This is a genomic window from Clostridium cuniculi, from assembly GCF_004353185.1.
In the GTDB taxonomy this organism is placed as follows: Bacteria; Bacillota; Clostridia; order Clostridiales; family Clostridiaceae; genus Clostridium; species Clostridium cuniculi.
In genome coordinates this window covers 1-50230 of record NZ_SMUS01000031.1, presented here as the reverse complement: position 1 = coordinate 50230, position 50230 = coordinate 1, and the positions used below count along the sequence as shown (strand labels likewise).

Genomic DNA, 50230 nt, shown 5'->3' with positions numbered 1-50230 from the left:
GGAGACCACATCGATATGAACGTTGAGTTAATCACTCAAGTAGCTATGGATGAAGGTTTAAGATTCGCTATCAGAGAAGGTGGAAGAACTGTAGGTTCAGGAGTTGTTACTTCTATAATCGAATAGTTTTAAACTTTTAAATTTAAGTTTTAAATTCTTTTTAAATATAAATTTTAAATTAAAGCGCTTAACAATTGTGATCACAAAAATAGAAAGAGTAAGGGGACGCCTTTACTCTTTCTTTTTTATATCTTTTTTTGGGGGATAATTATAATACAAAATATTTAGAAGAGATAAAATTAGTTCTAAGTATATATTTTAATATGATATTATGAAAAGTTAATTTGCTAGAGATAAATTAGCATATTGGCATTGAGAAGATTAATGTTTTTTAATTACAAAAACTTAAGTTATATAATTTGTTATATACGTATATTTAAAATAAGTAATCAAATGTTTATTGAATTAGAATTAGATTATCGTAATGGATATATATTTGTAGAAATGATTAATTAATTATTTCTATTCTATGTATTATAGAGATATTTAATTTTATTTAATAAAAATATAAATAAAAACTAAAAATAGACACAAAAAGTGTTTATAATAGAATAAATTGGTTAAATATATATAATATAAGGTAAGAGAAACTAAAATTTCATCAAATATACTATTGAAAAAATTTTAAATTCGATATAAAATTATAACAGTTGAACGACAGGATTACTTCTAAAAACTTAAAAAATTTTTATAAAAAATGGTTAAAAAAAGATGAAAAAAAAGTCTTGATAAAGATTTATAAAGATAGTATAATAAAGAAGTTGTGTAGCATAACGCGATGAATCAAGAGGTTGCCGGACTTCCGGGTTATTCTTGAGGAGCAAGTCAGGATCTAGAATCCGACGGCAGGAATAGTAATTTGTGTTCTTAGGTAGGAAACACCAGGAACAGTTTACATAACTATTGCTGTTGTGCGTTAGAAGTAAAGCGTACATGAAAAGGAGGGAAACCAGAATGTCAAAACAAAAAATAAGAATCAGATTAAAGGCTTTTGATCACACTATATTAGATCAATCTGCTGAAAAAATCGTTGAAACAGCTAAATCAACAGGAGCTAAGGTTGCAGGTCCAGTACCACTACCTACTGAAAAAGATGTTGTTACAATATTAAGAGCTGTTCATAAGTACAAAGATTCAAGAGAACAATTCGAAATCAGAACACACAAGAGATTAATCGACATCGTTAATCCATCACCAAAAACTGTTGATGCATTAATGAGATTAAACTTACCTGCTGGTGTAGATATCGAAATAAAGCTATAATAGCTTAACTATTAAATAAACAGTTTGAACGGTTATGATTGCAAAAGCAATCCGCTAATACGTTTAGGAGGTGTAAATACATGAAAAAAGCTATAATCGGTAAGAAAATAGGAATGACTCAAATTTTTGATGAAAATGGAAAGGTAGTTCCTGTAACTGTAGTAGAAGCTGGACCATGTGTTGTTGTTCAAAAGAAGACTATCGAAAAGGATGGTTATGAAGCAATACAAGTTGGTTTCGGTGAAATAAGAGAAAAATTAGTTAATAAGCCAAGAAAAGGACACTTTGCTAAGGCTGGAGTATCTTTAAGAAGAACATTAAAAGAGTTCAGATTAGAAGATTGCAGCGCTTACGAAGTAGGTCAAGAAATCAAAGCTGATATATTCGCAGCTGGAGATAAGATTGACGTTTCAGGAGTTTCTAAAGGTAAGGGATTCCAAGGTGTTATTAAGAGATGGAATGCAAACAGAGGGCCAATGTCACACGGTTCTAAGTTCCACAGAGCAGTAGGTTCAATGGGAGCTTCTTCTGATCCATCAAGAACATTCAAGAACAAGAACATGCCAGGTCACATGGGAGCTGTTAACACTACAGTATTAAACTTAGAAGTTGTTAAAGTAATAGCTGAAAAGAACTTAATATTAGTTAAGGGTGGTATCCCAGGTGCTAACAAGAGCACAGTTGTAATAAGAAACGCTGTTAAAGCTTAATTTCTTTAGAAAGGAGGAGACAGAATGCCTACAGTAGGATTATTTAACAAAGAAGGAAATAAAATTGAAGATATTCAATTAAATGATAAAGTATTCGCTGTTGAAGTGAATGCAGATGCTATGCACCAAGTAGTTGTTGCATTATTAGCTAACAAGAGACAAGGAACTCAATCAGCTAAGACTAGAGCTGAGGTTAGAGGGGGCGGAATCAAGCCTTGGAGACAAAAGGGAACTGGTAGAGCTAGACAAGGATCAATCAGAGCACCACAATGGATCAAAGGTGGAGTTGTATTCGCACCAAAGCCAAGAGATTACAGAATGTCAATACCAAAATCAATGAGAAGAGTTGCTATGTTATCAGCATTAACTAGCAAAGTTCAAAATGATGAAATGGTAGTATTAGATAGCTTAACATTAGAAGCTCCTAAGACTAAGGAAATTGTTAAAATGTTAAATGCTTTCAATGCTAAGAAGACATTAATCGTTACTGCTGAAGCAAACGAAACAGTTTACAAATCAGCTAGAAACATAGAAGGAGTAGCAGTACTTCCAGTTAACAACATCAACGTTTATGATTTATTAAAATACTCAAAAGTAATCATGACTAAGGATGCTGTATCAAAGATTGAGGAGGTGTACGCATAATGAAGTTAACAAGCCACGATATAATCAGAAAACCAGTTATAACTGAAAAGTCAATGGCTGCAATGGCAGAAAAGAAGTACACTTTCATAGTTCATATGAGCGCTAACAAAGTTCAAATAAAGAAAGCGGTTGAAGAAGTTTTCGGCGTTAAAGTTGAAAAAGTTCAAACAATAAGAACTATGGGAAAAACTAAGAGAATGGGCGTACATGTTGGTAAGAGAGCTGACCAAAAGAAAGCTATAATCACATTAGCTCAAGATAGCAAAGGTATTGAATTCTTCGAAGGAATGCAATAATATCAAAGCGAAGTATTGGTAAAGATACCAGATAAGCTTAAAGAAGGAGGGAATTAGCATGGCAGTTAAAAAGTTTAGACCTACTACACCATCAAGAAGACAAATGACAATGGCAAGTTTTGAAGAAATAACTACAAACAGCCCAGAGAAATCACTTCTTGTTTCTTTAAAGAAAACTGGTGGTAGAAATGCTCAAGGTAAAATAACTGTAAGACACCACGGTGGTGGAGCTAAGAGAAAATACAGAATAATAGATTTCAAGAGAAATAAGGATGGTATTCCAGCAAAAGTTGCTACAATAGAATACGATCCAAACAGAACAGCATACATTGCTTTAGTAGTATATGCTGATGGTGAAAAGAGATACATTCTTGCACCAGTAGGATTAAAGGTTGGAGATACAATCGTATCTGGACCAGAAGCTGATATCAAAGTTGGTAATGCAAAAGCATTAAAAGATATGCCAGTTGGTACAGTTGTTCACAACATAGAATTACAAGCTGGTAAAGGTGGCCAAATGGTTAGATCAGCAGGTACTTCTGCTCAATTAATGGCTAAAGAAGGTAACTATGCAACATTAAGATTACCTTCAGGTGAAATGAGATATGTAAGAATCGAATGTAGAGCTACAATCGGTACAGTTTCTAACACTACTAACGATATCATCAACATTGGTAAAGCTGGTAGAAAGAGACACATGGGATGGAGACCTACAGTTAGAGGTTCTGTAATGAACCCTTGCGATCACCCTCACGGTGGTGGTGAAGGTAGATCACCAATCGGTAGACCAAGTCCAGTTACTCCATGGGGTAAACCAGCACTTGGATACAAGACTAGAAAGAATAAGAAGTATTCTGATAGATTCATAATAAAGAGAAGAAATAGTAAGTAATTGAAGAGAAATTAATTCTCTTCAGGCTTACTGGGCCTAGAGATTATGAAGGGAGGCAAATTATAGTGAGTAGATCAATAAAAAAGGGACCTTTCGTACACGAAGGACTTTTAAAGAAGATAGAAGAAATGAATGCTAATGGTGAAAATAAGGTTGTTAAGACTTGGTCAAGATCATCAACAATTTTCCCACAAATGATTGGTCATACAATCGCTGTTCATGATGGTAGAAAACACGTTCCAGTATATGTGAGCGAGGATATGGTAGGACACAAATTAGGAGAATTTGCTCTTACTAGAACATACAGAGGACACGATTACGACGAAAAAGCATCAAGAAAAAGAAAGTAATCTGGGAAAGGAGGAACACCAATGGAAGCTAGAGCTATAGCTAAATATGTTAGAATGTCTCCAATGAAAGTAGGAGTTGTTCTTGATTTAATAAGAGGAAAAAACGTTAACGAGGCTTTCGCTATATTACAATACACTCCAAAAGATGCTGCAGTTGTTATAAACAAAGTTTTAAAATCAGCTGTTGCAAATGCAGAGAACAATCATGACTTAAATGTTGAAAACTTATATGTTGCTGAAACATTCGTAGGTGCTGGTCCAACTTTAAAGAGATTCAGACCAATGGACCACGGAAAAGCGTTCAGAATCAACAAGAGAACAAGTCATATAACAGTAGTAGTTAAAGAAAGAGCTTAGTAAGAAGGAGGGAAAAACAAGTGGGTCAAAAAGTACATCCTCACGGACTTAGAGTTGGAGTTATCAAAGGTTGGGATGCAAAATGGTATGCTGATAAGAGAACATTTGCAGATAACTTAATCGAAGATAACAAAATAAGAGAATTCGTAAAGAAAGAACTTTTCTCAGCTGGTATCGCTAAGATTGAAATCGAAAGATCAGCTAAAAGAGTTAAGTTAAATATATATACTGCTAAACCAGGTGTTGTTATCGGTAAAGGTGGTGCAGGAATCGAAGCTTTAAAAGCTAAGGTTGCTAAATTAGTAAACGGAAAGAACATTTTAATAAACATAGTTGAAGTTAAGAATGCTGAAGCAAACGCTCAATTAGTTGCTGAAAACATTGCTGCTCAATTAGAAAAAAGAGTTTCTTTCAGAAGAGCTATGAAACAAAGCATCCAAAGAGCTATGAAATTAGGAGCTAAGGGTGTTAAAACAGCTTGTTCAGGAAGATTAGGCGGAGCTGAAATCGCTAGAACTGAACAATATCATGAAGGAACAATTCCACTACAAACATTAAGAGCTGATATCGATTATGGATTTGCTGAAGCAGATACAACATACGGTAAGATCGGAGTTAAAGTTTGGGTTTATAATGGAGAAGTTCTTCCAACTAAAAAAGTTGAAAAGAAGGAAGAAGTTAACGCGTAAGAAAGGAGGAATATAATCATGTTAATGCCTAAAAGAGTTAAGCATCGTAAGGTACAACGTGGTAGAATGAAAGGAAAAGCTACTAGAGGTAATTTCCTTGCATACGGAGATTTTGGTATCCAAGCGCAAACTTGTGGATGGATAACAAGTAACCAAATAGAATCTGCCAGAATAGCAATTAACAGATACATTAGAAGAGGAGGAAAACTTTGGATAAAAGTATTCCCAGATAAGCCAGTTACTGAAAAACCAGCTGAAACAAGAATGGGTTCTGGTAAAGGTTCACCAGAATACTGGGTAGCTGTAGTTAAACCTGGTAGAGTATTATTCGAATTATCAGGAGTTAACGAAGAAGTTGCAAGAGAAGCAATGAGACTTGCATCACACAAACTTCCTGTAAAGTGTAAATTCGTTACAAGAAGAGATTTTGAGGAAATGGGTGGTGAAGAATAATGAAGGCTAGAGAATTAAAAGATTTAAGAGCAAATAATCCTCAAGATTTAGTTGCTAAGTTAGGAGAATTAAAAGCTGAATTATTCAACTTAAGATTCCAATTAGCTACAGGACAATTAGAAAATCCTATGAGAATAAGAGAAGTAAAGAAATCTATAGCCCAAATCAAAACCATCATTAGAGAAGAAGAGATCAGGGCATTTGAACAGTAAATCTGGAAGGAGGTAGCCCCTAATGGAAAGAGGATTAAGAAAGAAGAAAATCGGTAGAGTTGTTTCTGATAAAATGGATAAAACTATCGTAGTTGCTGTTGAAACTAAGGTAAGACATCCACTATACGGAAAAACTATGAACAGAACTACTAAATTCAAGGCTCATGATGAAAACAATGAAGCTAACATGAATGATAGAGTATTAATAATGGAAACTAGACCATTATCTAAAGATAAGAGATGGAGACTTGTTGAAATAGTTGAAAGAGCTAAATAAGCTTTTAAAGACTGAAAGGAGGGTAAATTTCAATGATACAACAACAAACCTTATTAAAGGTAGCAGATAACTCAGGTGCAAAAGAAATTATGTGTATCAGAGTTTTAGGCGGATCAAAGAGAAAGTTCGGTAACATTGGAGATGTAATAGTAGCTAGCGTTAAAAGTGCAACACCAGGCGGAGTTGTTAAAAAAGGTGACGTTGTAAAAGCTGTTATTGTTAGATCAGTAAGAGGATTAAGAAGAGCTGACGGTTCATACATCAAATTCGATGAGAACGCTGCTGTTATAATAAAAGAAGATAAGCAACCAAGAGGAACTCGTATCTTCGGACCAGTTGCTAGGGAGCTAAGAGATAAAGAATTTAACAAAATATTATCATTAGCACCAGAAGTTCTATAATAGAGGAGGTGGCTAATTTGAAGTTACACGTTAAAAAGAACGACACAGTAGTAGTTATTTCTGGTAAAGATGCTGGAAAGACTGGTGAAGTTTTAAAAGTATACCCAAAAACAGGAAAAGTTCTTGTTCAAGGAGTTAACATAGTAAAGAAACACCAAAAGCCAACTAGAGCAAACGCTCAAGGTGGAATAATAGAAAAAGAAGGAGCTATATACAGCTCAAAAGTTATGTTATACTGCACAAAATGCAAAAATGCTACAAGAATTAGCAATAAAATCTTAGAAGATGGTACTAAGGTTAGAGTTTGTAAGAAGTGTGGAGAAACATTCTAAAATCTGAAAGGAGGTACTAATTATGACACCAAGACTTCAAGAGAAGTACACAAATGAAGTAATTCAAGCTATGACAGAAAAGTTCGGATACAAAAACATCATGGAAGTTCCAAAGCTTGAAAAAATCGTTATAAATATGGGAGTTGGAGAAGCTAAGGATAACCAAAAGGTTTTAGAATCTGCGGTTGCTGATTTACAACTTATCTCAGGACAAAAGCCAATCTTAACTAGAGCAAAGAAATCAGTTGCTAACTTTAAGATAAGAGAAAACATGGCATTAGGATGTAAAGTTACATTAAGAGGAGCAAAGATGTTTGAATTTGCTGATAAGCTAATGTCAATAGCTCTTCCAAGAGTTAGAGACTTCAGAGGGGTTTCTGATAGAGCATTTGATGGAAGAGGAAATTATTCTTTAGGAATTAAAGAACAATTAATATTCCCAGAAATAGAATACGATAAAATCGATAAGGTTAGAGGAATGGATATCATCTTCGTTACAACTGCAAAAACTGACGAAGAAGCAAGAGAATTATTAAGATTCCTTGGAATGCCATTCGCTCAATAATAAGGAGGGAAAACTGTGGCACGTAAAGCTATTATTGAAAAGTGGAGCAAAGCTCCTAAATATAAAACAAGAGCTTATACAAGATGCAGAATATGTGGAAGACCACATGCAGTATTAAGAAAGTTTGGTATTTGCCGTATATGCTTTAGAGAACTTGCTTACAAAGGTGAAATTCCTGGTTGTAAGAAGGCAAGCTGGTAAACCTAACGACTGAAAGGAGGCAAATTAAATGGTTATGACAGATCCTATCGCAGATTTACTAACTCGTATTAGAAATGCGAATGCTGTAAGACACGAAGTAGTAGAAGTTCCTTCTTCAAACGTAAAGAAGGCTGTTGCAAATATATTATTACAAGAGGGATACATCAAAAATATTGAAGAATACAATGACGGTGTTGTTCCAATGATGAGATTATCTCTTAAATACGGTTCTAACAAAGAAAGAGTTATAACTGGAATTAAGAGAATATCAAAGCCAGGTTTAAGAGTATACTGTAAGAAAGATGAAGTTCCAAGAGTTCTTAATGGATTAGGAATCGCTGTAATTTCAACTTCAAAAGGTATAGTTGTAGACAGAGAAGCTAGAAAATTAGGCTTAGGCGGAGAAGTTGTTTGCTACGTTTGGTAGTAACTAATTTTGAAAATTAACTAGATTAACATATAGATCTAACAAGTAATACAGGAGGTGCGGTTATGTCAAGAGTAGGTAGATTACCAATAGCTATCCCTGCTGGTGTTACAGTAACAGTTTCTGAAGATAACGTTGTTACTGTAAAAGGACCTAAAGGGCAATTAGTTAAGGCTATGGACAAAGACATGAATATAGCAGTTGAAGACAACCAAGTTGTTGTTACAAGACCTAGTGACGTTAAAGAGCACAGAGCTCTTCACGGTTTAACTAGAGCATTAATCAACAACATGATCATAGGAGTTGAAAAGGGATACCAAAAGACTCTAGAATTAATCGGTGTTGGTTACAGAGCTCAATTACAAGGAAAGAAACTTGTAATGAACTTAGGATATTCACACCCAGTTGAAATAGAACCAGCTGAAGGAATTACTTTCGAAACTCCAGCAGCTACAAAGGTAGTTGTATCAGGAATCGATAAGCAATTAGTTGGTGCTGCTGCTGCTGATATCAGAAAGTGGAGAAAACCTGAACCATATAAGGGTAAAGGAATTAAGTTCGAAGGCGAAGTTATCAGACGTAAAGAAGGTAAAACTGGTAAGAAATAATTAGGAAGGAGTGAACCTTATGTTCAAGAAGGCAGACAAAAAGGCAAATAGAGCAAAGCGTCACCTTAGAGTACGTAAGAAAATTTCTGGTACTCCTGAAAGACCAAGACTTTCAGTTTACAGAAGTGAAAAAAATATATATGCTCAAATCATAGATGATATAAATGCTGTTACTTTAGTATCTGCTTCAACATTAGATAAAGATGTTGACGTTAAAGTAGGCGGAAACAAAGAAGCTGCTAAATTAGTTGGTGAACTAGTTGCTAAGAGAGCTTTAGATAAAGGTATTACTGAAGTTGTATTCGATAGAGGTGGATACGTATATCACGGAAGAGTTCAAACATTAGCAGAAAGCGCTAGAGAAGCAGGCTTAAAATTCTAATCAAACAAGGAGGGAAATCAATGAGAATCGATCCTAGCACACTAGACCTTAAGGAAAAGGTTGTTTTTATAAACAGAGTTACTAAGGTTGTTAAGGGTGGTAGAAACTTCAGATTCAGCGCTTTAGTTGTTGTTGGTGATGAGAACGGACACGTAGGCGTAGGAATGGGTAAGTCAATCGAAATCCCAGAAGCAATTAAAAAAGGTATCGAAGACGCTAAGAAAAACATGGTTAGCGTTGCTATAGTTGGAACAACAGTTCCTCATGAAATATATGGTAAGTTTGGAACTGGTAAAGTTTTAATCATGCCAGCTAAAGAAGGTACAGGAGTTATCGCTGGTGGACCAGCAAGAGCTGTACTTGAATTAGCAGGGTTAAAGGACGTTAGAGCTAAGTCTTTAGGTTCAAACAATCCAAGAAACATGGTAAATGCTACAATTAACGGTTTAGCAAGCTTAAGAACAGCTGAAGATATAGCTAAGTTAAGAGGCAAAACTGTAGAAGAAATATTAGGTTAGGAGGTATACGCAATGGCAAAGATAAAGGTTACTTTAGTTAAAAGCTTAATAGGCAGAAAGAAAGACCATATCGCTACTGCAAATGCTCTTGGTCTAAGAAAGATTAATAAAACTGTAGAGCATGAGGATACTCCTCAAATCAGAGGTATGATCAACAAAGTTGACTACTTATTAAAAGTAGAAGAAGTATAATAAAGAGGAGGTGCACTAAGATATGAAACTTCATGAATTAAAGCCAGCAGCTGGTAGCAAGAAAGCTCCTAAGAGAGTTGGTAGAGGTACTGGTTCAGGTTTAGGAAGAAACGCTGGTAAAGGTGAAAAAGGACAAAAAGCTAGATCAGGCGGTGGAGTTAGACCAGGATTTGAAGGTGGTCAAATGCCATTATACAGAAGACTTCCTAAGAGAGGATTCACTAATATCTTCGCTAAGAAAATTGTTTCTATCAACGTTGATAGATTAAACATATTCGAAAACGGCACAGTAGTAACTCCAGAATTATTACTTGAAACAAGAGTAATATCTAAAGTTTTAGACGGAGTTAAGATATTAGGAAACGGAACATTAGAAAAGAGCCTAACTGTTCAAGGATGTAAAATGTCTAAGGCAGCGGCTGAAAAGATAGAAGCAGCTGGAGGAAAAGTTGAGGTGATATAATATGCTATCAACCCTACGTAATGCCTGGAAGGTTCCGGAACTAAGAAAAAGATTTTTATGGACGATATTTTTAGTAGCAATTTTCAGGATAGGAATACATATTCCAGTTCCTGGAATTGATACTAGTTATTTAAGCTCAATGACTAACTCTGATGGGTTGCTTGGGTTTTACAATTTAATATCAGGAGGAGCTTTAAGCAAGTTTAGTATATTTGCATTAAGTGTTTCACCTTATATTAATGCATCAATCATAATGCAATTATTAACAATTGCAATTCCATCTTTAGAACAACTTTCTAAAGAGGGTGAAGAAGGTAGAAAGAAAATTCAATCTATTACAAGATATGCTTCTATAGCAATCGGATTTGTATTAGCAATTGGAATTTATTCAATGATTGCAGCACAAGGTGCAGCAAGTGGATTAGGAACAGGTGAAAAAGCTGTAGTACTAATTTCATTAGTTGTAGGATCTACTTTCTGTATGTGGCTTGGTGACCAAATAACTCAAAAAGGATTTGGAAATGGAGTTTCAATATTAATATTCGTTAATATAGTATCTCAATTACCTACAACTTTAATGTCATTATTTACATTAAAAGAAGCAGGTGAAATTTCTATAATAGAAATAGGATTATTCTTAATTGGTGCATTAGCACTATTAGCAGTTACAATTTACTTCTCATTAGCAGAGAGAAGAGTGCCAATCCAATATGCTGGTAAGGCAGTAGGTGCTAAGGTTATGAAAGGTCAATCCACTCATATACCATTAAGTATAATAGGATCAGCAGTTATTGCGATAATATTTGCAATGTCTGTAATGATGTTCCCTGAAACAATAGCTAATTTCTTCCCAGATAAGGGATGGTCTAAATGGATATTAACAAGTTCATATAGTATTTTTAATAAAAGTACATGGATGTATCCAGTTTGTTATGCAGTATTAACAGTATTCTTTACTTGGTTCTATACTCAAATAACATTTAAACCAGATGAAATGGCTGAAAATCTTCATAAGTCTGCAGGCTTTGTACCAGGTGTAAGACCAGGTGAGGCTACAGAGAAGTATTTTGAAAGAGTACTTACAAAAGTATCTCTAATAGGGGGATTATTTGCAGCGTTACTAGCTGTTACTCCAATATTAATTAGTAATTATACAGCTTTAAGCGGAATTCAATTTGGTGGAACGTCATTATTAATATTAATTGGAGTTGGTTTAGATTTTTCTAGACAATTAGATTCACAATTAGTTATGAGACACTATCAAGGATTCTTAAAATAGATTTTATAATGGAGATGATGCCCGTGAAGATAGTATTATTAGGTCCTCCTGGGGCTGGAAAAGGAACACAGGCAAAATCAATTAGTAATAGATACTCTATACCACATATTTCTACTGGGGATATCTTTAGAAAGAATATTTCAGAAGAAACCCCTTTAGGAATAGAAGCTAAGCAATATATTGATAATGGTCAATTAGTACCAGATGAAGTAACTATTAATATGGTTAAAGATAGACTAACATGGGAAGACTGTGAAAATGGTTATCTATTAGATGGTTTCCCAAGAACTGTTGCTCAAGCAGAAGCTCTACAAGAGTTTTTAGATTCAAGAAATGAAAACTTAGATACAGCTTTATGTATCGAAGTACCTAGCAGTTTCATACTTGAAAGAATGACAGGAAGAAGAGTTTGTTTATCATGTGGAGCTAGTTATCATATCAAGTTTAATCCACCAGTTGTTGATGGAGTTTGCGATGTTTGTGGTGATAACATTATCCAAAGAAAAGATGATGTTGAAGAAACAGTAAAAGAGAGATTAGATGTCTATGAAAGACAAACACAACCACTGATTGATTTTTATAAAGAGAAAAACTTACTTTCCACAGTAGATGGAACAAAAGCTATTAATGAAGTATTCGAAGGTATCTGTGATATATTAGGGAGTGCAAACTAATGATTATTATCAAAAATGATAAAGAAATCGACCTAATGAGGATTGCAGGAAGAATTGTAGCAGAAACTCTACTACTTGTTGAAAAAAAAGTTAAACCAGGAATAACTACTGCTGAATTAGATAGGATAGCAGAAGAATTTATAACTAAGCATGGGGCAATACCTTCATTTAAAGGGCTCTATGGATTTCCTGCTTCACTATGTATATCTGTTAATGAGCAAGTAGTTCATGGAATACCAGGAGGGTATGTATTAAAAGAGGGAGATATTATTAGTGTAGACTGTGGAGCACATATTAATGGGTTTCATGGTGATGCAGCAAGAACATTTGCTGTAGGTGATATTTCAGAACAAGCAAATAAACTTATAAAAGTTACTGAAGAATCTTTCTTTAAAGGTTTGGAGTTTGCTAAAGTTGGAAATAGACTAACTGATATTTCGCATGAAATACAACGCTATGTTGAGGCTTCAGGTTTCTCAGTTGTAAGAGATTTCGTAGGTCACGGAATAGGAAGAAGTGTCCATGAGGATCCAGAAGTTCCTAACTTCGGAAGACCAGGCCGAGGTCCAAAATTAGTTGCTGGTATGACTTTAGCTATAGAACCTATGGTTAATATGGGAACATATAGAGTAGCTACTTTAGGTGATGATTGGACAGTAGTCTCAGCAGATAAGAGCCTTTCGGCTCACTACGAAAACACTGTTGTAATTTTACCAGATGGACCGGAGATATTAACACTGATTAAATAAGTGTTGCTTAGTTATAAATTCGCATGATACCAAAAGGTGGCTTGTAGATTTATGGCTAAGGTAATCATCGAGGTGAAAGAAATTTGCAAAACAATGACTTAATTGGGAAAATTGTTCTTTCAAAATGCGGAAGAGATAAAGATCATTATTACGTTATTGTTGATAAAGTAGATGATGATTATTACCTTCTAAGTAATGGAAGTAATAAGACAATTCAGATGCCTAAGAAGAAAAATATAAAACATTTTATTGTTTTAGAAAATGTAGATGATGAGATTAAAGCATCAATTATATTAAAGGATAAAGGTACTGATTTAAAAATTAAGAGATTTCTAAAACTAAAAGGCATTGTTAAGGAGGGTTGATTACCTTATGTCAAAAGATGATGTAATAGAAATGCAAGGTGTAGTCTTAGAGGCTTTACCAAATGCAATGTTTCAAGTTGAGTTAGAAAGTGGTCATAAAATTTTAGCTCACATATCAGGAAAATTAAGAATGAACTTCATAAGAATTCTACCTGGAGATAAGGTTACTATAGAGCTTTCTCCATACGACCTAACAAGAGGAAGAATTACTTGGAGAGCAAAATAAGGTAAAAAAGTTTACCATAAATTACACAAGGAGGGTTAGCGATGAAAGTAAGACCATCAGTTAAGCCTATTTGCGAAAAGTGCAAGATTATAAGAAGAAAAGGAAGAGTAATGGTAATCTGTGAAAATCCTAAGCACAAGCAAAAACAAGGCTAATATAATTTAATATTAGGCAGAATAATTTACAAATATTAATATGTTGACTTTTTTTTGAAAGTTCAATATTATTATATAGGCGTTTAAATCAGCTTATTAATTTTAGGTACGGCTGACGATAGGTTTTTAACCTATTGACCTAAGATTTTAATATAAATTTACCAAAAGCAAAAATAAAAAATTGCATTTCAATAAACAGGAGGTGTAAGTTCAATGGCAAGAATAGCAGGAGTTGACCTACCAAAGGAAAAAAGAGTTGAAATAGGTCTAACATATATATACGGAGTTGGTTTATCTACTTCTCAAAAGATATTAGCTACTACTGGAATTAATCCAGATACTAGAATTAAGGATCTTACTGAGGATGAAGTAAATGAAATCAGAAACTATGTAAACAAGAACTTAATGGTTGAAGGTGACTTAAGAAGAGATGTTGCTTTAAACATTAAGAGATTAGTTGAAATAGGTTGTTACAGAGGAATCAGACATAGAAAAGGTCTTCCAGTTAGAGGACAAAAAACTAAGACTAACGCTAGAACTAGAAAAGGTCCTAAGAAGACTATCGCAAATAAGAAGAAGTAGTGAGGAGGGATTTCGATGGCTCAAAAAGTCAAAAAGACTACTAGAAGAAGAAAAGAAAGAAAGAATGTTGAGCATGGTGCTGCACACATCCAATCAACTTTCAATAACTCAATAGTTACTTTAACTGATGCGGCTGGAAATGCTTTATCATGGTCAAGTGCTGGAGCTTTAGGTTTCAGAGGTTCAAGAAAGAGCACACCATTTGCATCTCAAATGGCAGCAGAAACTGCAGCTAAAGCAGCTATGGAACACGGTTTAAAGAGTATAGAAGTATACGTTAAAGGACCAGGTGCTGGTAGAGAAGCAGCTATAAGATCATTACAAGCTGCAGGTTTAGAAGTAACTCTAATTAAAGACGTTACTCCAATTCCACACAACGGATGTAGACCACCGAAGAGAAGAAGAGTCTAATTATATTTAAATTCAACAGGAGGTGTAACGAATGGCAAGATATACTGGAGCTACATGTAGATTATGTAGAAGAGAAGGTCAAAAGCTATTCCTTAAGGGAGATAGATGTTATACAGATAAATGTGCTTTCGTAAGAAGAAGCTATGCACCAGGACAACACGGAGCAGCTAAGAAAAAGTTATCTAACTACGGAGTACAATTAAGAGAAAAGCAAAAAGCTAGAAGAATATACGGTGTTTTAGAAGGTCAATTCAGAACTTACTATGAAAAGGCTGACCACATGAAGGGAATCACTGGTGAAAACTTATTAATGTTACTAGAAATGAGATTAGATAACGTTGCGTACAGATTAGGATACGGTGCTTCAAGAAACGAAGCTAGACAATTAGTTACTCATGGTCATTTCTTAGTAAATGGTAAGAAAGTTGATATTCCATCATACAGAGTATCAGTTAACGATGTAATATCTGTTTGTGAAAAGAGCAGAGGAACTGAAAAGTTCAAGACTTTCGTAGAAAATCCAAAAACATTACCAAAATGGTTAGAAGCTAATGTTGAAAACTATGAAGGTAAAGTAGTTGCTGCGCCAGCTAGAGAAGACATTGACGTACCAGTTAACGAAACTCTAATTGTCGAATTATACAGCAAATAATAAATTAATATTTTTAATATTAAGATATTATACTAGATTATTAAATGGAATCAGTTGCCCTCGTAATAAGGTTGCCATTTTATATACAAGGAGGGTTTGTACATGTTAGAAATAGAAAAGCCAATAATTGAGTGTATAGAATCAAATGAAGATGGTACATATGGTAAATATGTAGTTGAACCATTAGAAAGAGGATATGGTATTACACTTGGAAATGCAATGAGAAGAATTCTTTTATCATCACTTCCAGGTGTAGCTACTACATCAATTAAAATTGATGGAGTGCTTCATGAATTCTCAACTGTACAAGGAGTTAAAGAAGATGTTACTGAATTAATTCTTAATATCAAATCTTTAGCACTTACAATGGAAGGCGAAGGTCCACAAACTATTTATATAGATGCAAAAGGACCTGGAGTTGTTACAGGTGCAGACATTAAGACTGATGGAAATGTTGAAGTTATAAACAAAGATTTACACATAGCAACTCTTGATGAGAATGGAAGACTGTATATGGAATTAACAGTTAATAGAGGAAGAGGATATGTTACTCAAAATAAAAATAAGAGTGATTCATTACCACTTTCAGCAATAGCTATTGATTCTATCTACACTCCAGTTAAGAGAGTTAACTTTACTGTTGACAATACTAGAGTTGGTCAAATCACTGATTATGACAAATTAACACTTGAGATTTGGACTAATGGAACTATTAAAATAGATGAAGCTATAAGCTTATCAGCTAAGATTTTAATAGAGCACTTCAAATTATTCATGTCATTAGGCGTTGCAACTAATGATGTTGAAATTATGATTGAAAAAGAAGAAGATAAAAAGGAAAAAGTCCTAGAAATGACTGTTGAAGAACTAGACCTTTCAGTTAGATCTTATAACTGCTTAAAGAGAGCTGGAATCAATACAGTTCAAGAGCTTGCTGGTAAATCAATGGATGATATGATGAAGGTAAGAAATCTAGGAAAGAAATCCTTAGAAGAAGTTGAAAGAAAGCTTAAGGAATTAGGTTTAGCCTTAAAACTAAGCGACGAGTAGGGAGGTAAATCCATGGCAGGTTATCGTAAGTTAGGTCTTTCTACAGACCAAAGAAGAGCTATGTTAAGAAGTCTTGTTACTAGCTTCTTAAAGCATGGTAGAATTGAAACTACTGAAACTAGAGCTAAAGAAGCTAGATCTATAGCTGAAAAGATGATTACTCTTGCAAAAAGAGGAGATCTTCACGCTAGAAGACAAGTTTTAGCTTACGTTTTAGAAGAAGATGTAGTTAAGACATTATTTGATGAAATCGCTCCAAAGTACGCTGAAAGAAACGGCGGATACACTAGAATGATCAAAAAAGGTCCTAGAAGAGGAGACGGAGCTGAAGTTGTTATACTTGAATTAGTATAATTTCACTCTGGGGATTAAGTTTAACTTAATCCCCATTTTTGTATATAAAAACAAAAAACAGTGATTAAATATTTTTTTCTTGCAAAATATAAGAAGATAACAACTTAAGTGAAATACTTGTAATTAATTGATGCTTATATATAATTAAGTTATGGAAATTTATATCAAATTTATATAACTTAATTATATAATTTAATAATGCTACTAAAGGAGGGATATATATGGAGAAAATGATAGAGTGTAAAAATGTAGTATTCAAATATTCTACAGGTGAAGAAGGAATAGAAAAATTAGCAATAGATGGATTAAATTTAGAGGTTAGCAAAGGTGAATTTTTAGTAATATTAGGACACAATGGATCAGGAAAATCAACAGTAGCAAAGCATATGAATGCGTTATTAACTCCTACTGAGGGGACTGTTATAGTTAATGGATTAGATACATTAGATGAAAATAATATATGGGATATAAGATCTACTGCCGGAATGGTGTTTCAAAATCCAGATAACCAATTAGTAGCCACTATAGTAGAAGAAGATGTAGCATTTGGTCCAGAAAATTTAGGTATTCCGCCACAAGAAATTAGAGAAAGAGTTGATGCTGCATTAGAAAAGGTTGGAATGAGTGAATATAAAAGACATGCACCTCATTTATTATCAGGTGGTCAAAAACAAAGAATTGCTATTGCTGGCATATTAGCAATGCAACCTAAATGCATAATTTTTGATGAACCAACAGCAATGCTTGATCCATCAGGAAGAAAAGAAGTAATTAATAATATTAAGGAATTAAATAAGAAGCATGGAATAACTGTGATATTAATAACTCACTATATGGATGAAGCAGCAGAAGCTGATAGGGTTATAGTAATGGATAAAGGAAAAGCTATCATTGAAGGAGTTCCACGTGATGTTTTTTCACATGTTGAGACTATGAAGAAAATAGGATTAGATGTTCCTCAAGTAACAGAAATATGTTATGAGCTTAGAAAAGCTGGAATAGATATAGATACGAAAATTTTAAATGTGAATGAGATGGTGAGTGCATTATGTCAATTAAAATAGAAAATTTAACGCATGTATATATGCCTAAAACACCTTTTGAAAAAAAAGCATTAGATGATGTAAACTTAGTTATTGAAGACGGAGAGTTTTTGGCTTTAATAGGGCATACAGGATCAGGAAAATCAACTTTAATACAACACTTAAATGGATTATTAGAACCTAGTTCAGGTAGAATTCTAGTTGATGATATTGATCTTACTAATAAAGAAACTAAACTTACAGATATAAGAAAGAAAATAGGTTTAGTATTTCAGTATCCAGAATATCAATTATTTGAAGAAACAATTGAAAAGGATATAGCATTTGGACCCAATAACCTAGGACTAAGTCAAGAAGAAGTTTCTGATAGAGTTAAAAAGTCTATGGAGATGGTAGGATTAGATTATGAAACATATAAGGATGTTTCACCATTTGATTTAAGTGGAGGACAAAAGAGAAGAGTTGCTATAGCAGGTGTTATTGCAATGGAACCAAAGGTTTTAATATTAGATGAACCTACAGCTGGATTAGATCCTAAAGGAAGAGATGATATTTTAGAACAAATAAAAATACTTCATGAAAAATACAAAATGACAATTGTATTAGTTAGCCATAGTATGGAGGATGTTGGAAAGCTAGCTGAAAGAATAGTTGTTATGAATAAAGGAAAAGTTGCATTAATGGGTAAACCAGCAGAGATCTTCAAAGAGGTTGAAATATTAGAAGAGATAGGTCTAGCAGTGCCACAAGTAACTTATTTAATGAGAGCATTAAAAGAAAAAGGATTTAATGTTTCTGATGAAGTGTTTACAGTTGAACAAGGTAGTAAAGAGATTTTAAGAATGTTATTAAAAAAATAATATTTTATTAATTGTATAAATTTGTTTAGATAAAAAATATATGAAAGAGAGAAGTTTTAAATGATTAAAGATATAACTATAGGTCAATATATACCAGGTGAATCTTTTATACATAAACTAGATCCAAGAACAAAAATATTAATTTCATTTTTATTTATAATAAGTTTATTTATTATTGATAAATTTGTTGGGTATATATTTGTTGTAGCGTTTTTAGCTTTGGTAGTTTATATTGCAAAAATATCTCCAAGGTATCTTTATAAAGGATTAAAACCTGTATTTTTATTAATAGCACTAACAGCTATATTAAATATTTTTATGCTTAGAGAAGGTAGATTGATTTTTCATCTTGGATTTATAAAAATTTATGAATCAGGAATAAGAACTGCATTTTTTATGGCAATAAGATTAATACTTCTTATAATGGGAACTTCAGTTTTAACATTAACAACATCCCCTATAGAATTAACAGATGGAATAGAAAGACTATTAAAACCTATTGGAAAAGAAATTGCACATGAATTAGCTATGATGATGACAATAGCATTGAGATTTATACCTACTCTTATAGATGAAACTGATAAAATAATGAAGGCACAAAAAGCAAGAGGTGCTGATTTTGAAACAGGTGGATTGATTCAAAAAGCAAAAAGCTTAATACCATTACTAGTACCGTTATTTATTAGTTCTTTTAGAAGAGCAGATGAGCTTGCAATGGCTATGGAAGCAAGATGCTATAGAGGGGGAGCTGGTAGAACTAGAATGAAAGTTTTAAAGTTCACTTCTAAAGATTTTATTGCATTTGGAGTTTTTGCACTATTATTTGTAAGTACGCTTATCGTTAGATTTGCAATTTAATAATTTGGATTAAAAAGGTGATAACTTGAATAATATAAAGTTAACTTTGGAATATGATGGAACTAATTATTATGGTTGGCAAAAACAAAAAGGAATGAGAACAATACAAGGAGAGATAGAAGAGGCTCTCTTTCTTGTTACTAAGGAAGTTTGTGAAGTAACAGGAAGCTCTAGAACAGATGCTGGAGTACATGCAAAAGGTTTTGTTGCTAACTTTAAAACTAATACTAATGTGCCTCCAGAAAGGTTTAGAGAGGCACTAAATGTTAAACTACCTAATGATATAGTTGTAATTAAATCTGAAAAGGTAGAAGAAGATTTTCATGCAAGATATTGTGCTAAAGGTAAGACATATGAATATTACATATTAAATGATCAGGTGCCTTCAGCATTAATGAGAAATCAAGTATACCATTATAAATATGATTTAAATATTGAAGAAATGAAGAAAGGTGCAAAACAATTTATTGGAACTCATGATTTTGCTGCCTTTAAAACCCAAGGAAGTTCGGTAAAAGGAACTATAAGGACTATTTTTGATATAAAAGTAGAGAAAACAGAAAAAATTATAAAAATTTCTGTAAGTGGTGATGGTTTTTTATATAATATGGTTAGAATAATAGTTGGGACCTTAATAAATGTTGGAAGAGGAAAGATTCCTGCGAGTTCTATATCAGATATAATAGCTAAAAAGGATAGGACTTTAGCTGGTGACTGTGTTCCACCTAATGGATTATTGTTAAAAGAAGTATATTATTAAAAATTTTTAATAAAAATTGTTGACACGCCCGTAAGCGTGTATTATAATTTAATTTGTTTGTTAGAATAATTTATGTACGAAAGGCCACGAGCCCCGAGGTCTTGACATAAATGTTATACATATGAGGTATAACGATAAATGTAAGTTCAGGGAGGGAAAAACATGAAATCATACATTGCAAAAGCACAAGAAGTTGAAAGAAAATGGTATGTTGTTGATGCTGCTGGTAAGCCACTAGGAAGAGTTGCTAGCCAAGTTGCTTCAATATTAAGAGGAAAGAATAAGCCAACATTTACACCAAATGTTGACTGCGGAGATTTCGTAATAGTTATCAATGCTGAAAAGGTTGTTTTAACTGGTAAGAAGTTAGATCAAAAAATGATGAGAAAGCACAGTTTATATCCAGGTGGATTAAAAGAGACTCCATATAGAGAAGTATTAGCTAAGAAACCTGAGTTCGCTTTCGAAGAAGCTGTTAGAAGAATGCTTCCAACAGGAGTATTAGGAAGAAAAATGCTTAAGAAGTTAAAAGTATACCAAGGTGCTGAGCACGAACATGCAGCTCAACAACCAGAAGTACTTGAATTAAAGTACTAATACAGGCTCGGGAGGAGGAATAAAAAATGGCAAAAGTTCAATACATGGGTACTGGAAGAAGAAAAAAATCAGTTGCAAGAGTTAGACTTGTACCAGGAAACGGTAAAGTTGTTATCAATAACAGAGAAATCGAAAATTTCTTTGGTTTAGAAACTTTAAGAATGATCGTTAACCAACCATTAGTTTTAACAGGAACTAAGGATAAATTTGATGTATTAGTTAACGTTCACGGTGGTGGATTCACAGGTCAAGCTGGAGCTATCAGACACGGAATAACAAGAGCTTTAATTAAATCAGATGAAAACTTAAAATCTGAATTAAAGAAAGCTGGTTTCGTAACAAGAGACCCAAGAATGAAAGAAAGAAAGAAATACGGTCTTAAGAAAGCAAGAAGAGCTCCACAATTCTCTAAGAGATAATATTTGGAGTTTACAAAATCCCACAACTCAAGTAGTTGTGGGATTTCCTTTTATATAAAAATATATGAAAATCTCTATTTTTTTATCTATAACTAACATATAACTAACATGTAACTAACAAATTTTTATATTAAATCTACTGCTTTTCTCAATTCTTCAATATCTTTATGTGTATAAATCTTTTCTGTTGTAGCATAACTACTATGACCTATAATTTTCTTTATTGCAGTTTTATTAGCATTACTATTACTCATAAGAGTAGCAAAAGTATGACGGCAATCATGAGGCTTATGGTCCATGTTTAATTGCTCCATTATAGGTATAAACTTTTCTTTATAATAATTATCATATTTCATTTGTTTACCTAAATCATTTATAATTAAATATTCATTATTTTCATTTAATCTTTTTTCAATAAAAGGTAGAACTTTTTTATTTATAGGAATTATTCTATTTTTACCTGCATCAGTTTTTATACCACCAGTTATTGTTCTTTCCTTCAAGTTTATATCAGAAGGTTTTAATATTAATAATTCACCTATTCTTAACCCAGTATAAATCATTATAAGAATTGTATCTGTATAGGGGATAGAATCAACCATAGAAAATAAGCGTTGGATTTCTTTTTCTGTAAATGGTTTTCTAGATGTAGGTTCTACTTTTTTCCCTATATCAATAAAAGAAGAATAGTCTTTATTAACAATATCATTTTCCATAGCATATTTGAAAAGTTGATTGTATAAAACACGAATTTTTCTTAGAGTATCATAACCTTTACCACAATTGTTTATAATGGATTGTAGATGCATTGTTTTTATATCAACAAATTTTACATCATGTAATTCTTTTGACGTCTCATAAGCAGCATTATAGCCATTTATAGCAGATTTAGAGATATCATTGAATTTTTGTTCTTTCCATCTATCAAATACATCCGAAAATGTTAAAGTTGATACTTCAATATCATAAGGATTATCATTAAAGTCGGCTAGTGCTTGCAAGGCTAATTTTTTAGTTTGATAGTATCCAATAGTTCTATATATTTGTTTTCCTTCATCATTCCATCCAATAGTTTTTCTTGCTATAAATGGATTTCTTCTTTTTCCTGATAATTTATATACGCTTCCATATCCGTTTGGCAGTCTCATAATAAATACCTCCATTCTTTAGTTAATTAAAATATAAAAGAAATAATAAATCTAATGTGTATGTATAAATATTTTTTTATTAATATGTATTAAAGCTAAATTGTACATGAGTTATATTGAAATTCATGTTCTTTTAACTTTTCTTTTATTTCTTTATATTTCTTTTCGTCCCTTAAAATAGAATTTATTTTAGTACTTAATATCTCAGAATTTACATTGAAATATTCACACATATCATATTTACTACAAATACAAGCTAGAAGAGCTTGGAGAAATTCATCATTATTTATTAAGAATTTAGCAGCCCATTCACGAGCTAAACTTTCTTTTTTTATTTTTAGCAAGCTATCATTAAATGACTTACTATTTTCAATTAGATCTCCATGTGTAGTAAAGTAATGTCCTAATTCTTCAGCTAGAATAGAGATATAAGTATTACTAATATGTATAATTTTTTTATCTATAAAAATCATAGGCTTATATCCATTAAGTTTAATATACAAACCTTTTGATTTAAATTTAGAAAGGTCTCTTTCTTCATAAAGAATTTTTTCTTTTTCTATAATTTTATAAATGTCTGTAATGTATTTCATATAATGTTACTCCCTTACAAAAATATATAACAAAATTATAGCAAACGTATGTTCTTTTGACAATTATAAAAAAGGTGTTCATGAAGAACACCTTAAAATTTAAATCCAAATAAATTACTTTTATCATCATCGTCAGATAATGAAACAGCAATATTAGGAGAAGTATTAAATTTATAATTATTTTTAGTTATATCACTTTCGATGGCAGTTAAAATGTATTGTATATCATATTTATTACACAATTCTTCAATTAATTTCAAGTAATTATATTGTTTTCTAGGGTCTAAACTTTCAAGACAACCATCATGGTAAACGAATCTAACAAAATTTTTATCTAAGTAATTAATAATAATAGATAAATCGAAACAAGCACATAATATTTTTCTATAAGTAAATCCATCTGCTTCAGAAGTTGTAGCTCCATTTTCATCTATTATTTCAGCTTCAAAATCTATATTTCCGTTTTTATTTTGGTTTATAGAAAGCAATCCTGGTTTCATTATAATACTGTTTACTAATTTAGAGAAAGTATTTTTTATATTAATATAACGTGTATTATTAGGATTAGAAATAAGATCCCCCAATATAGTAGAGAGTGAAGCTATTCTATTCCTAATTTTATATACTTCTTGAATTTCCTCCCTTGCAACAGAAGCATTTTCAATTTTTGATTCTAATGTTGCAATTTCACGTTCTATTTTAATTAAATCCATTTCAAAAGATTTATATTTCTTAAATGTATCTGTTTCTTTAAGTAATGATAAAATATCTTGTCTTCTAGAATTAAGAGCAGTTAGTTCTTTTTTTACTTCTAACAATTTATATTCTTTATCTAAAAGTGTTGATTTAATATGTTTATTTCTTTCAGTAGTGATTTGAGTGTTGAATTTTATTAAGTCTTCATAGCTTTTTTTCAACTGTTCGGTAAAATAAATATTAACTTCTTTAAATATTTTTTCTGTAGAATTGATATCAAAAGTTACTTCGTTGTATATTGAATCTTTTAAGTTGTTAATTTCATATTCAAGGTTATATTGTTCAGTATTTAACTTTGATATTTTCTCTTCAATATTTTCAATAAGTTCTTTATTCAAGCCTTGCTCTTTTATATAAAAATTAAATTTATTAATCGTTTCAAGAATATTTTGTTTTTCATTTTCTTTTATTTGTATTAAGCCATTAAGTTTATCTATTTCATTATGATTTACATCAAAATCTTTTTCTATTTTCTTTATATAATTTTCTTTTTTTTCTAATTCAGCACTTAATTTATATTTTTCTTTCAATGAAGTATTGTCAAACCCTAACAATTCAAACAGAATAGGTTTCCAACTTGCATCATTACCTTTAAATTTACTAAGTTGAAAAGTATCTATATAATCTTTTTGATTTCTAAGAAAATAATTTATTATTTTTCTATATCCATATTCATTAAGAGTATTAAAATTAAGAAGATTATTTAAAATAAATTTAGGATTTTTCGAGTTGTTACTACTAGTAAGAGGTAAATCAATATAATCCCAATTTAATTCATTTGTAAAATTATTATTTTTTTCAGAAGATATTTTTATACTAATTTTAGAATTATTTTTAACAGCTCGTTTAATTGTTATATATTTTTTTTCAATTGTTTCTAATTCTAAGAAAAAAATATGATTTTCAAAACAAGTCTTCTTAAGGAAAAAATTTTTATCAATTTCTTTAAGTAATAAGAAATCTATTAATGAGATTAAGGTTGTTTTTCCAAGATTATGTCTATCTCTAGAGAGATCATATTGTTTATTAGTTTTACCAACAATAAGATTTAATCCATCACTAAAATAAACAGTCTTAAATCTTTCATCATTGGAATAAATTTTAATTAATTTCATTTAATCAACTCCAAACTATCAGTTTCAGAAATATATTTAATTTTTCCTAGAAGAAACAAAAAATCTAATGAGGGAATAAATAAGTATTTAATTTCAGATCCAAACTTAGTAGATAGTTTATTATATAAACTGTCATAAGAAATACTGTTATTTTTTAATAGTTCAATCAAAATATCAGTACATAAATTTAAAATACAACTATTAAGATTAAGAAATTTAGTTGGTTTAATCATAATATTCCCTCCTTAATTTATTACTTTTTAAAACCTATATCACAATTATAATACATGAAGTGTAAAAAAAGTACTATTTTGTTTCTATGCTTAATAAAGTTTTTATCATCTCTATTACTTTCTAAAATATATGTTTTTAGTAAATCGAATATTTCTTGAAACTTGTCCACTTTATGTCTAACCGCAAGTATTTTTTCTTGAAGCTCCTCAGTAGTATTTTGATATAATTCTACAAAATATTCATTTCTAGGATCACTCAAAAAAGATTGTATCTTATTAAAATTAGGCAGTGATTTAGATTTTATTAGTTCAAAGTAATCTTCACTAAGATCATTAATCTTATTTTTTTCTTCTATAGGAATTGAACTATTATCAATAAAATCAGTTTCTTTAATACTGCTAGATATGTTAGAAAAGAAAATAATAATTTCTTTAATGTCATCTTCATAGAATCGCATTATATTATAATCAATATTATAGTGGTTACTTATATTTATATCCCTTCCTGCTTGCAAGGAATCACCTTTAGAATATGAAGTTTGATTAACTTCAATTTTATTTAACATTTATATCTCTCCCTGATTGATAAACTTTATCATTAGAAAAAGCTTGTTGGTTTATGTTATTAATCTTATTTGAATCTTTATCTTTATTAGAAGAATGTGATTTATAAAGTTTTAAAGCACCTCCAGCGGCAAATATTCCAATAATAGCTAAAATTATTTCTTTCATATACATATAAACTCCTTTCATTAGTATTAGTAAATATTAAATAAATTAATTAACATAATTTAATTGAAAAAATATCAATAAATAATAAAAGTACATTTAATATCAATAGTTATTTATATTTTGTAAACTATAAAATTCGTTTACTACACTTAAATTTGATAATAATAATTCAACATTTAAAGCATCATTAGACTTTATTTTTATATATCCATATTGACATATGGGAAGTTGTCTATTATTTTTATATCTTTTATCTGGACCACCATTTTTATTTACATATTGCCATGTATAGGACAATATTTTTGAATCTTTGGGAACAGATTGATTTTCAATAAAACTTGTTGGCTGAATATTAATTTGAATATCATTATAAGATATAGCTCCAATTTTATTATTATTAAAAATTAAGATTTTATCTGGAAATATAAATAACTTTTCTTTTTTTAACTCTAATAAAATTGGATTAATATTACTTTTAATAAAGTAAGGTGTCTTTTTTAATATTTTTAATGGCGCTCTTTTTATATTAGTTGAAGCTCCTGCAGATATTTTTTTATTTATTACAGTAGCTTCATGAGTTACTTGCCATTTTTTTTCGCTTTGATTTAAGTTGAACCAAGCGTTTACTTTATTCTCAAACTCCTTATAAGTATCATCTTCAAAACTATAATCTAAATTTACTCTCCATTTTGTTAGAATTAAAATTTTCAATATTAATCCAACTATAGGGCAAATAATTAAACCAGGAATAGTTGAAAATATTATTAAAAATAATAAAATATTGCTGATAGCATCTAAGCTTGAGATATTTTCTATTTTATGTATTAAATCTTTATGCTCAGCAGATTGAAGTTGTTCAATTTGAGCATTAGTTATTTCTTGCATACTATTTTCAACATTATATATGTATTGATTATTTAAATTATTAGAATTATTATATGTTTTATTTTTTTGGACTTTTTTGGATTCTTGAATATAAGAAATCCCAGTGCCAGGAATAGAATATGTTTTTCTAGTTTTTCCTTTAGCAGTTTTTGTAACTCTATAGCCAGGCACACCAAAGCTGTAGCCTATACCACTTTTACTTAGATTTATTCTAAATCCACCGCCTAAATTTATACTTTTTCTAAATCTAAACCCCATTTTTATAACCTCCTAAGGTAAATAAATTTATACAATAAGTGAATTGTATTCATAATAAGTAAAATAATTGAAGTAAGTTGACATAAATAAAGGTGTTATAAAAAACACCTATTTATCTTTATATTTAATTTTTATAAACTCTATAAAGTTTTCAATTTCTTTTCGAGCTTCATCTGGAAGTTCATCATAATTATAATCACTATGAAGTGCTATAGTTACATCCTCTTTAACATTGTTTCTAACACTATTTCTTCCTAATAAATAATCAACCGATACATTAAAAAAATTTGCTAGTATATTTAACATATGTGTATCAGGATTTCTTTTTTCAGATTCATACATTCCAATAGCACTAGGAGAAATTCCAAGTTTTTCAGCTAATTCTTTTTGAGTAAGTTTTTGTTCTTCTCTTAAACATTTCAATCTTTTAGCAAACATATTGAACCTCCAATCTATAAAAATATTATAACACAATATGTGGTTAAAAAATAATAAAATCACAAAAAGTGGTTGACAACACATAATGTGAGTAATATAATAAAACTGTAATCACAAAATGTGAGGGGTGAAAATGTGAGTAACTATTTAGCGGAGTTTAGAATAAAAAATAATTATACTCAGAAGGCTATTTCAGAGAAATTAAACACAACATTGTCTTTTTATTCAAAGATAGAATCTGGTGATAGAAATCCAAGTTATAATTTTTTAATTAAATTTAAAGAGACTTTTCCTAAAGCAAGCATAGATGAAATTTTTTTTAACAACAAAAATCACAAAATGTGATTGAAATTAAAAACAGAGTAAGTAATTACTCTGTTAAATAGTGAGATATGTTTATAGATAAATAAACTCTTATTTATATTATTACATAATTTAGGAGGGGATAAAATGGTGAAGCAATACAGAAATATTTACCAAATAGCGAGGGAAAGTACATGTTTAACTCAAGAAAAAGCATCAGAACTACTAGATATATCAGTGGATAGCTTAAGAGCATATGAAGGAGATAAAAGAATACCACCCGATAGAGTAGTTATTAAAATGATAGAAATATATGATAGTCAATATTTAGCTTACCAGCATTTAAAAACATCTGATGAAGTTGGAAGAACGTATTTGCCTAATATAGAAATTAAAGAACTTCCAGCTGCAATATTAAGATTACAAAAAGAGGTATCAGATTTTTTAAAGCTTAGAGAAGAAATATTAGAGATAACTTATGATGGAATAATTGATGAAGAAGAAAAACCAAGATGGGAAGTAATAATGAAAGAACTTGATGATGTAGTTGATGCAATAATGTCACTAAAATTTTCAAAGAAAGGGGATGTATAAAAATGGGTAAATCTATATCAGTTAAAGAGGCAGCTAAAATTATGGGGAAAAGTGAGCAATTTGTGAGAATTGGTCTACAAAGAGGCTTATTACCTTTTGGTCATGCTATAAAAATGAGCTCTATTTATACTTATTATATTTCTCCAAAGCTTTTTGAGGAATACGTAGGTTATAAATATGAACAATAGTTGGATTAAATAATTTTAAATAAAAAATATAGTTTTTAAGGAGAAGAAAATGAGTGAAAAAGTTATAAGTAGATTTCTATATTTATCAGAATTAGCAATAAAGGTTAACACTTATACAGAGCATGATGTATTTATTGAGTTTTCTGGACATGTAAATGTTATGGGTATTCATTATGTTAAAAATGGTTATAAAGATACTGAAAATAATAGAGTAGATTTATTTAATATATATGGTAATCATGAAAGTGAAGAATATATTTTGAAAGTGTTTGAAGATGCAGAAAAGAAATTAATGGATTTAATGAAAAAAGAATCCTTATAAAAGGATTCTACAAAACACTTTTGAGATACGGACTGCCATCCGTATCTCCATTATAACATAGAAGGAGAGAAATGAAAATGGTAATTATATCATTTATAAATATAAAAGGTGGAGTAGCTAAGACTATATCATCAGTTAATGTAGCAGCAGAGCTAGGGAAAAATGGCAAAAGTGTTTTAGTTATCGATTTAGATCCACAAGCAAATGCTACAAAGAATTTTAACTGTTATGATCCTGAAGGTCTTTCAACATATGAAATGTTAAGGGGAGAAAAGGTTAATATTAAGCATACTGGATTTGAAAATGTGTATTTAATGCCATCAAACATAAAGTTGATATTATCTGAGAGTGAAATATTAACTGATACAAAGAGATCTAGAGAGTTGAGACTTAAAAAGTATTTAATGAATCTGGAATTTAAATATGATTATGTAATTATAGATTGTCCTCCATCGTTAGGAGTATTAAGTACCAATGCATTAGCAGCAAGTAATCATGTTTTAGTTCCTGTAAAAATAGATATGTTTGCGTTAGATGGATTTGAATATCTTTTATCTAGCATTGAGGAGATTAGAGAAGAGTTTAATCCAACACTTAATTTATTAGGGATATTTATAACAATGGATAGAGCAACTTCTATAAATAGAGAGATAAAAGAAGAATTAAGAAAATCGCTTGGAGATAAATTATTTAAAACAAGTATAAGAGAGAATGTAGATGTTGTAAAAAGTACATTTAATTTAATGCCAGTAGTCTATTTTAACAAAAGGGCAAATGCAACTAAAGACTATAAGGAGTTAGTAAAGGAGATAGAGCAATGGCTTATTTAGATGGGTTAAAAGGTATAGCAGATAGGGTAAATAAATTAGAAGCAGAAAAGAATTTCAATTTACAGTTAATAGATATAGAGAAGTTAATACCTTCAACTAATAATTTTTATGAAATTAGGGAAATAGAAGAACTTGCAGGAAGTATTAAGGAAAGTGGATTAATGCATAATTTGGTTGTTAGAAAGATTAGTGATGATGAATATGAAATTCTTTCAGGTGAAAGAAGATACCATGCATTAAAGTCATTAAGTTATAAAAAAGTACCATGCCAAGTTAAAGAATTAAATGATACAGATGGAGAGATACTTCTTATTCAAGCTAATGCTAAGCAAAGAGAGTTAACTCCTACAGAAAAAATGAAAAGTATAGAAAGGCTTGAACAACTCTATGCTATAAAAAAAGCTAATGGTGAAGAAGTTCCTAAAGGGAAAACAAGGGATATAATTGGCAAGGACATAGGGCTTTCAGGAGTGCAAGTTGGGAGATATAGTAAAGTATCTAAAAACTTAATAGAGCCACTTAAGGAAAAACTAGATGAGGGAGCTATTACATTAACTCAAGCAGATACTTTAAGCAATCTAAAGTCTAAAGAGCAGGAAGAAATATTAAATCAAATAAGTAATACATCTACTAAAATTTCTAATACTGAGATAGATATTTTAATAGAAGGCATTAAGCAACCATTAACAAGTAAAAAAGATATGGAACTTTTAAATGAATTAAATGTTAATAAAGATGTGGATAAAGATAATAAGATTGTTGATGAAATAAAAAAATTATTAATAGAGCATAGAGCTCCCAAAATAATGATTTTAAGTAAGTATGTAAAGAGTAAATTATTTACTAAAGAGGTCTTATTTGATGGGGAGGTATTTAACATTACCTTATCAGGTTTTTGCAAGGCAAATAAGATTACTATATTGGCTAAAGATATAAAAAAGGCTAATGAATTAATTATAGATAACAAAAAGATTATACCTAAAATAGCATATGAAATATCTCCAGATTGTTTTATTTGGTTTTCGGATATGGAGGAGTAAATGTGAAAGAGAAGTTTTATACAGTTAATGATAAGAATAGAGAAGAGTTTTATAAGATTCCCAAAGACCTATTTATATTAAAAAGATATGCTAATTTAAGCAATGAAGCAAGAATGTTATATGGAATTTTAAAAGATAGATTAGATTTATCAACACGAAATAACTGGATAGATGAAGATGGATATATATATTTTAATTATTCAAGACAAGCTATAGCAGATCTTTTAATGGTAAGTTTAAATACGGCTAAAAGCAGATTTAAGGAACTTAGAGATGTTGGTTTACTTATAGAAAAGAATTCAGAAAAAGGACAATCACTTAGATTATATTTATGTAAGATTATATCAAACAATGAAGAAGAAAATATTATAGATTTAGATAAAGATGATAATGAAAAAGTATCTCAAAAGGGGTCAAAAATTGATGGGGGTCAAATTTTGACCGGGTCAAAATTTGGTTCTGAGGGGGGGCAAAATTTGGCCCCTAATAAGACTAATATAATCAAACTAAATATATATAGTCATTTTAATTCAAAAAACATAATTGTTCATAGGCAATTAAATTCTAAAATAAGTAATGCAATTACTAAAGCTTTAAAAGATTATAGCCATAAAGAAATTATAAGTGCTATAGATAATTATGCAGAAATATACCATAGTGACTTCTACTATGAACATAAATGGTCACTAGATAAATTTTTAAAGCAAGACAATGGAATTTCCAGATTTACAGATGAGGGTGATATTTGGAATAGCTATTTATCTAAAAAAGAAATTGCTAATTCAAATAATCAGTTTAACAACTCAGTTGAGGAAGTTAAGGATAAAAAGAAACCTATAATAACTTTTGAGGAGGCTATGTAAGATGATTAATAATGTTATGCCACAAAATATAGAAGCTGAAGTAAATTTGCTTGGTTGCTTAATAAATAATTATAAAAAAATTGATGATGTAAGCTATATCCTAGATACTACAGATTTTTATTTAGATAAACATAAAGCTATATATAAATCAATTTTAGAATTAAATTCAAAAGGAATAGTGGACTTAGTTACTTTGACAAATTATATAAGGAGCAAAAATATAATAGAACAATGTGGTGGAATAAGTTATTTAAGTGAATTAGTCGCAACAGCTTTATATAGTTTCAATGTTATTGATTATGCAAATATAGTTAAAGATAAATCAAAAAGAAGAATATTAATAAATACAGCAAGACAAATGATAGAAAAGTCATATGGAGATACAGATCTTGAAAATATAGTTGAAAGTATAGAGGATGATTTAGTTATCGCAGCTAGTAAAAATAAAGAAGATGATCCAGTAGCTATTTCAGATGCAGTTAATAATGCATTATTGAACATTGAATCTAGATGGCAAGAAGGTGGGAAGATTCAAGGTATAACAACAGGATTTAAAGAAATTGATAAGGTAATTTCAGGACTTAAAAAAGGTGATTTTATTATACTAGCAGCAAGACCATCAATGGGGAAAACTGCTTTTGCACTTAATGTTGGTCAATGTGCATCAAAGGAAGGGTGTGTAGGAATATTTTCTTTGGAAATGTCGCAGGATCAAATTATGAATAGGTTAATAGCTTCAAGATCATTAGTGGAGCTTGGCAATATTCAAAATGGAAAACTTAAAGAGGATGAGTTTGAAAAAATAGCAATAGCAGCTAATGATTTAGCAAATAGAGAAATATTTATAGATGATAAATCTATGACTATTAATCAAATAGAAAGTAAGTGTAAAATTATTAAAAGAAAAAATGGACTAGATGTTGTTATTATAGATTATTTACAACTTATAGAAGGAACAGAAAAAAATACTTCAAGAGAACAGGAAGTAGCTAAAATATCAAGAAAATTAAAGAAGTTAGCTATGTCATTAGATATAACAATAATTGCATTATCACAGTTATCTCGTGCACCTGAACAAAGAGCAGACCATAGACCAATGCTTTCAGATTTAAGAGAGTCTGGAGCAATAGAGCAAGATGCAGATGTAATTATATTTTTATATAGAGATGAATATTACAACAAAGAAAGTGAAGATAAAAATATTACAGAAGTAATACTTGGCAAAAATAGAAATGGAGAAGTAAAGACAATTAAGTTAGGCTGGGTTGGTAAATATCAAAGATTTAGTACTCTTGCTTGGGTATAGGAGGTAATGGGATGAGTAACTTAAAAGAAGTTAGCATTGATGAATTAATAGCAGAAATAACAAGAAGAGAAGGTGTAAGATCCATGATAATAAGCAAAAATGAGTATGTTAAATCTCAAGTACATTTATCATATACATATGATAATGGAACAAGATATTTAAAATCACATGGACCAGGAATTATATTGGAAATTATTAAAGATAAATAAGAGTTTATTACAGAAAGAGAGATTGAAATGGAATTAAGAAATAGAAGTTTTGTGTTAGTTGATACTGAAACAACAGGGTATGATGAAAAGAAACATCAAGTGTTAGAAATAGGACTATTAATTATTAAGGACATGAAAATTTTAGCTGAATTAGAGGTTAAAGTTAAACATAAAGAATATCTTTTAACTTCTGGAGCTATGAAAGCTAACGGAATAGATATTATGGAACATGAAAAAGAAGCTTTAGAAGAAAAGGAAGCATCAGAATTAATATTAAAATTCTTAAATGACAATAAAAGTGAAGAAGAAGGCTATATAGTTCTTGGGCAAAACGTAGGGTTTGATGTTAAGTTTTTAGAAGCTATGTTTTTAAGATGTTATTTAATAAAAGAATATAGAAAAGTTGTAAGCTATAGAAATTTAGATTTAATGCAATTAGCCCTTATAAAAAATCTTGAGGGAAAGATTAATTTAGAAAAACAAGATTTAGACCATATCCTAAGTAAATTAGACATTGATATTCCAGTTAATAGGCATAGAGCATTAGTAGACTGCAAACTAGAGTATGAAGCTATTATTAAATTATTAAACTTATAGTTTTAAAATAATTGATTTAAACAATAATTTAGATAAACAATGCTTTAAAGCGTTTTTATAAATAATTTAAGAAAGGAACTTTGGACAAGCTATTATGTAGTGGGGATTATAAAATAGAATGTTTTAAGAGCCTTTCTAAAGTATTTATCTGGAGTGGATTATGGATAAAGAAATTTTAGAGAAAGATGTAATAAAAGCAGTAGGATATTATTTTAATGGACTAAGTGCTAAAGAGGCTATAAATAAAGCTTTGGAAGAGATAGGAGTAAAAATAAATAATATGGAGCTAACTTGTTTATATAGAGATAAGTATGATGGTGTAATAAAAGAAATTAAGTTTGATAGTTATGATTTTTTTGGTAAATGGGTAGCTGATAATGCTACAGAAATAGAGCTTATAGATGTTACTCAGGAAGAAGATTAATGAATAATTTGAAATTATTGTAAAGGAGATTTAGGAGTTTTTATGAAAATATGTGATGGATTTGAATGTGATAATGAAAAATACAATAGAGGGTGTATTTGCTGTAATGAATGCGTTGTAAGGGATTGTAAAGATAGATGTGAACAAGAATGGAAAAATTGTGGTCAAGGTATAAAAGAAATTTTTAAATTAAAGTAACGAACAATTCAAAATTAGTGTGAGTAGAAGGAGAAGAGAAAATGAGCAAAATAGTTAAAGGTTATGAATTGCCACTTACAACTTATGATTTATCAGAACAAGACCATAAAGAGGTGTTAAAGGGTGCTTCAATAGAGGTAGCTTGGGGAGATGATAAAATTGTTTTAGAGAAATTAGTATGTGGTTGGGAACATTCTAAATTAACAACTAAAACTAATGCAATTAAAAAGAAACTTAAGATTTCAGAAGTGCCAGTTGCGTATCAAATTCAAAAATTTGATTTTAGAATTATACCTTTGTATAGAATTTTAGATGAAGAAAAAAAATAATAATTTTGAAAGGTGTTCATCACGAACACCTAATATTGTGAAAGTGAGATACGATATGTTAATAGATGAAAAAAAATATAAGATATTTAAAAAGCAAGTAGAGGATAAATTACAAAAGTATTATTTTTACTTAATAAGTTTAGAAACACCAGGATTAGGGCAACCAACAAGATGGGATCAAGTTTATGAAAAGAGCAATCATCCATCAGATCCAGTAAGTAAAGTAGTAGTTGATGATGAATATAAAAGAATATTAGTTAATGCTATAGAAAATGTATATGATAGATTAGATGTTAAATCACAAGAAATTATAAAGCAATGTTATTTTGAAGATAACTTAGAAAGACCAGAAGAAGTTATGAAAAAACTAGGAATAAGTAAAAATAGATATTATGAATTAAAAAAGATAAGTTTATATAAATTTATGATAGGCTTAGGATACTGCTAATAAAAAAATATTATAAAAATAAAAAAAAGGCACTCTACCCAACCGACCAAAGTTTGTAGAATTGCCTGAAGACAAACAATACCAAATGAATATTGCTTTAATAATTATAGCATAATTCTAATGGTATAATCAAGAAAGGAAAGATAAATATAATGAGTATTTATGTATTATTAGAATATGTTGAGGAATGTAAAGAAAGAGGAATTGAACCAACTTTTATTGGATTAAAAGAGTTTAAAAAGTTATGGAGAGATTAAAATTTTTAAAAAAAGGAAAAAACAAGGAAAAAATCGGGAAAATAACATAGACAACTAAAAAACTAATTGTTAATATTATGATATAGTGAGAAAACTGTATAAATTTAAAAATATTAAGCACAGGCGTTAGAGCTTGTGCTTTTATTTTATCTAAAAGGGGTGAACATATGAGGATAAAAGATATATTAAAGGAAAATCAGCCCGGAATATATGGTAAGTTACACTATGAAAAAGAAGAAAAACTTACTATGAGAGATTTAAAAAAACTTATGAGTCATAGTTCTTACAGAAGATGTTCTGGAGCAATTAGGCAGGTGAAGCAATGAATACTGTTGAGCCTATAAGGGATTTTTCAATGATACTAGATATAGCAGATTATTTAAAATCTAAAAATAAAAGAGATTATGTATTATTTATGACTGGAATATATCTAGGAAGAAGAGTAACTGACATGTTATCTTTCAAGGTTAGAGATGTAAAGAATAAAAGTTATATCTATTTTAGAGAAGGAAAAACAAATAAAGAGTCTAGAATAGCAATAAATGATGAACTTAAAAAAATATATAAAGAATATACCAAAGAAATGAATGATTATGAGTATTTATTTAAAAGTAGACAAGGAAAAAATAAGCCGATAACAAGACAAAGAGTTTGGCAAATTTTAAATAATGCAGCAAATTATTTTGAGTATAAAGAAAATATAGGTTGTCATACATTAAGAAAAACTTTTGGATATTGGTTATATCAAGAAAGTAAAGATGCTGTTGCTATAAAAGATTTATTAAATCATAGTGATATTTCAGTAACCAAAAGATATATAGGAGTTACTCAAGACAGTAAAGATAGTTTAGTTAAGGGATTATCGTTTAATAGTAATAAACGATGATTTTTTTATTTTTTACTATTATGTTTTACTTATTTTGATGATGTAAAAATAAAGTATAAAAATTTAAAGCATATATTAGTAATAATTTTTTTATGAAAGTTTTACAGAATTACTAGATAAGTAAAACTAAACAAATTTATAAAATATGCTTTAAAGTAAGTAATATCAATGCTTAGAGAGGAATGTGATAAGTAAGAGAAAAAAATAGAAGTTATAATTAAAAAATAATTTGGGAAATACCTTTAAAAATTTAGGTTTTAAAAAGTCAATTGTCCAAAATGTTAGGAGGTGTTTTTACATGGCAAAAAGTAAACTTAATGATGTTTTAAAAAGGCTTGAAGACATTGAAACTTGGGCGTCTATGGGATTATCAGAAAGTCAAATTGCTTATAATTTAGGGATAAGTAGGTCAAGTCTTGAAAACTATAAAAAGCAGAATTTGGACATTGTAAACAGTCTAAAAAGGGGTAAAAATAGAGCTAGTTTTAAGGTTGAAAATGCATTATATAAAAAGGCTACTGGATATGTTATTAAAGAAACAGTTCCTTGTAAAGTTAAAGAAAATTATTATGATGATAATGGAAATAAATGCATGAAAGAAAATATAGTGGTAGTAGAAACTGAAAAGGAAGTTCCAGCAGATATTCAAGCTATAAAATTTTGGTTGATTAATAAGGAAAAAGGAAAGTGGAAAGAGAATCCATCAAAAGTTGAAATTGATAGAGCTCTATTAGAATTAAGAAAAAAACAAGCAGAGCAAGGTGAATGGTAATGAGTACAGGTGTATTAAAAAAGTTTTATTCATCAGATGAATGGTTAAGATTTAGAGAAATAATATTACTTGATAGACGTAAGCATGACGGTATACATTGTGAGAGATGTGATAAGAGAATAGTAATATCAAAGCACATACAAGTACATCACATAATAGAACTTACGGAAGATAATTATACAGATAAGATGATAAGCCTTAATCCTGATAATGTAGAAGTGTTATGTCACATATGTCACAATAAACATCATGGACGTTTTAGTGGCGGAGGACATAAGAGAAAAGAAAAAGCGGTATACATTGTCTATGGACCACCAATGAGTGGAAAGACTTCATATGTAATTGAGCATATGGAGAAGGGAGATATTGTTGTAGATATGGATAGTCTTTATCAAGCGGTTACATTGCTTCCTAAATATGATAAGCCAGATAATCTTAAATATAATGTTTTTGCTATAAGAAATTCTATAATAGAAAATATTAAAAGAAGATATGGAGGCTTTAGAACAGCGTGGATTATAGGGGGATATCCTAGAAAAGTAGAAAGAGAAAGACTAGCAAAGGAAACAAATGCTAATCTAATATTTTTAGATGTAGATAAAGAAACATGTATAAAAAGATTAGAGTCATGTGATGACTATAGAAGTGATCATAAAGAAGAATGGATAAATTATATTGACAAATGGTTTTCTGAATATAGAAGATAACCCGCCCCATATAAAAATTTTTTGGCCTTAAGAAGGACCGAGAAGGAAGATAGGTAATTTGTATACACACTAAAATTTTGACTTTTTTTGAAAAAGTTTTTGAAATGAGGTGTAAAAGATGAAAGTCAAAAAAGAATATGAAAGAATAAAAGAAATATTTAGCAAAGCAGATGAAACACTATTAAGTTTAAATGATGGTGCTATTTGGGAAGCTGCAAGAATTAAAGTAGAGCTTGACGAACTTCATGAAATAATCAAGGCAAGTGGCCGTATAAAAATAAATCCTAAAAATCCAGCAATGCAAAAGGAACTACCAGTATCAAAAACTATTGAAAAGATAAGAGCAAGTTATATTAATTACATAGTCAAATTATCTAAGATATTAGGTACTACTTTAGAAGATGATGAAGAGGAATTAAGTGACTACGAATAATGATGTCTTAAAAAGAAGTTGGATACTTAAATATATTGATTTAATTGATAATGGGGAAATAAATGTTGGAGAAGAGTTGTATTTACAACTTGAAAAATTAAAAAAGGAATTAACAGATCCTATTTATCAAAACATAATGAATATAAAAATGGATTTTGAAGATTCTGAAAAGCGTATTAAATTTATTGAAAATGAATGTAAGCATTTTGAGGCCCCACATGCAGGTAAGCCGTTCATATTAGAAATATTTCAAAAAGCATTTGTTGAAGCTATATTTGCTATAAAAATATATGATGAAGAAGTTGGAAGGTATGTCCGAAAGTATCAGGATATACTTTTTTTAGTTGGCAGAAAAAATGGTAAAACTCCACTTATTGGAGCGATTTGTTTATCAGAATGGTTTTGTGGAGAGATGGGAAAGAAAATTCTTTGTGCTTCTAATGATTATGAACAGGCAGGGTTAATGTTTGACGCTATAAATTCTATGAGAGAAGAAAGTAGAACTTTAGAAAAAGTTACTAGAAAAAATCTTAAAGGAATTTACTTCGGAAATCCTAAGACTAAGAAGAAAAAAGGAAAGTTTAGTTATCAAAATAAAGGTAGTATAAGAAAACTTTCAGCAAAATCAGGAGCAAAAGAAGGGCGTAATATTGGTATTGGTGCAGTAGATGAAGTTTTTGAGATGGAAGATGATACTCTTGTAATGCCTATAAGACAAGCTTTATCAACTCAAGATGAGCCGTTATATTTTGAATTAACCACAGAAGGATTTACCCAAGATGGGTATTTAGATAAAAGGTTAATTGAAGCTAGAAAGGTTCTAAATGGAGAAAAACAAAATGAAAGATGGCTTATTTGGTTATATACCCAAGATTGCGAGGAAGAAGTTTGGGAAGATGAAGCTAGTTGGCAAAAAAGTAATCCTGGAATAGGGAAGATAAAGAAATGGTCATTTTTAAGAAGAATGATTGAAGAGGCAAGAGATAGTTCTAGTGTTAAGGCTTTTGTATTGGCCAAAGATTTTAATGTTAAGCAAAATAATGCACAAGCATGGTTAAGCAAAAAAGTAATTGAAAATGAATTAAAAGCTAAGCTGGAAGACTTTAAAGGTAGAGTTGCAATTGGTGCTGCTGACCTTTCAGAAACGAACGACTTAACAAATGCGAGAATATTATTTTATGATCCTAAAACAAAATCAAAGACAACTTTTTCAAAATATTTTATTCCAGAGGCTAAATTGCGAGATATGGAAGAGGGAGAGACAAAGAATAAATTTAGAGAATGGATAAAAGAAGGATATATTCACTTGTGTGAAGGCAATGAGGTAGAGCAATCAGATGTAGTTGAATGGTTTGTTATGCTTTATAAAAGATATAAAATAAAAACTTTTGTTACTGGATATGATAAATGGCAAGCTAAAGCATTTAAAAGTGGCATGGAAGATTACGGCTTTGATGTTGAAAAGATAGGGCAAGCCTTTGAATTATCAGCAGCTATGGATAAAGTTGAAGCAGATTTAAAAGATAATTTATTAAATTATGCACAAAATCCAGTTGATATTATGTGTTTAAAAAATGTATCAGCTAAATGGAAGAGTGATGGAACTAAAAGAGCTCCTGTTAAGGTTCAAGGGAAACCAGATAACTGGATAGAGGGAGCAGTAACAATATTAATTGCCTATGAAACGTTAACCCGATATAAAAAGGATTATGCTGATATAGTGGGGAGGTGAGTAAAATAGGAATATTTAATTTTCTTAAAGGTGCAAAAAAGACAATGCAAAATATGAAATATGCAAAAATGATGAATGGCTATACTCCTGTATTTAGTCAATTTGGAAATGATGTATATGCAAGTGATATAGTTCAAAATGCAATATCAATAATATGTAACGATATGAGTAAGTTGTTACCAAAACATATAGTAATAGATCCTAAAACAGGAATGCAAACAGTAGTAAATGATGAATTAAATAGATTATTGAAATTTGGACCAAATCCATTAATGACAACATCAGATTTTATTTCTAAGATTGTATTTCAATATGAATATAATAAAAATGCATGGATATATCCAACATATAATAAAATTCCTTTAGAAAATGGCAAGTATAAAAGATACTATACTGGTTTGTGGCCATTAAATCCAAGATCAGTTGAATTTTTAGAAGATACAACAGGAAAATTATTTGTAAAATTTTATTTTGCTGATGGAGAACCATATATACTACCTTATAATGACGTTATTCATTGGAGAAAAGATTATAGTTTAAATGACTTTATGGGTGGAGATGAAAATGGAAATCCAAATAATAAGGGATTATTAAAATTATTAAGTGCTAATGATACAATACTTCAAGGTATAGAAAAAGGTGTTAAATCTAGTTTTGCTATAAGAGGGATTGTAAAAATAAATACACTGCTTGATGATGAGAAGCAGGAAGAAGAACGTTTGAAATTTGAAGGAAAATTAAAGAGTGGAGAAAATGGAATATTAGCGCTTGACAATAAAAGTGATTATATTCCATTAAAGGTAGATCCGAAATTCATTGATAAAGATACAATGGAATTTATTGATAACAGAATATTATCAAATTATGGGGTATCCAGAGCAATATTTAATGGTGATTTCACTGAAGAACAATATCAATCTTATTATGAACGTAAATTAGAAGCAATGATTATAAGCTTGGGAAGAGCTTTTACAAAGACACTTTTTACTAATAGGCAATTAGAAATAGGCCATGAAGTAATATTTTATCAACAAGGTTTAATGTATATGAATACAACAAATAAAATAAATGCTGTAGACATATTAACAAGGATTGGAACCTTAACAGATAATCAAGTTTTATCTGTATTTGGATATCCGCCATTTGAAGGTGGAGACGTAAGAAAGCAATCTTTAAATTATATTAATAGAGAAATTGCAGACCAATATCAATTAATGAATTCTGTGAGTAAAGGAAAGGAGGGGAAGAATGAGCAAAGTTAAAAATGAACAAAGGTACATTGAAATGAGAGCTGTAGACAATGAAGAGGGTAAAATGATAATTGAAGGTTATGCAATTACATATGATCAACCTGCAACTCATACATATGGTTGTAGAAAGTTTACAGAAGTAATAAAAAGAGGTGCTTTAGATTATACAGATATGGAAGATGTTCCATTAAGATATAATCATAATGATACTTGGTGTATTATGGCCAGAACTAGAAATAAAAGTTTACAGTTAATCAAAGATGAAAGAGGTTTAAAAATAGTAGCAGAGTTAATTGATACTCAAAGCAACAGAGACATCTATAAATCTATCCAGGAAGGGTTGATTGATAAGATGTCTTTTGCATTTTCAGTTTCTGATAAAGGGGACAATTGGACATATGGAGATGAAGAAACTGTAAGAGAGGTTACAGCTATAAGGAAGTTATATGATGTAAGCGTAGTTGATACACCATTTTATGATACAACTTCCGTATATGCGAGAAGTTTTGAATTATTAGAAGATAATTTAAATCAAAATGAAGAAATAGAATTAATAAAAAGAAAAATAGAATTTCAATATAAAAATAAATAATTAAAAAGGAGAAATTAAATTATGAATTTAGAACAATTATTACAAAAAGCAAAAGAAAAAAGAGGCGTTATATATGAAAAGAGCAAGACTGTAAAAACTTTGGAAGAAATGAGAGCACTTGAACTTGAAATGTCACAAGTAGACATGGAAATTAAAAATTTAGAAGAGCAAATAGCAGAGAGAGACGCAGGGATAACAGAAGATCCAGCAGCAAGAAAAGATGAAGGAGAAAGTCCAGAACAAAGAGCTTTCAATCCGTTAGCAACATATGGTAGACAAACATCAACAAGGAGTGTAGAAGGAGAAGAAGATATGTATAGTTCATTAGAATATAGACAAGCATTTAAAAATTATATAGTTAGTGGAACGCCAATTCCTGAAAAATTTAAAAATGAACAAAGGTCAGCGGAATTAACAGTTGTAGGAGATGTTGCTGCAGTTATTCCGACTACAATTATGAATAAAGTAATTGAAGATTTAACTGTAGAAGGAAAGATAATTAATAAAATAACACAAACTCAATATCAAGGTGGAGTTGCTATTCCTATTAGCGAAATAATGCCAGAGGCAACATGGTTATCAGATGAAAGTTCACCATCAGATGAACAGAAGGGGAAAATGGAAGCGAAAATAACATTTGGATATCATATGTTAGAGGCAAAGGTTGCAATTGGATTATTAGCAGCAACAGTAGCTTTACCAATATTTGAGCAAACAATGGTGAAGCAACTTAAAAAGGCCATGATTAGAGCTATTGAAACTGCAGTTGTAAGTGGTTCAGGAAGTGGTCAACCTTTAGGATTAACAAAAATTGCAGATTTACCAGAAAAGAATATTGTAACATTTAATACAACAGAAGTAGGAACTGTTAAAGGTTGGGCAAAGGCTGAAGCTGCAGTTGATGAAGCATATGATAATGACAGTTTAGTTTACATGATGAACAAACAAACTTGGGAAATGCATTTAAATTCAATGGTAGATACTACAGGGCAAAAGATAGGTTTAGGAAGAATAGATGAAAAAGGAAGAAAAATATTAAATGGTAGAGAGGTATTAACAACAGACCAATTCAAGGGATATGATAATGCTGCAGAGGATGAAGTATTTGGAGCATTAGTGAACTTAGAACAATATTTATTAAATTCTAATTTATCTATGTACTACAAAAAGTATTTTGATGAGGATAAAAATAAGTGGATCCATAAATGCTTAATGATTGTAGATGGAAAAATGGCAATAGGAAAGGATAGCTCTAATAAATTAGTAGGTGCAGGTGGATTAATTTATTTAAAGAAAAAGAGTGCAACTAGATCAAGAAGTAAAAACCTACAAGAAGACTTACAATTAGATAAGGAGTAAATATGGACGAAGAAATTTTAAATTTTGTGTTATCGGATTTAGGGATTACCACATATGACGAAGATGTTTTAAGGAATATAAAAGGTAAGATAAGAGCTGTTAAGCAATATCTTATAAATGGTGGCCTTAAAATAAAGGAAGAAAGTAAAGAAGAGGTATACGCTTGTATATCAATAGGAGTTAATGATTTATTGAACAATAAGTCGGGGGATACTAAGTTTTCCCCTGCCTTCAAAATGATAGCAATGCAAATTTGTAGGGGGTAAATTGATATGAAATATATAAATCCTATATATTTAATAGAAACTGAACTTAAACAAGATAAAATTGGTGGCTGGATAAAAACAGATAAGAAGAGAAAAGTATTAGTCGATTTTTCTTCAATATCATTAAGTGAGTTTTATAATGCTAAAATAGCAGGCATGAAACCTGTATTAAAATTCAACATAAGAAAATTTGAATATAAAGGTGAAACAAGCCTTGTATATTTAGATACTAAATATGTAGTTACAAGAACTTACGTAAAAGATGATGGAGTTATAGAGATAGTTTGTAGTGAATTTGTAGGTGAAAAGAATGAGTAAAGTAAATATTAATGGGATATCAAAAGAATTTGCTAAGATACTTTCAGATTATAAAGAGGAAGTTGAAGAGGGAATTTCAATAGCAGGAGATAAAGTTGCTAAGAAAACTGTAAGTAATTTAAGAAAAAATAGTCCCAAAAGAAAAAAGAATGGTGGAGCTTATGCTAAAGGTTGGAGAGTTTCTACTATAAAGGGGAAAAGAATAATTCATAATAAAACTAAGTATCAATTAACACATTTACTTGAAAATGGCCATGCAAAAGTTAATGGTGGTAAAGTTGATGGAATACCACATATAAAACCTGCAGAGGAAGAGGCTATAAAAGAATATGTAAGTGAAGTAAAAAAGGTGATTAAAAGATGACATTAGAGAATTTATACGCAATTCTAAAAGCTACTGGGTATCCAGTGGCTTATTCACATTTTGAAGAAAAAACAAGTTTACCTTTTATAACATATTTAGCTGCTGGAAGTGAAAATTTCTTTGCTGATAATGAAGTATATAAAAAGATTGAAAATATTAGAATTGAACTATATACAAGTACAAAAGATTTAGAAGCAGAGAAAAAATTAGAAGATTTATTAAATGAAAATGAAATACCTTACGAATGTTCAGAGGAATGGATAGCAAGCGAAAAAGTGTTTCAAAGAATATATGAAGTGGAGATGATATAGATGACTAGAAAAAAAGAAAATAAAGTTACGTTTGGATTAAAAAATGCACATTATGTGCCTATAGAAGAAGAAACAGAAGAAAGTATAACTTATGGAACGCCTGTGAGAATACCTGGAATGGTTGAGTTAACATTAGAGCCAAGAGGTGAAATGACTGAATTTTATGCAGATGATATGTTGTATTATACTGCTGCTAATAATCAAGGTTATGATGGTACATTAAATATTGCTAATATCCCAGATCAATTCGCTATAGAGTGTTTAGGAGAAGAAAAAGACGAAACAGATGAGGTAATCACTGAAAAGGCAAATAAAACAGGGAAAGATTTTGCGCTTTTATTTGAGTTTGATGGAGATGTAAAAGCAACAAGACATGTATTGTATAAATGTAGTGCTAGTAGACCAAGTATAAGCTCTTCAACAAAAACTAATACAAAGGAGCCAAATACAAATGAATTATCTTTTGTATCAAGTCCTAGAATGACGGATTTAGCAGTTAAAACAAAAACTACAACAAATACACCAGATAATATTTATAATAGCTGGTATAAAAAAGTATATGAAAAGGCAGAGGCGATTTCTTTACAAAAAGAAGCAGAGTCAAAAGAAAGTAAGGTTAAGGAGTAAATAATATGGAAAAAACGATAGTGATTGATGGAAAGAAAGTAACTTTTAAATCTACTGCAGCAACTCCATTAAAATATAAGAAACAATTTAAAAGAGATTTCTTTGTAGACATAATAAAATTAAGTGCTTTAGATGGATTAAATAGTAAAAAAATAAACATGAAAAAAATAGACAGAGTGGACTTTGATGTTTTTTATAATGTTATTTGGGTTCTTGCAAAAACCGCAGAGCCTAAAACTCCTGATCCTATAACATGGCTTGATGGATTTGATGAATTTCCATTGTTTGATATTATTCCAGAATTACAGGAGTTAATATTATCAAGTATACAGACTAAAAAAAAATAGAAAATTCAGGCGGGGATAGTGAAAGTTTAACAACTGAACTATTCCTTTATTTATGTAAAAAAGTTGATTTGTCTATATATGAAATGGAAGAAATGACAATAGGAATGTGCCTTGATTATATGGACGAGTGGATTGAGATAAATAATAGAAATAATGAAGATAATAAACAAGCTAGAAGAGCCACACAAAGCGATTACGATAATTTCTAAAGTAAGGAGGTGAAGAGTATGGCAGGGAAAAGTAGAATAAAAGGAATTACTATAGAATTAGAAGGTAAAACTACAGGATTAGAAAAGGCGCTTAGTGATGTAACAAGTAAGTCTATGGAGTTACAAGGAGAGTTACGAGATGTTGAAAGATTATTAAAATTTGATCCAGGTAATGTTGAAGCATTAGCACAAAAACAAGATATATTAACTAAGCAATTAGAAAATACAACTGAAAAACTTAATAGATTAAAGGCGGCGCAAGAAGAGGTTGAAAAACAATTTAATAGTGGAGAAATTGGCGAAAAACAATATAGAGCCTTTAGAAGAGAAATAGAATATACAGAAAAATCTATAAGTAATTTAAAAGAAAAATTATCTAAGGTAAATAGTGGAGATATTAAAGAAGTAACAGAAGAGGTTATAGATTTACAAAGTGAATTAAAAGAAGTAGAAAAATTATTAAAGTTTGATCCAGGTAATGTTGAGTTATTAGCACAAAAACAAGAGTTGTTACAAAAGCAATTGGAAGAGTCAACACAAAGTCTTAGAAAATTAAAAGATACTCAAGAAGAGGTAGAACAAAAATTTAAAAGTGGAGATTTAGGAGAAAGTAATTACAGAGCTTTTAGAAGAGAAATTCAAAAAGCAGAAAAAGAAGTAAAAGACTTAGAACAACAGTTAAGTGATATAGATAACTCTGCAGATGATATAGATAGAGTTAGAAATAGCACTAATGATTTAAGAGAAAGTATGGATAGTGCAAAAGATAGTGCTATGGATCTAGGGGATAAAATAGTTGGTATTGGAGCAGGTGCAGGAGCAATACAAGGTATTGAGGACGCTATAGAAAAATCTCTTGACTTTGCAAGTTTTAATACTAAGGTAGATATAGTTTTTGATGTTCCTGAAGAAAGTAAAGAAAGTGTTAAAAATGCAATTTATTCTGTACAAACTTATGGAATTGAAGCGGAGGAAGCACTTGAAGGTGTAAGGAAACAGTGGGCTTTGAATAAAGACGCTAGTGATGAAAGTAACGAAGCAATAGTAAAATATGCTGGAGCCATATCATCAGCATTTAGTGATATAGATTTTAAAGAGCTTATTCAGGAAAGTAACGAGATAGCAGCAGGACTTAATATAAGTCAAGAAAATGCTTTAGGAATGGTTGACGCATTATTAAAAATAGGTTTTCCACCAGATCAATTAGATATTATAGCAGAATATGGTTCACAACTTAAACGTGCGGGATTTTCTGCAGAAGAAATACAACAAATAATGGCTAAAGGTGTAGACAATAAGAGTTGGAACATTGATAACTTATTAGATGGATTAAAAGAAGGTAGAATTGTTTTAGCTGAATTTGCTCAAGGGGTAGACGATGAAACATCAAATTTACTTAAGAAAATAGGTGTAACAGGGAAACAGTTAGAACAATGGGGCAAAGATGTTGCAAGTGGAAGTGAAAAAGGCGGAGAAGCAATGAGACAAGTTGCTATGGAGTTATCGAAGGTTGAAGACGCAACTCTTAAAAATCAACTAGGCGTTAAATTGTTTGGAACCATGTGGGAAGATCAAGGCGATGTAATAATTGATACTCTTTTATCTATGGATTATGGTATACAAACAGCAGAAGAAAATATGAATGGCCTTAATGATACAATGAGTAAAGTTAATTCAGATCCTATGGTTAAACTTAAACAAGCATTATCAGATATAGAGACAGCGTTATATCCATTATTTGAAGCCATAGCCAATATAGTATCAAAAATTGCAGAATGGATGTCAGCAAATCCAGAACTTGCAGGTACAATAGTAGCAATAATAAGTGTGCTAGGAATATTAATGGGATTATTTGCAGCAATTATGCCCATGATAGTTACTTTAACAAGTCTTGCAGGTGCTTTAGGTGTTGGGATAGGTGCAATTTCAGCACCGGTATTAATAGTTATTGGAGTTATAACAGCACTTATAGCGATAGGCGTATTATTATATAAAAATTGGGATGAAATAAAAGCTAAATGTATTGAAATTTGGGGAAGCATAAAAAATTTCTTTAGTGAAACATGGGCTAAGATAAAAGAAACGTTTTTAAATACTCTAGAAAATATAAAGAATTATGTAAAAGAAAAGTTTACTAATATAAAAGAATCTATTTCAGGAAAAATGAAAGAAGTTAAAGAGACAATATCGAACATTTGGAACAATGTCATGGATTTCTTTAGAAATATTAATTTATTTGATATTGGTAGAAATATAATTCAAGGATTAATAAGCGGAATAAAAAATATGGCTAGTAGTGTTGTTGAAAGTGTTAAAGGTGTTGTAAATGGAGCTATTCAAGGAGCTAAAAAATTATTAGGGATACATTCACCTTCAAGAGTATTTAAACAATTTGGTGTTTATACTGGGGAAGGGTTTGTAAATGGTATAACAGAAATGAAGGACGAAGTGGCAAGAGCAGGTCAAAGAATGGCAGACGCTTCAATTCCTAATATAGTAGCACCTGATTTTAGTAGTAATGGATCATCAAACGAAAACCAAATTAATGTATACTTAACAAATGAGACTAAATTAGATGGAAAATCAATAGGAAAAGAAACTAAGAAATTGGTTGTAAATGGTGTAGGAAAAAGCGCAAAAAATTATAAAGTGAAGAAAGGTAGAGTTAAAATTGCATAGATTTTTTATTGTTTTTAATAATAGAAGTAATTTAGATGTTAAGGCAATGGTAGAAACAAGACCTTCAAAGCCTTCACCAGAAATGGAGTATGAAACAGTTAGGGTGCCAGGCGGGAAAACTTTATATAGAGAAAAAGGATATAAGGATATAGAAATACCTATATCCTTTAATTTTATTTCTAAAAAGCCTAGTGAATGGGGCCGAGATTTTAGAAGTATAAAGAAATGGCTATTAAGCATTAATGATAATAAATTAAAGTTTAGCGATGATTTCGATTTTTATTATAAAGTTAATACGGTAAAAATAGATACTCCTGAAAGATTAATAAGAAAAGCAGGAAAATTTACAGCAATTTTTACTTGTGAACCATATGATTATTTAGTGGAAGGGTTAGAAGAAATTATATTAGGGAAATCTTTATTTAATCAATATGAGGAAACTAATCCTATTTATTTAATAACTGGTGAAGGGAATTTAAAATTAAATGTAAATGGGAAAGAAGTAACGGCAAATATAGGACAAAATCTTACTATTAATACGGAGCTAGGATTGTGTTATCGAGAAGATGGAACAATTAATAACGTAGCTTTAAAAGGAAGATATCAAGATTTAGAACTAAAAGAAGGAGATAATACATTTAGCTTTAATGAAGGTTTTGATATAAAAATAATACCTAATTGGAGGTGTTTATAAATGATAGAAATATATCTTAAAAATAATACTAATTATGAAAATAATGGAGATATAACATTACAACCTATTTCATGTGTATATAGTAATAGTGAAAGTATGATTACTTTAGAACATCAAATAGATGATATAGGAAGATGGAAATATATTAATACGGACAATGTATTAGCTTCTGATATAACAGGAAAGAAAGTGCTATACAGAATATTTAATATAGTAAAATCATTTGATACTATAACAGCTTATGCAAGGCCTTTATTTTATGATTTGATAGACAAAGTTTTACTAGATGTAAGACCAACAAACATGACAGGGGAAGAGGCTTTGAATTATGTTTTAAAAGATACTCCATTTACTGGACATAGTAATATAACAGCAGTTAATACATCTTATTATGTTAGAAAAAATATAGTTGAGGCTATTGTTGGAGATGATGAAAATAGCTTTTTAAATAGATGGGGCGGAGAATTTTACACAGAGAACTTTGATGTATATGTTAATGAGCAAATAGGTGAGGATAATGGAGTTAGAGTTGAATTTGGTTATAACCTTAATGCTATAGAAGAGGATATTAATTTTGAAGATGTAGTAACAAGAATTATACCAGTTGGATATGATGGTTTAATGTTAGATGGTGCTACCCTTTGGGTTGATAGTCCGAATATTAATAAATATGCAAATATTAAAGAAAGAGTTATAACCTTTGAAGATATAAAAGTTAAAGAAAGTGTAGAAGATGAAGAAGGTTTTAATACAATTGAAGAAGCAAGAGCAGAGTTAATAAGACAATGTAATTTACTTTATGAGAATGGAATAGACAAGCCAACGGTTAATTACAAAATTGATATGATTGATTTAAGTAATACAACAGCTTATAAAGATTTTAAAGTCCTTGTTGATGTAAAGCAAGGTGATACAGTAACTTGTTATATAAAAGAATTAGATATAGATGTAAAAGCTAGAGTAATTGACTTTGAACGTGATGAATTAACAGGGGAATATAATTCTATAGAGTTAGGGAATGAAATATCAAATTATTTTAATGAGCAAGTTGATATATCTAATAGAGTTAATAGTATTTTAAACAATGATGGTAGCGTGAAAGCTGGAGAGGTACAAGGATTTATTGATTCTACTAAAGCTATGATAAGAGCCCAAAAGTCGGTGGCACAAAAGCAACATATAAGAGCTATGCTTTTTGAAGATTTAGACGAAAGTAGTGAAACATATGGAGCAGTAGCACTTGGTACTTTAGGTTTTATGTGTAGTAGACAAAGAACTCCAGACGGAAGGG

Annotated in this window: 79 protein-coding genes; 71 read left to right on the top strand and 8 right to left on the bottom strand. The window is 30.2% G+C overall.

What is annotated here, in order from left to right; translation table 11 throughout:
- The 39 genes from EJJ37_RS14580 to rpsI all read left to right on the top strand — a co-directional run.
- The coding region (locus EJJ37_RS14580; RefSeq protein ID WP_446005004.1) for an EF-Tu C-terminal domain-related protein at positions 1–126 on the top strand (126 nt) is incomplete at its 5' end.
- Positions 127–1014: 888 nt separating this feature from the next.
- On the top strand, positions 1015–1323 hold the full coding sequence (gene rpsJ, locus EJJ37_RS14575) for a 30S ribosomal protein S10 (RefSeq protein WP_021876938.1): 309 nt from the start codon (positions 1015–1017) through the stop codon (positions 1321–1323).
- 80 nt (positions 1324–1403) lie between these two features.
- The gene (gene rplC, locus EJJ37_RS14570) at positions 1404–2033 is read left to right on the top strand and encodes a 50S ribosomal protein L3 (protein WP_133016291.1); all 630 of its coding nucleotides are present in this window, start codon (positions 1404–1406) and stop codon (positions 2031–2033) included.
- A 24-nt stretch (positions 2034–2057) separates the two neighbouring features.
- Positions 2058–2678, top strand: coding sequence for a 50S ribosomal protein L4 (rplD, locus tag EJJ37_RS14565; protein ID WP_133016290.1), 621 nt, complete (start codon positions 2058–2060; stop codon positions 2676–2678).
- Positions 2678–2974: a 50S ribosomal protein L23 gene (gene rplW, locus EJJ37_RS14560; RefSeq protein WP_133016289.1), complete on the top strand. Its 297-nt coding sequence runs from the start codon at positions 2678–2680 to the stop codon at positions 2972–2974. Before rplD ends, rplW begins: the two co-directional genes overlap by 1 nt.
- 58 nt (positions 2975–3032) lie before the next feature.
- On the top strand, positions 3033–3866 hold the full coding sequence (gene rplB, locus EJJ37_RS14555; protein WP_133016288.1) for a 50S ribosomal protein L2: 834 nt from the start codon (positions 3033–3035) through the stop codon (positions 3864–3866).
- A 65-nt stretch (positions 3867–3931) separates the two neighbouring features.
- Positions 3932–4216, top strand: coding sequence for a 30S ribosomal protein S19 (gene rpsS, locus EJJ37_RS14550; RefSeq protein ID WP_005212052.1), 285 nt, complete (start codon positions 3932–3934; stop codon positions 4214–4216).
- Positions 4217–4237: 21 nt separating this feature from the next.
- Positions 4238–4573, top strand: coding sequence for a 50S ribosomal protein L22 (gene rplV / locus EJJ37_RS14545; RefSeq protein WP_005212053.1), 336 nt, complete (start codon positions 4238–4240; stop codon positions 4571–4573).
- 20 nt (positions 4574–4593) lie between these two features.
- Positions 4594–5262: a 30S ribosomal protein S3 gene (gene rpsC / locus EJJ37_RS14540; RefSeq protein ID WP_042401527.1), complete on the top strand. Its 669-nt coding sequence runs from the start codon at positions 4594–4596 to the stop codon at positions 5260–5262.
- A gap of 18 nt (positions 5263–5280) precedes the next feature.
- Entirely contained in the window at positions 5281–5715 is a 435-nt protein-coding gene (gene rplP / locus EJJ37_RS14535; RefSeq protein ID WP_040419026.1) for a 50S ribosomal protein L16, read from the top strand.
- On the top strand, positions 5715–5927 hold the full coding sequence (rpmC, locus tag EJJ37_RS14530; RefSeq protein WP_005212060.1) for a 50S ribosomal protein L29: 213 nt from the start codon (positions 5715–5717) through the stop codon (positions 5925–5927). Before rplP ends, rpmC begins: the two co-directional genes overlap by 1 nt.
- Before the next feature lie 22 nt (positions 5928–5949).
- The gene (gene rpsQ / locus EJJ37_RS14525; RefSeq protein WP_005212062.1) at positions 5950–6204 is read left to right on the top strand and encodes a 30S ribosomal protein S17; all 255 of its coding nucleotides are present in this window, start codon (positions 5950–5952) and stop codon (positions 6202–6204) included.
- A 32-nt stretch (positions 6205–6236) separates the two neighbouring features.
- The gene (gene rplN, locus EJJ37_RS14520) at positions 6237–6605 is read left to right on the top strand and encodes a 50S ribosomal protein L14 (RefSeq protein ID WP_133016287.1); all 369 of its coding nucleotides are present in this window, start codon (positions 6237–6239) and stop codon (positions 6603–6605) included.
- 17 nt (positions 6606–6622) lie between these two features.
- Positions 6623–6937: a 50S ribosomal protein L24 gene (gene rplX / locus EJJ37_RS14515; RefSeq protein ID WP_133016286.1), complete on the top strand. Its 315-nt coding sequence runs from the start codon at positions 6623–6625 to the stop codon at positions 6935–6937.
- A 22-nt stretch (positions 6938–6959) separates the two neighbouring features.
- Entirely contained in the window at positions 6960–7502 is a 543-nt protein-coding gene (rplE, locus tag EJJ37_RS14510) for a 50S ribosomal protein L5 (RefSeq protein ID WP_133016285.1), read from the top strand.
- A 15-nt stretch (positions 7503–7517) separates the two neighbouring features.
- Entirely contained in the window at positions 7518–7703 is a 186-nt protein-coding gene (locus EJJ37_RS14505) for a type Z 30S ribosomal protein S14 (protein ID WP_005212070.1), read from the top strand.
- A gap of 28 nt (positions 7704–7731) precedes the next feature.
- Positions 7732–8130: a 30S ribosomal protein S8 gene (rpsH, locus tag EJJ37_RS14500; protein WP_005212071.1), complete on the top strand. Its 399-nt coding sequence runs from the start codon at positions 7732–7734 to the stop codon at positions 8128–8130.
- A gap of 65 nt (positions 8131–8195) precedes the next feature.
- Positions 8196–8738 carry a 50S ribosomal protein L6 gene (gene rplF / locus EJJ37_RS14495; protein ID WP_133016284.1) on the top strand — a complete coding sequence of 181 codons (543 nt, stop codon included), beginning with the start codon at positions 8196–8198 and terminating at the stop codon, positions 8736–8738.
- A 19-nt stretch (positions 8739–8757) separates the two neighbouring features.
- A complete protein-coding gene (gene rplR, locus EJJ37_RS14490; RefSeq protein ID WP_133016283.1) occupies positions 8758–9120 on the top strand; it encodes a 50S ribosomal protein L18 in 363 nt (120 codons plus the stop codon).
- A 20-nt stretch (positions 9121–9140) separates the two neighbouring features.
- Positions 9141–9638, top strand: a complete 498-nt coding sequence (gene rpsE / locus EJJ37_RS14485; RefSeq protein ID WP_032117040.1) for a 30S ribosomal protein S5 — start codon at positions 9141–9143, stop codon at positions 9636–9638.
- A gap of 12 nt (positions 9639–9650) precedes the next feature.
- Positions 9651–9830: a 50S ribosomal protein L30 gene (gene rpmD, locus EJJ37_RS14480; RefSeq protein WP_005212077.1), complete on the top strand. Its 180-nt coding sequence runs from the start codon at positions 9651–9653 to the stop codon at positions 9828–9830.
- A gap of 22 nt (positions 9831–9852) precedes the next feature.
- Positions 9853–10293: a 50S ribosomal protein L15 gene (gene rplO, locus EJJ37_RS14475; RefSeq protein WP_133016282.1), complete on the top strand. Its 441-nt coding sequence runs from the start codon at positions 9853–9855 to the stop codon at positions 10291–10293.
- 1 nt (position 10294) lies between these two features.
- A complete protein-coding gene (gene secY / locus EJJ37_RS14470) occupies positions 10295–11572 on the top strand; it encodes a preprotein translocase subunit SecY (RefSeq protein ID WP_133016281.1) in 1278 nt (425 codons plus the stop codon).
- A gap of 23 nt (positions 11573–11595) precedes the next feature.
- Entirely contained in the window at positions 11596–12246 is a 651-nt protein-coding gene (locus EJJ37_RS14465; protein WP_133016280.1) for an adenylate kinase, read from the top strand.
- Positions 12246–12995: a type I methionyl aminopeptidase gene (gene map / locus EJJ37_RS14460; RefSeq protein WP_133016279.1), complete on the top strand. Its 750-nt coding sequence runs from the start codon at positions 12246–12248 to the stop codon at positions 12993–12995. The genes EJJ37_RS14465 and map overlap by 1 nt, the downstream gene beginning before the upstream one ends.
- Before the next feature lie 83 nt (positions 12996–13078).
- The gene (locus tag EJJ37_RS14455) at positions 13079–13360 is read left to right on the top strand and encodes a KOW domain-containing RNA-binding protein (protein WP_133016278.1); all 282 of its coding nucleotides are present in this window, start codon (positions 13079–13081) and stop codon (positions 13358–13360) included.
- A 7-nt stretch (positions 13361–13367) separates the two neighbouring features.
- Positions 13368–13586: a translation initiation factor IF-1 gene (infA, locus tag EJJ37_RS14450; RefSeq protein ID WP_005212092.1), complete on the top strand. Its 219-nt coding sequence runs from the start codon at positions 13368–13370 to the stop codon at positions 13584–13586.
- A 41-nt stretch (positions 13587–13627) separates the two neighbouring features.
- Entirely contained in the window at positions 13628–13741 is a 114-nt protein-coding gene (gene rpmJ, locus EJJ37_RS14445) for a 50S ribosomal protein L36 (protein ID WP_003448032.1), read from the top strand.
- A 213-nt stretch (positions 13742–13954) separates the two neighbouring features.
- A complete protein-coding gene (rpsM, locus tag EJJ37_RS14440) occupies positions 13955–14323 on the top strand; it encodes a 30S ribosomal protein S13 (RefSeq protein WP_042401482.1) in 369 nt (122 codons plus the stop codon).
- Positions 14324–14338: 15 nt separating this feature from the next.
- Positions 14339–14734: a 30S ribosomal protein S11 gene (gene rpsK / locus EJJ37_RS14435; RefSeq protein ID WP_005212098.1), complete on the top strand. Its 396-nt coding sequence runs from the start codon at positions 14339–14341 to the stop codon at positions 14732–14734.
- A 31-nt stretch (positions 14735–14765) separates the two neighbouring features.
- The gene (gene rpsD, locus EJJ37_RS14430; protein ID WP_133016277.1) at positions 14766–15386 is read left to right on the top strand and encodes a 30S ribosomal protein S4; all 621 of its coding nucleotides are present in this window, start codon (positions 14766–14768) and stop codon (positions 15384–15386) included.
- Between the two features lie 102 nt (positions 15387–15488).
- Positions 15489–16436 carry a DNA-directed RNA polymerase subunit alpha gene (locus EJJ37_RS14425; protein ID WP_133016276.1) on the top strand — a complete coding sequence of 316 codons (948 nt, stop codon included), beginning with the start codon at positions 15489–15491 and terminating at the stop codon, positions 16434–16436.
- Positions 16437–16448: 12 nt separating this feature from the next.
- Complete coding sequence (gene rplQ, locus EJJ37_RS14420; RefSeq protein WP_042401475.1) at positions 16449–16790, top strand: 50S ribosomal protein L17; 342 nt, start codon at positions 16449–16451, stop codon at positions 16788–16790.
- A gap of 221 nt (positions 16791–17011) precedes the next feature.
- A complete protein-coding gene (locus EJJ37_RS14415; RefSeq protein ID WP_133016275.1) occupies positions 17012–17854 on the top strand; it encodes an energy-coupling factor transporter ATPase in 843 nt (280 codons plus the stop codon).
- Positions 17839–18693, top strand: a complete 855-nt coding sequence (locus EJJ37_RS14410) for an energy-coupling factor transporter ATPase (protein WP_133016274.1) — start codon at positions 17839–17841, stop codon at positions 18691–18693. Before EJJ37_RS14415 ends, EJJ37_RS14410 begins: the two co-directional genes overlap by 16 nt.
- 60 nt (positions 18694–18753) lie before the next feature.
- Positions 18754–19551: an energy-coupling factor transporter transmembrane component T family protein gene (locus tag EJJ37_RS14405; RefSeq protein WP_133016273.1), complete on the top strand. Its 798-nt coding sequence runs from the start codon at positions 18754–18756 to the stop codon at positions 19549–19551.
- Between the two features lie 25 nt (positions 19552–19576).
- Positions 19577–20311 carry a tRNA pseudouridine(38-40) synthase TruA gene (gene truA / locus EJJ37_RS14400; RefSeq protein WP_133016272.1) on the top strand — a complete coding sequence of 245 codons (735 nt, stop codon included), beginning with the start codon at positions 19577–19579 and terminating at the stop codon, positions 20309–20311.
- Positions 20312–20473: 162 nt separating this feature from the next.
- Positions 20474–20908 (top strand): 50S ribosomal protein L13, encoded by a 435-nt coding sequence (gene rplM, locus EJJ37_RS14395; protein ID WP_042401459.1) that lies wholly within the window; start codon positions 20474–20476, stop codon positions 20906–20908.
- A gap of 26 nt (positions 20909–20934) precedes the next feature.
- Complete coding sequence (gene rpsI, locus EJJ37_RS14390; RefSeq protein ID WP_133016271.1) at positions 20935–21327, top strand: 30S ribosomal protein S9; 393 nt, start codon at positions 20935–20937, stop codon at positions 21325–21327.
- Positions 21328–21452: 125 nt separating this feature from the next.
- Here the strand turns inward: rpsI and EJJ37_RS14385 are convergent, their stop codons facing one another.
- The 8 genes from EJJ37_RS14385 to EJJ37_RS14355 form a co-directional block, all read right to left on the bottom strand.
- On the bottom strand, positions 21453–22475 hold the full coding sequence (locus EJJ37_RS14385; protein WP_133016270.1) for a tyrosine-type recombinase/integrase: 1023 nt from the start codon (positions 22473–22475) through the stop codon (positions 21453–21455).
- 95 nt (positions 22476–22570) lie between these two features.
- A complete protein-coding gene (locus EJJ37_RS14380) occupies positions 22571–23068 on the bottom strand; it encodes an ImmA/IrrE family metallo-endopeptidase (RefSeq protein WP_133016269.1) in 498 nt (165 codons plus the stop codon).
- 92 nt (positions 23069–23160) lie between these two features.
- Positions 23161–24939 (bottom strand): DUF2326 domain-containing protein, encoded by a 1779-nt coding sequence (locus EJJ37_RS14375; RefSeq protein ID WP_133016268.1) that lies wholly within the window; start codon positions 24937–24939, stop codon positions 23161–23163.
- A complete protein-coding gene (locus tag EJJ37_RS14370) occupies positions 24936–25172 on the bottom strand; it encodes an ABC-three component system middle component 8 (protein WP_133016267.1) in 237 nt (78 codons plus the stop codon). The genes EJJ37_RS14375 and EJJ37_RS14370 overlap by 4 nt, the downstream gene beginning before the upstream one ends.
- A 20-nt stretch (positions 25173–25192) precedes the next feature.
- Positions 25193–25738: an ABC-three component system protein gene (locus EJJ37_RS14365; protein ID WP_133016266.1), complete on the bottom strand. Its 546-nt coding sequence runs from the start codon at positions 25736–25738 to the stop codon at positions 25193–25195.
- Positions 25728–25904 (bottom strand): hypothetical protein, encoded by a 177-nt coding sequence (locus EJJ37_RS20330; RefSeq protein ID WP_166484782.1) that lies wholly within the window; start codon positions 25902–25904, stop codon positions 25728–25730. Before EJJ37_RS20330 ends, EJJ37_RS14365 begins: the two co-directional genes overlap by 11 nt.
- 102 nt (positions 25905–26006) lie before the next feature.
- On the bottom strand, positions 26007–27047 hold the full coding sequence (locus EJJ37_RS14360) for a DUF4236 domain-containing protein (RefSeq protein WP_133016265.1): 1041 nt from the start codon (positions 27045–27047) through the stop codon (positions 26007–26009).
- Between the two features lie 108 nt (positions 27048–27155).
- Positions 27156–27485 (bottom strand): helix-turn-helix domain-containing protein, encoded by a 330-nt coding sequence (locus EJJ37_RS14355; RefSeq protein WP_133016264.1) that lies wholly within the window; start codon positions 27483–27485, stop codon positions 27156–27158.
- 135 nt (positions 27486–27620) lie between these two features.
- Here EJJ37_RS14355 and EJJ37_RS14350 point away from each other — a divergent pair, with 135 nt between their 5' ends.
- From EJJ37_RS14350 to EJJ37_RS14205, 32 genes are all read left to right on the top strand, one after another.
- Positions 27621–27830, top strand: a complete 210-nt coding sequence (locus EJJ37_RS14350; RefSeq protein WP_133016263.1) for a helix-turn-helix transcriptional regulator — start codon at positions 27621–27623, stop codon at positions 27828–27830.
- 105 nt (positions 27831–27935) lie between these two features.
- A complete protein-coding gene (locus EJJ37_RS14345; protein ID WP_133016262.1) occupies positions 27936–28382 on the top strand; it encodes a helix-turn-helix domain-containing protein in 447 nt (148 codons plus the stop codon).
- A 2-nt stretch (positions 28383–28384) separates the two neighbouring features.
- Entirely contained in the window at positions 28385–28570 is a 186-nt protein-coding gene (locus EJJ37_RS14340) for a hypothetical protein (protein ID WP_133016261.1), read from the top strand.
- Positions 28571–28619: 49 nt separating this feature from the next.
- A complete protein-coding gene (locus EJJ37_RS14335) occupies positions 28620–28892 on the top strand; it encodes a hypothetical protein (protein WP_133016260.1) in 273 nt (90 codons plus the stop codon).
- Positions 28893–28969: 77 nt separating this feature from the next.
- Positions 28970–29722, top strand: coding sequence for a ParA family protein (locus EJJ37_RS14330; protein ID WP_133016293.1), 753 nt, complete (start codon positions 28970–28972; stop codon positions 29720–29722).
- Positions 29710–30762 carry a ParB/RepB/Spo0J family partition protein gene (locus EJJ37_RS14325; RefSeq protein WP_133016259.1) on the top strand — a complete coding sequence of 351 codons (1053 nt, stop codon included), beginning with the start codon at positions 29710–29712 and terminating at the stop codon, positions 30760–30762. The genes EJJ37_RS14330 and EJJ37_RS14325 overlap by 13 nt, the downstream gene beginning before the upstream one ends.
- 2 nt (positions 30763–30764) lie before the next feature.
- A complete protein-coding gene (locus EJJ37_RS14320; RefSeq protein WP_166484781.1) occupies positions 30765–31625 on the top strand; it encodes a replication initiator protein A in 861 nt (286 codons plus the stop codon).
- A gap of 1 nt (position 31626) precedes the next feature.
- Positions 31627–32931, top strand: coding sequence for a replicative DNA helicase (gene dnaB, locus EJJ37_RS14315; RefSeq protein WP_243124900.1), 1305 nt, complete (start codon positions 31627–31629; stop codon positions 32929–32931).
- 11 nt (positions 32932–32942) lie between these two features.
- Complete coding sequence (locus EJJ37_RS14310) at positions 32943–33140, top strand: hypothetical protein (RefSeq protein ID WP_133016257.1); 198 nt, start codon at positions 32943–32945, stop codon at positions 33138–33140.
- A gap of 27 nt (positions 33141–33167) precedes the next feature.
- Positions 33168–33737 (top strand): 3'-5' exonuclease, encoded by a 570-nt coding sequence (locus EJJ37_RS14305; protein WP_133016256.1) that lies wholly within the window; start codon positions 33168–33170, stop codon positions 33735–33737.
- Between the two features lie 160 nt (positions 33738–33897).
- Positions 33898–34161 (top strand): hypothetical protein, encoded by a 264-nt coding sequence (locus EJJ37_RS14300; RefSeq protein ID WP_133016255.1) that lies wholly within the window; start codon positions 33898–33900, stop codon positions 34159–34161.
- A gap of 42 nt (positions 34162–34203) precedes the next feature.
- Positions 34204–34359 (top strand): hypothetical protein, encoded by a 156-nt coding sequence (locus EJJ37_RS20325; RefSeq protein ID WP_166484780.1) that lies wholly within the window; start codon positions 34204–34206, stop codon positions 34357–34359.
- A gap of 41 nt (positions 34360–34400) precedes the next feature.
- On the top strand, positions 34401–34688 hold the full coding sequence (locus EJJ37_RS14295) for a hypothetical protein (RefSeq protein ID WP_133016254.1): 288 nt from the start codon (positions 34401–34403) through the stop codon (positions 34686–34688).
- A gap of 55 nt (positions 34689–34743) precedes the next feature.
- A complete protein-coding gene (locus tag EJJ37_RS14290) occupies positions 34744–35136 on the top strand; it encodes an ArpU family phage packaging/lysis transcriptional regulator (RefSeq protein ID WP_133016253.1) in 393 nt (130 codons plus the stop codon).
- A gap of 424 nt (positions 35137–35560) precedes the next feature.
- The gene (locus EJJ37_RS20320) at positions 35561–35719 is read left to right on the top strand and encodes a hypothetical protein (protein ID WP_166484779.1); all 159 of its coding nucleotides are present in this window, start codon (positions 35561–35563) and stop codon (positions 35717–35719) included.
- On the top strand, positions 35716–36279 hold the full coding sequence (locus tag EJJ37_RS14285) for a tyrosine-type recombinase/integrase (protein WP_133016252.1): 564 nt from the start codon (positions 35716–35718) through the stop codon (positions 36277–36279). The genes EJJ37_RS20320 and EJJ37_RS14285 overlap by 4 nt, the downstream gene beginning before the upstream one ends.
- A 298-nt stretch (positions 36280–36577) precedes the next feature.
- The gene (locus EJJ37_RS14280) at positions 36578–37051 is read left to right on the top strand and encodes a hypothetical protein (protein ID WP_133016251.1); all 474 of its coding nucleotides are present in this window, start codon (positions 36578–36580) and stop codon (positions 37049–37051) included.
- Positions 37051–37758 carry an HNH endonuclease signature motif containing protein gene (locus EJJ37_RS14275; protein WP_133016250.1) on the top strand — a complete coding sequence of 236 codons (708 nt, stop codon included), beginning with the start codon at positions 37051–37053 and terminating at the stop codon, positions 37756–37758. The genes EJJ37_RS14280 and EJJ37_RS14275 overlap by 1 nt, the downstream gene beginning before the upstream one ends.
- A 118-nt stretch (positions 37759–37876) precedes the next feature.
- Positions 37877–38191 (top strand): zinc-binding protein, encoded by a 315-nt coding sequence (locus EJJ37_RS14270; protein WP_133016249.1) that lies wholly within the window; start codon positions 37877–37879, stop codon positions 38189–38191.
- Positions 38178–39923: a terminase large subunit gene (locus EJJ37_RS14265; RefSeq protein ID WP_133016248.1), complete on the top strand. Its 1746-nt coding sequence runs from the start codon at positions 38178–38180 to the stop codon at positions 39921–39923. Before EJJ37_RS14270 ends, EJJ37_RS14265 begins: the two co-directional genes overlap by 14 nt.
- Positions 39920–41185, top strand: a complete 1266-nt coding sequence (locus EJJ37_RS14260; RefSeq protein ID WP_133016247.1) for a phage portal protein — start codon at positions 39920–39922, stop codon at positions 41183–41185. Before EJJ37_RS14265 ends, EJJ37_RS14260 begins: the two co-directional genes overlap by 4 nt.
- Positions 41172–41765 carry an HK97 family phage prohead protease gene (locus EJJ37_RS14255; protein ID WP_133016246.1) on the top strand — a complete coding sequence of 198 codons (594 nt, stop codon included), beginning with the start codon at positions 41172–41174 and terminating at the stop codon, positions 41763–41765. The genes EJJ37_RS14260 and EJJ37_RS14255 overlap by 14 nt, the downstream gene beginning before the upstream one ends.
- Positions 41766–41786: 21 nt before the next feature.
- Positions 41787–43124 (top strand): phage major capsid protein, encoded by a 1338-nt coding sequence (locus EJJ37_RS14250; RefSeq protein ID WP_133016245.1) that lies wholly within the window; start codon positions 41787–41789, stop codon positions 43122–43124.
- A 2-nt stretch (positions 43125–43126) separates the two neighbouring features.
- Complete coding sequence (locus EJJ37_RS14245) at positions 43127–43390, top strand: hypothetical protein (protein ID WP_133016244.1); 264 nt, start codon at positions 43127–43129, stop codon at positions 43388–43390.
- A 6-nt stretch (positions 43391–43396) separates the two neighbouring features.
- The gene (locus EJJ37_RS14240; RefSeq protein ID WP_133016243.1) at positions 43397–43708 is read left to right on the top strand and encodes a hypothetical protein; all 312 of its coding nucleotides are present in this window, start codon (positions 43397–43399) and stop codon (positions 43706–43708) included.
- Positions 43701–44072 (top strand): HK97 gp10 family phage protein, encoded by a 372-nt coding sequence (locus EJJ37_RS14235; protein WP_133016242.1) that lies wholly within the window; start codon positions 43701–43703, stop codon positions 44070–44072. Before EJJ37_RS14240 ends, EJJ37_RS14235 begins: the two co-directional genes overlap by 8 nt.
- Positions 44069–44383, top strand: coding sequence for a hypothetical protein (locus tag EJJ37_RS14230; RefSeq protein ID WP_133016241.1), 315 nt, complete (start codon positions 44069–44071; stop codon positions 44381–44383). The genes EJJ37_RS14235 and EJJ37_RS14230 overlap by 4 nt, the downstream gene beginning before the upstream one ends.
- Entirely contained in the window at positions 44384–45010 is a 627-nt protein-coding gene (locus tag EJJ37_RS14225) for a major tail protein (RefSeq protein WP_133016240.1), read from the top strand. It abuts the gene before it with no gap.
- A 5-nt stretch (positions 45011–45015) separates the two neighbouring features.
- On the top strand, positions 45016–45357 hold the full coding sequence (locus EJJ37_RS14220; RefSeq protein ID WP_133016239.1) for a hypothetical protein: 342 nt from the start codon (positions 45016–45018) through the stop codon (positions 45355–45357).
- Between the two features lie 227 nt (positions 45358–45584).
- Positions 45585–48245: a phage tail tape measure protein gene (locus tag EJJ37_RS14215; protein ID WP_133016238.1), complete on the top strand. Its 2661-nt coding sequence runs from the start codon at positions 45585–45587 to the stop codon at positions 48243–48245.
- A complete protein-coding gene (locus tag EJJ37_RS14210; protein WP_133016237.1) occupies positions 48238–48939 on the top strand; it encodes a distal tail protein Dit in 702 nt (233 codons plus the stop codon). Before EJJ37_RS14215 ends, EJJ37_RS14210 begins: the two co-directional genes overlap by 8 nt.
- Positions 48940–50230: phage tail spike protein (locus tag EJJ37_RS14205; protein WP_193553934.1), on the top strand; the 1291-nt coding region annotated here is incomplete at its 3' end.

What these genes read in the sequence shown, in the direction of transcription:
- EJJ37_RS14330 (WP_133016293.1), top strand. Translation starts at nt 28,970, where the DNA reads ATGGTAATTATATCATTTATAAATATAAAAGGTGGAGTAGCTAAGACT.
- EJJ37_RS14335 (WP_133016260.1), top strand. Translation starts at nt 28,620, where the DNA reads ATGAGTGAAAAAGTTATAAGTAGATTTCTATATTTATCAGAATTAGCA.
- EJJ37_RS14240 (WP_133016243.1), top strand. Translation starts at nt 43,397, where the DNA reads ATGAAATATATAAATCCTATATATTTAATAGAAACTGAACTTAAACAA.
- rpmD (WP_005212077.1), top strand. Translation starts at nt 9,651, where the DNA reads ATGGCAAAGATAAAGGTTACTTTAGTTAAAAGCTTAATAGGCAGAAAG.
- rpsM (WP_042401482.1), top strand. Translation starts at nt 13,955, where the DNA reads ATGGCAAGAATAGCAGGAGTTGACCTACCAAAGGAAAAAAGAGTTGAA.
- rplF (WP_133016284.1), top strand. Translation starts at nt 8,196, where the DNA reads ATGTCAAGAGTAGGTAGATTACCAATAGCTATCCCTGCTGGTGTTACA.
- EJJ37_RS14225 (WP_133016240.1), top strand. Translation starts at nt 44,384, where the DNA reads ATGACTAGAAAAAAAGAAAATAAAGTTACGTTTGGATTAAAAAATGCA.
- EJJ37_RS14275 (WP_133016250.1), top strand. Translation starts at nt 37,051, where the DNA reads ATGAGTACAGGTGTATTAAAAAAGTTTTATTCATCAGATGAATGGTTA.
- EJJ37_RS14300 (WP_133016255.1), top strand. Translation starts at nt 33,898, where the DNA reads ATGGATAAAGAAATTTTAGAGAAAGATGTAATAAAAGCAGTAGGATAT.
- secY (WP_133016281.1), top strand. Translation starts at nt 10,295, where the DNA reads ATGCTATCAACCCTACGTAATGCCTGGAAGGTTCCGGAACTAAGAAAA.
- EJJ37_RS14305 (WP_133016256.1), top strand. Translation starts at nt 33,168, where the DNA reads ATGGAATTAAGAAATAGAAGTTTTGTGTTAGTTGATACTGAAACAACA.
- EJJ37_RS14345 (WP_133016262.1), top strand. Translation starts at nt 27,936, where the DNA reads ATGGTGAAGCAATACAGAAATATTTACCAAATAGCGAGGGAAAGTACA.
- EJJ37_RS14280 (WP_133016251.1), top strand. Translation starts at nt 36,578, where the DNA reads ATGGCAAAAAGTAAACTTAATGATGTTTTAAAAAGGCTTGAAGACATT.
- EJJ37_RS14355 (WP_133016264.1), bottom strand. Translation starts at nt 27,485, where the DNA reads ATGTTTGCTAAAAGATTGAAATGTTTAAGAGAAGAACAAAAACTTACT.
- rplP (WP_040419026.1), top strand. Translation starts at nt 5,281, where the DNA reads ATGTTAATGCCTAAAAGAGTTAAGCATCGTAAGGTACAACGTGGTAGA.
- EJJ37_RS14425 (WP_133016276.1), top strand. Translation starts at nt 15,489, where the DNA reads ATGTTAGAAATAGAAAAGCCAATAATTGAGTGTATAGAATCAAATGAA.
- rplC (WP_133016291.1), top strand. Translation starts at nt 1,404, where the DNA reads ATGAAAAAAGCTATAATCGGTAAGAAAATAGGAATGACTCAAATTTTT.
- EJJ37_RS14215 (WP_133016238.1), top strand. Translation starts at nt 45,585, where the DNA reads ATGGCAGGGAAAAGTAGAATAAAAGGAATTACTATAGAATTAGAAGGT.
- EJJ37_RS14220 (WP_133016239.1), top strand. Translation starts at nt 45,016, where the DNA reads ATGGAAAAAACGATAGTGATTGATGGAAAGAAAGTAACTTTTAAATCT.
- rplD (WP_133016290.1), top strand. Translation starts at nt 2,058, where the DNA reads ATGCCTACAGTAGGATTATTTAACAAAGAAGGAAATAAAATTGAAGAT.
- EJJ37_RS14295 (WP_133016254.1), top strand. Translation starts at nt 34,401, where the DNA reads ATGAGCAAAATAGTTAAAGGTTATGAATTGCCACTTACAACTTATGAT.
- EJJ37_RS14360 (WP_133016265.1), bottom strand. Translation starts at nt 27,047, where the DNA reads ATGGGGTTTAGATTTAGAAAAAGTATAAATTTAGGCGGTGGATTTAGA.
- rpmJ (WP_003448032.1), top strand. Translation starts at nt 13,628, where the DNA reads ATGAAAGTAAGACCATCAGTTAAGCCTATTTGCGAAAAGTGCAAGATT.
- rpsK (WP_005212098.1), top strand. Translation starts at nt 14,339, where the DNA reads ATGGCTCAAAAAGTCAAAAAGACTACTAGAAGAAGAAAAGAAAGAAAG.
- rpsJ (WP_021876938.1), top strand. Translation starts at nt 1,015, where the DNA reads ATGTCAAAACAAAAAATAAGAATCAGATTAAAGGCTTTTGATCACACT.
- EJJ37_RS14270 (WP_133016249.1), top strand. Translation starts at nt 37,877, where the DNA reads ATGAAAGTCAAAAAAGAATATGAAAGAATAAAAGAAATATTTAGCAAA.
- rplM (WP_042401459.1), top strand. Translation starts at nt 20,474, where the DNA reads ATGAAATCATACATTGCAAAAGCACAAGAAGTTGAAAGAAAATGGTAT.
- rplV (WP_005212053.1), top strand. Translation starts at nt 4,238, where the DNA reads ATGGAAGCTAGAGCTATAGCTAAATATGTTAGAATGTCTCCAATGAAA.
- EJJ37_RS14375 (WP_133016268.1), bottom strand. Translation starts at nt 24,939, where the DNA reads ATGAAATTAATTAAAATTTATTCCAATGATGAAAGATTTAAGACTGTT.
- rplE (WP_133016285.1), top strand. Translation starts at nt 6,960, where the DNA reads ATGACACCAAGACTTCAAGAGAAGTACACAAATGAAGTAATTCAAGCT.
- EJJ37_RS14405 (WP_133016273.1), top strand. Translation starts at nt 18,754, where the DNA reads ATGATTAAAGATATAACTATAGGTCAATATATACCAGGTGAATCTTTT.
- EJJ37_RS20330 (WP_166484782.1), bottom strand. Translation starts at nt 25,904, where the DNA reads ATGAAAGAAATAATTTTAGCTATTATTGGAATATTTGCCGCTGGAGGT.
- EJJ37_RS14370 (WP_133016267.1), bottom strand. Translation starts at nt 25,172, where the DNA reads ATGATTAAACCAACTAAATTTCTTAATCTTAATAGTTGTATTTTAAAT.
- map (WP_133016279.1), top strand. Translation starts at nt 12,246, where the DNA reads ATGATTATTATCAAAAATGATAAAGAAATCGACCTAATGAGGATTGCA.
- EJJ37_RS14340 (WP_133016261.1), top strand. Translation starts at nt 28,385, where the DNA reads ATGGGTAAATCTATATCAGTTAAAGAGGCAGCTAAAATTATGGGGAAA.
- EJJ37_RS14385 (WP_133016270.1), bottom strand. Translation starts at nt 22,475, where the DNA reads ATGAGACTGCCAAACGGATATGGAAGCGTATATAAATTATCAGGAAAA.
- EJJ37_RS14250 (WP_133016245.1), top strand. Translation starts at nt 41,787, where the DNA reads ATGAATTTAGAACAATTATTACAAAAAGCAAAAGAAAAAAGAGGCGTT.
- rplB (WP_133016288.1), top strand. Translation starts at nt 3,033, where the DNA reads ATGGCAGTTAAAAAGTTTAGACCTACTACACCATCAAGAAGACAAATG.
- EJJ37_RS14255 (WP_133016246.1), top strand. Translation starts at nt 41,172, where the DNA reads ATGAGCAAAGTTAAAAATGAACAAAGGTACATTGAAATGAGAGCTGTA.
- EJJ37_RS14380 (WP_133016269.1), bottom strand. Translation starts at nt 23,068, where the DNA reads ATGAAATACATTACAGACATTTATAAAATTATAGAAAAAGAAAAAATT.
- EJJ37_RS14365 (WP_133016266.1), bottom strand. Translation starts at nt 25,738, where the DNA reads ATGTTAAATAAAATTGAAGTTAATCAAACTTCATATTCTAAAGGTGAT.
- rpsQ (WP_005212062.1), top strand. Translation starts at nt 5,950, where the DNA reads ATGGAAAGAGGATTAAGAAAGAAGAAAATCGGTAGAGTTGTTTCTGAT.
- EJJ37_RS20325 (WP_166484780.1), top strand. Translation starts at nt 34,204, where the DNA reads ATGAAAATATGTGATGGATTTGAATGTGATAATGAAAAATACAATAGA.
- EJJ37_RS14235 (WP_133016242.1), top strand. Translation starts at nt 43,701, where the DNA reads ATGAGTAAAGTAAATATTAATGGGATATCAAAAGAATTTGCTAAGATA.
- EJJ37_RS14325 (WP_133016259.1), top strand. Translation starts at nt 29,710, where the DNA reads ATGGCTTATTTAGATGGGTTAAAAGGTATAGCAGATAGGGTAAATAAA.
- rpsD (WP_133016277.1), top strand. Translation starts at nt 14,766, where the DNA reads ATGGCAAGATATACTGGAGCTACATGTAGATTATGTAGAAGAGAAGGT.
- rpsI (WP_133016271.1), top strand. Translation starts at nt 20,935, where the DNA reads ATGGCAAAAGTTCAATACATGGGTACTGGAAGAAGAAAAAAATCAGTT.
- rplW (WP_133016289.1), top strand. Translation starts at nt 2,678, where the DNA reads ATGAAGTTAACAAGCCACGATATAATCAGAAAACCAGTTATAACTGAA.
- rplR (WP_133016283.1), top strand. Translation starts at nt 8,758, where the DNA reads ATGTTCAAGAAGGCAGACAAAAAGGCAAATAGAGCAAAGCGTCACCTT.
- rplQ (WP_042401475.1), top strand. Translation starts at nt 16,449, where the DNA reads ATGGCAGGTTATCGTAAGTTAGGTCTTTCTACAGACCAAAGAAGAGCT.
- EJJ37_RS14310 (WP_133016257.1), top strand. Translation starts at nt 32,943, where the DNA reads ATGAGTAACTTAAAAGAAGTTAGCATTGATGAATTAATAGCAGAAATA.
- EJJ37_RS14415 (WP_133016275.1), top strand. Translation starts at nt 17,012, where the DNA reads ATGGAGAAAATGATAGAGTGTAAAAATGTAGTATTCAAATATTCTACA.
- EJJ37_RS14410 (WP_133016274.1), top strand. Translation starts at nt 17,839, where the DNA reads ATGTCAATTAAAATAGAAAATTTAACGCATGTATATATGCCTAAAACA.
- infA (WP_005212092.1), top strand. Translation starts at nt 13,368, where the DNA reads ATGTCAAAAGATGATGTAATAGAAATGCAAGGTGTAGTCTTAGAGGCT.
- EJJ37_RS14230 (WP_133016241.1), top strand. Translation starts at nt 44,069, where the DNA reads ATGACATTAGAGAATTTATACGCAATTCTAAAAGCTACTGGGTATCCA.
- EJJ37_RS14290 (WP_133016253.1), top strand. Translation starts at nt 34,744, where the DNA reads ATGTTAATAGATGAAAAAAAATATAAGATATTTAAAAAGCAAGTAGAG.
- EJJ37_RS14285 (WP_133016252.1), top strand. Translation starts at nt 35,716, where the DNA reads ATGAATACTGTTGAGCCTATAAGGGATTTTTCAATGATACTAGATATA.
- EJJ37_RS20320 (WP_166484779.1), top strand. Translation starts at nt 35,561, where the DNA reads ATGAGGATAAAAGATATATTAAAGGAAAATCAGCCCGGAATATATGGT.
- dnaB (WP_243124900.1), top strand. Translation starts at nt 31,627, where the DNA reads ATGATTAATAATGTTATGCCACAAAATATAGAAGCTGAAGTAAATTTG.
- EJJ37_RS14245 (WP_133016244.1), top strand. Translation starts at nt 43,127, where the DNA reads ATGGACGAAGAAATTTTAAATTTTGTGTTATCGGATTTAGGGATTACC.
- rplO (WP_133016282.1), top strand. Translation starts at nt 9,853, where the DNA reads ATGAAACTTCATGAATTAAAGCCAGCAGCTGGTAGCAAGAAAGCTCCT.
- rpsH (WP_005212071.1), top strand. Translation starts at nt 7,732, where the DNA reads ATGGTTATGACAGATCCTATCGCAGATTTACTAACTCGTATTAGAAAT.
- rplN (WP_133016287.1), top strand. Translation starts at nt 6,237, where the DNA reads ATGATACAACAACAAACCTTATTAAAGGTAGCAGATAACTCAGGTGCA.
- rpmC (WP_005212060.1), top strand. Translation starts at nt 5,715, where the DNA reads ATGAAGGCTAGAGAATTAAAAGATTTAAGAGCAAATAATCCTCAAGAT.
- rpsE (WP_032117040.1), top strand. Translation starts at nt 9,141, where the DNA reads ATGAGAATCGATCCTAGCACACTAGACCTTAAGGAAAAGGTTGTTTTT.